This window comes from Enterococcus sp. 7E2_DIV0204 (genome assembly GCF_002140855.1).
In the GTDB taxonomy this organism is placed as follows: Bacteria; Bacillota; Bacilli; order Lactobacillales; family Enterococcaceae; genus Enterococcus_L; species Enterococcus_L lemimoniae.
The window spans coordinates 2,182,532-2,224,637 of the sequence record NZ_NGKY01000001.1; the positions used below are offsets into that span (position 1 = coordinate 2,182,532).

The 42,106-nt window shown below is 36.3% G+C and carries 39 protein-coding genes, 1 pseudogene and 1 riboswitch; of the genes and pseudogenes, 34 read left to right on the top strand and 6 right to left on the bottom strand.

Going from position 1 to position 42,106, the window contains the following annotated elements; translation table 11 throughout:
- Window positions 1–152: 152 nt before the first annotated feature.
- From A5819_RS10180 to A5819_RS10225, 10 genes are all read left to right on the top strand, one after another.
- A complete protein-coding gene (locus A5819_RS10180) occupies window positions 153–2,270 on the top strand; it encodes a penicillin-binding protein 2 (RefSeq protein WP_086278689.1) in 2,118 nt (705 codons plus the stop codon).
- A gap of 127 nt (window positions 2,271–2,397) precedes the next feature.
- Window positions 2,398–2,547, top strand: a complete 150-nt coding sequence (gene rpmG / locus A5819_RS10185; RefSeq protein WP_002296119.1) for a 50S ribosomal protein L33 — start codon at window positions 2,398–2,400, stop codon at window positions 2,545–2,547.
- Between the two features lie 267 nt (window positions 2,548–2,814).
- A complete protein-coding gene (locus A5819_RS10190; protein ID WP_086278690.1) occupies window positions 2,815–3,729 on the top strand; it encodes a hypothetical protein in 915 nt (304 codons plus the stop codon).
- A 151-nt stretch (window positions 3,730–3,880) separates the two neighbouring features.
- Window positions 3,881–5,143, top strand: coding sequence for an HdeD family acid-resistance protein (locus A5819_RS10195; RefSeq protein ID WP_086278691.1), 1,263 nt, complete (start codon window positions 3,881–3,883; stop codon window positions 5,141–5,143).
- Between the two features lie 24 nt (window positions 5,144–5,167).
- On the top strand, window positions 5,168–5,962 hold the full coding sequence (locus tag A5819_RS10200) for an alpha/beta fold hydrolase (protein ID WP_086278692.1): 795 nt from the start codon (window positions 5,168–5,170) through the stop codon (window positions 5,960–5,962).
- Window positions 5,963–6,158: 196 nt separating this feature from the next.
- Entirely contained in the window at window positions 6,159–7,001 is an 843-nt protein-coding gene (locus A5819_RS10205; RefSeq protein WP_176271404.1) for an AraC family transcriptional regulator, read from the top strand.
- 242 nt (window positions 7,002–7,243) lie between these two features.
- Entirely contained in the window at window positions 7,244–8,554 is a 1,311-nt protein-coding gene (locus A5819_RS10210) for an alpha-glucosidase/alpha-galactosidase (RefSeq protein WP_086278694.1), read from the top strand.
- Window positions 8,555–8,578: 24 nt separating this feature from the next.
- Window positions 8,579–9,841, top strand: coding sequence for a sugar ABC transporter substrate-binding protein (locus A5819_RS10215; protein ID WP_217808588.1), 1,263 nt, complete (start codon window positions 8,579–8,581; stop codon window positions 9,839–9,841).
- Between the two features lie 35 nt (window positions 9,842–9,876).
- Entirely contained in the window at window positions 9,877–10,776 is a 900-nt protein-coding gene (locus tag A5819_RS10220; RefSeq protein ID WP_086278696.1) for a carbohydrate ABC transporter permease, read from the top strand.
- Window positions 10,777–10,791: 15 nt separating this feature from the next.
- Window positions 10,792–11,619 (top strand): carbohydrate ABC transporter permease, encoded by an 828-nt coding sequence (locus tag A5819_RS10225; protein WP_086278697.1) that lies wholly within the window; start codon window positions 10,792–10,794, stop codon window positions 11,617–11,619.
- Window positions 11,620–12,002: 383 nt separating this feature from the next.
- Here the strand turns inward: A5819_RS10225 and A5819_RS10230 are convergent, their stop codons facing one another.
- From A5819_RS10230 to A5819_RS19270, 3 genes are all read right to left on the bottom strand, one after another.
- On the bottom strand, window positions 12,003–12,542 hold the full coding sequence (locus tag A5819_RS10230; protein WP_086278698.1) for a DUF924 family protein: 540 nt from the start codon (window positions 12,540–12,542) through the stop codon (window positions 12,003–12,005).
- 397 nt (window positions 12,543–12,939) lie between these two features.
- The gene (locus A5819_RS10235; RefSeq protein ID WP_086278699.1) at window positions 12,940–13,344 is read right to left on the bottom strand and encodes a hypothetical protein; all 405 of its coding nucleotides are present in this window, start codon (window positions 13,342–13,344) and stop codon (window positions 12,940–12,942) included.
- Between the two features lie 17 nt (window positions 13,345–13,361).
- The gene (locus A5819_RS19270; RefSeq protein ID WP_176271405.1) at window positions 13,362–13,538 is read right to left on the bottom strand and encodes a hypothetical protein; all 177 of its coding nucleotides are present in this window, start codon (window positions 13,536–13,538) and stop codon (window positions 13,362–13,364) included.
- A 281-nt stretch (window positions 13,539–13,819) separates the two neighbouring features.
- Between A5819_RS19270 and A5819_RS10240 the strand changes: the two genes are divergently transcribed.
- The gene (locus A5819_RS10240) at window positions 13,820–14,215 is read left to right on the top strand and encodes a DUF4809 family protein (RefSeq protein WP_086278700.1); all 396 of its coding nucleotides are present in this window, start codon (window positions 13,820–13,822) and stop codon (window positions 14,213–14,215) included.
- 77 nt (window positions 14,216–14,292) lie between these two features.
- On the opposite strand, the gene A5819_RS10245 is transcribed toward A5819_RS10240, so the two are convergent.
- Window positions 14,293–14,790 (bottom strand): hypothetical protein, encoded by a 498-nt coding sequence (locus A5819_RS10245; protein ID WP_086278701.1) that lies wholly within the window; start codon window positions 14,788–14,790, stop codon window positions 14,293–14,295.
- Window positions 14,791–15,033: 243 nt separating this feature from the next.
- Window positions 15,034–15,202: riboswitch (M-box (ykoK) riboswitch) on the top strand.
- A gap of 131 nt (window positions 15,203–15,333) precedes the next feature.
- Between A5819_RS10245 and A5819_RS10250 the strand changes: the two genes are divergently transcribed.
- The 15 genes and pseudogenes from A5819_RS10250 (at window position 15,334) to A5819_RS10320 (ending at window position 30,726) form a co-directional block, all read left to right on the top strand.
- Window positions 15,334–16,248, top strand: coding sequence for an LCP family protein (locus A5819_RS10250; RefSeq protein WP_086278702.1), 915 nt, complete (start codon window positions 15,334–15,336; stop codon window positions 16,246–16,248).
- Between the two features lie 145 nt (window positions 16,249–16,393).
- Entirely contained in the window at window positions 16,394–17,728 is a 1,335-nt protein-coding gene (locus A5819_RS10255) for an FAD-dependent oxidoreductase (RefSeq protein WP_086278703.1), read from the top strand.
- Window positions 17,718–19,190 (top strand): helix-turn-helix domain-containing protein, encoded by a 1,473-nt coding sequence (locus A5819_RS10260; protein ID WP_086278704.1) that lies wholly within the window; start codon window positions 17,718–17,720, stop codon window positions 19,188–19,190. The genes A5819_RS10255 and A5819_RS10260 overlap by 11 nt, the downstream gene beginning before the upstream one ends.
- A 337-nt stretch (window positions 19,191–19,527) precedes the next feature.
- The gene (gene glpK / locus A5819_RS10265; protein WP_086278705.1) at window positions 19,528–21,036 is read left to right on the top strand and encodes a glycerol kinase GlpK; all 1,509 of its coding nucleotides are present in this window, start codon (window positions 19,528–19,530) and stop codon (window positions 21,034–21,036) included.
- 17 nt (window positions 21,037–21,053) lie between these two features.
- Complete coding sequence (gene glpO, locus A5819_RS10270; RefSeq protein ID WP_086278706.1) at window positions 21,054–22,889, top strand: type 1 glycerol-3-phosphate oxidase; 1,836 nt, start codon at window positions 21,054–21,056, stop codon at window positions 22,887–22,889.
- Window position 22,890: 1 nt separating this feature from the next.
- Window positions 22,891–23,610 carry an MIP/aquaporin family protein gene (locus A5819_RS10275; protein ID WP_086278707.1) on the top strand — a complete coding sequence of 240 codons (720 nt, stop codon included), beginning with the start codon at window positions 22,891–22,893 and terminating at the stop codon, window positions 23,608–23,610.
- A 314-nt stretch (window positions 23,611–23,924) separates the two neighbouring features.
- Window positions 23,925–24,221, top strand: a pseudogene (locus A5819_RS10280) (Na/Pi symporter); the annotation flags it as partial.
- A 197-nt stretch (window positions 24,222–24,418) separates the two neighbouring features.
- A complete protein-coding gene (locus tag A5819_RS10285; RefSeq protein WP_086278708.1) occupies window positions 24,419–25,351 on the top strand; it encodes an alpha/beta fold hydrolase in 933 nt (310 codons plus the stop codon).
- A 109-nt stretch (window positions 25,352–25,460) separates the two neighbouring features.
- Window positions 25,461–26,000 (top strand): 5-formyltetrahydrofolate cyclo-ligase, encoded by a 540-nt coding sequence (locus A5819_RS10290; protein WP_086278709.1) that lies wholly within the window; start codon window positions 25,461–25,463, stop codon window positions 25,998–26,000.
- A 9-nt stretch (window positions 26,001–26,009) separates the two neighbouring features.
- Window positions 26,010–26,720: a rhomboid family intramembrane serine protease gene (locus A5819_RS10295; RefSeq protein ID WP_086278710.1), complete on the top strand. Its 711-nt coding sequence runs from the start codon at window positions 26,010–26,012 to the stop codon at window positions 26,718–26,720.
- 15 nt (window positions 26,721–26,735) lie between these two features.
- Window positions 26,736–26,954: a YqgQ family protein gene (locus A5819_RS10300; RefSeq protein ID WP_010760500.1), complete on the top strand. Its 219-nt coding sequence runs from the start codon at window positions 26,736–26,738 to the stop codon at window positions 26,952–26,954.
- Window positions 26,955–27,926: an ROK family glucokinase gene (locus tag A5819_RS10305; RefSeq protein ID WP_086278711.1), complete on the top strand. Its 972-nt coding sequence runs from the start codon at window positions 26,955–26,957 to the stop codon at window positions 27,924–27,926.
- Window positions 27,927–27,941: 15 nt separating this feature from the next.
- Complete coding sequence (locus tag A5819_RS10310) at window positions 27,942–28,340, top strand: rhodanese-like domain-containing protein (RefSeq protein ID WP_086278712.1); 399 nt, start codon at window positions 27,942–27,944, stop codon at window positions 28,338–28,340.
- A 135-nt stretch (window positions 28,341–28,475) separates the two neighbouring features.
- Complete coding sequence (locus A5819_RS10315) at window positions 28,476–28,832, top strand: DUF488 domain-containing protein (RefSeq protein WP_086278713.1); 357 nt, start codon at window positions 28,476–28,478, stop codon at window positions 28,830–28,832.
- A 40-nt stretch (window positions 28,833–28,872) separates the two neighbouring features.
- Window positions 28,873–30,726: an FAD/NAD(P)-binding domain-containing protein gene (locus tag A5819_RS10320; RefSeq protein ID WP_086278714.1), complete on the top strand. Its 1,854-nt coding sequence runs from the start codon at window positions 28,873–28,875 to the stop codon at window positions 30,724–30,726.
- Window positions 30,727–31,049: 323 nt separating this feature from the next.
- Here A5819_RS10320 and A5819_RS10325 read toward each other — a convergent pair whose 3' ends face one another.
- Window positions 31,050–31,217: a DUF3042 family protein gene (locus A5819_RS10325; protein ID WP_010760505.1), complete on the bottom strand. Its 168-nt coding sequence runs from the start codon at window positions 31,215–31,217 to the stop codon at window positions 31,050–31,052.
- A 202-nt stretch (window positions 31,218–31,419) separates the two neighbouring features.
- On the opposite strand from A5819_RS10325, the gene A5819_RS10330 reads away from it, so the two are divergent.
- From A5819_RS10330 to A5819_RS10345, 4 genes are all read left to right on the top strand, one after another.
- Window positions 31,420–32,580, top strand: a complete 1,161-nt coding sequence (locus A5819_RS10330; RefSeq protein ID WP_086278715.1) for a galactokinase — start codon at window positions 31,420–31,422, stop codon at window positions 32,578–32,580.
- A gap of 59 nt (window positions 32,581–32,639) precedes the next feature.
- Entirely contained in the window at window positions 32,640–33,626 is a 987-nt protein-coding gene (gene galE / locus A5819_RS10335; RefSeq protein ID WP_086278716.1) for a UDP-glucose 4-epimerase GalE, read from the top strand.
- Window positions 33,627–34,069: 443 nt separating this feature from the next.
- Window positions 34,070–35,551, top strand: a complete 1,482-nt coding sequence (gene galT, locus A5819_RS10340; RefSeq protein WP_086278717.1) for a UDP-glucose--hexose-1-phosphate uridylyltransferase — start codon at window positions 34,070–34,072, stop codon at window positions 35,549–35,551.
- A gap of 18 nt (window positions 35,552–35,569) precedes the next feature.
- A complete protein-coding gene (locus tag A5819_RS10345; protein ID WP_086278718.1) occupies window positions 35,570–36,556 on the top strand; it encodes a LacI family DNA-binding transcriptional regulator in 987 nt (328 codons plus the stop codon).
- Between the two features lie 11 nt (window positions 36,557–36,567).
- Here the strand turns inward: A5819_RS10345 and A5819_RS10350 are convergent, their stop codons facing one another.
- Window positions 36,568–37,596, bottom strand: coding sequence for an immunoglobulin-like domain-containing protein (locus A5819_RS10350; protein WP_086278719.1), 1,029 nt, complete (start codon window positions 37,594–37,596; stop codon window positions 36,568–36,570).
- A gap of 239 nt (window positions 37,597–37,835) precedes the next feature.
- Between A5819_RS10350 and A5819_RS10355 the strand changes: the two genes are divergently transcribed.
- The 4 genes from A5819_RS10355 (at window position 37,836) to A5819_RS10370 (ending at window position 41,949) form a co-directional block, all read left to right on the top strand.
- Complete coding sequence (locus A5819_RS10355) at window positions 37,836–39,329, top strand: helix-turn-helix domain-containing protein (protein WP_086278720.1); 1,494 nt, start codon at window positions 37,836–37,838, stop codon at window positions 39,327–39,329.
- 121 nt (window positions 39,330–39,450) lie between these two features.
- A complete protein-coding gene (locus A5819_RS10360; RefSeq protein ID WP_086278721.1) occupies window positions 39,451–39,729 on the top strand; it encodes a YiaA/YiaB family inner membrane protein in 279 nt (92 codons plus the stop codon).
- 135 nt (window positions 39,730–39,864) lie between these two features.
- A complete protein-coding gene (gene dnaX / locus A5819_RS10365) occupies window positions 39,865–41,619 on the top strand; it encodes a DNA polymerase III subunit gamma/tau (protein WP_086278722.1) in 1,755 nt (584 codons plus the stop codon).
- A 15-nt stretch (window positions 41,620–41,634) separates the two neighbouring features.
- Complete coding sequence (locus A5819_RS10370) at window positions 41,635–41,949, top strand: YbaB/EbfC family nucleoid-associated protein (protein ID WP_086278723.1); 315 nt, start codon at window positions 41,635–41,637, stop codon at window positions 41,947–41,949.
- The last annotated feature ends 157 nt before the right edge of the window (window positions 41,950–42,106 follow it).

Here is a 42,106-nt window from a genome sequence, read left to right on the forward strand (position 1 = left end):
TAATAAAATAAATAGGCAGAGCAATCATGCTTTGTCTATTTTTTTATAAAAATTAAATATTTTCTTAGTAAGGGGATTACCCCTATTTTTTTTTGCATTTTTTCGTTACAATAGAGAAGCGAGACTTTTCTCATATGGAGGATTAACGATAAATGAAAAAAATGAGCTTTTTAGATAAATTAAAAAATAACAATGAAGAACCAATGACCCAAAAAAGTAAAAAATCACATATTCCCTTTCGACTGAACTTATTGTTTTTCGTGATTTTTGGTTTATTTGTGGCATTGATCGTTCGCCTAGGTTACTTGCAGATCGCTGAAGGACAGCAGTATGCGCAAAAAGCTGAAGAAAATTCAGCGCTAAAAATCAAAAGTAGTGCACCGCGGGGCGAAATTTACGATGCAAAAGGCAACCTTTTAGTAGGAAATAAAGCTAATTTGGCAATCACGTATACACGTGGAAAAAAAGTTCAAGCAAAAGATTTAGTGCCGATTGCAAATAAGGTTAACGACCTGATTCATGTACCGGCAGATGAATTAACAGAACGTGATAAAAAAGATTTCTGGTTGGCTAATCCGGATAATTTGAAAGCTGCTCAAAAACGGTTGACTGATGCAGATAAGACAGATGAAAAAGGCAACAAGATCACGGATGAAGGAACCTTATATGTTAAAACTGTCGAAAAAGTAACACCGGAAGAAGTCAATTTCGATGAACATACTATGCAAGCTGCTACGATCTTTAAGCGGATGAATGCTGTGCAGGAACTAAATACAGCGTTCATTAAAAATGAAGGTGTTACTCAGGATGAAATTGCGATAATCGGTGAGCATACCTCAGAAATTGCCGGAGTATCGACTGGAATGGATTGGGATAGAGATTATCCACATGACACAGACCTTAAGAACCTTTTAGGCAAGGTATCTTCTCAAAAAGCCGGCTTACCTGCAGAAGAGGCAGACGAGTATATTGCTAAAGGATATGAATTAAATGACCGTGTCGGAACAAGTTATTTAGAAAAACAATATGAAGATGTACTCCAAGGTAAAAAAGGGGTTTCAGAAGTAACCTTAGATAGTAAGGGAAAAACCATTACACAAACACCTGTTACAGAAGGAAAAAAAGGTGAAAACTTAAAACTAACTATTGATATGGCTTTCCAGGCGAAAATCGAAGAGGTTGTGAGAGCACAGTATCAACAATTACTAGCAACAGGAAATGCTGCTTATTCAGACGGTGCCTATGTTGTTGTAATGAATCCTAAAACAGGTGCTGTGATGGCAATGGTGGCCTTAGATCGTGATTTAGCGACAAATGAGCTGACCTCTAATCCTTTGGCCACGATTAATAAAGCTTTTGAGCCAGGATCAGTGGTAAAAGGCGCAACGATTTCAGCGGGGTATGAGCAAGGGGTAATTTCTGGAAATGATGTTTTGATCGATGAGCCATTGCAAATATATGGAAGTGAACAAAAATCATCTGTGTTTAATAAGGTTCCAGGTAACCAAATACCACTTAGTGCAGAGCAAGCTTTAGAGTATTCCTCAAATGCTTATATGATGAAATTAGTTTTAAAAATGATGAAGACAGATTATCAATATAATATGGTCTTACCGTATAAAACAGGCGATCCAACCTTATTTAATGTATTACGTCAAACATTTGGCGAATATGGTATGGGTGTTTCGACAGGAATCGATATACCAGGCGAATCAACTGGTCTTTCTAATAAGGACTTTGATTCTGAATATGCGCCAATGCCAGGTCATTTACTTGATTTGTCGTTTGGACAATATGACACGTATACAGCAATGCAATTAGCACAATACGCTTCAACTGTGGCAAATGGCGGGACTAGAATTGCACCGCGTGTAGTTGATGGGATCTATGAAAATAAAGCAGACGGATCACTTGGAGAGCTGAAAGAAGAACTGAAACCTAAAGAGTTGAATAAAGTTGATATTTCTTCAGAGCAAATGCAAATCATCCAAAATGGGTTTTATGATGTTGTTCATGGTAATGGCATCTTTACAACTGGTAAATATATGCAAGGAGCAGCACTTGATATCGCTGCTAAAACAGGGACCGCCGAAACCAATGTTGGCGAGCATGTAACTGTTAACAGTAATGTCGTTGCTTATGCGCCGTATAATGATCCAGAAATCGCTGTAAGTGTGATTTTACCCCACTTAACGAGTGAAAGTACTAGACCAAACCAATCAATGGTAACAGCGATTGTTAATGCCTATGCTGAGTATAAAGCACAATAAGATTTGTAAAGTAGTTTTCCTTTACAAATTTCACTAAAAGGGTAGAAATTCTGGAATAAACATGATATGATATTTGAGGCTAAGAAATATCTTAGAAATACAACATTAGATATAGGAGGGAAAGCATATGCGCGTAAACATTACTTTAGAATGTACTTCTTGTAAAGAACGTAACTATCTAACAAGCAAAAATAAACGTAACAATCCTGATCGTTTGGAAAAACAAAAATATTGCCCACGTGAAAGAAAAGTTACTTTACACCGTGAAACAAAATAAGGTTTTGTATCATTACACTAACTTCTTATTAAATAAGGAGTTAGTTTTTTTTATCCTATTTATTGAAAAATAGTAATTGACTAGGCGGCTTTAAAAAAAGAAACAAGTAAATTCAAAATATACTTTCCTTTATGTAGAGTTTTATTTATACTATTGAGAATGGGATGTTGGTTATACAGTGAATAAAGTTTAAGAAAACTTAAAAATTTTATTAATGATGTCTGTTAGATGCCAAATGTGTTACAGAGTTGTAAAAGGAGTTTTTGTATGAGAAAGAAAATGTTGGTTGTTTGGTTGTTAATGTTAGTTTTCCCAATTGTTTGTTATGGAGAAGACATTGAGGAGCCTGCTACTGAATCAAGTTTTAATGCTTTAAATGATTTGACGAGTCGGTATGCTCGTAAGCAGGTATTAGATGGTACAACGACAAGTGTTAAAAAGAAAAAGGCAGAGGTTTATTTGGAATTTCCTTTTGATAATAGTCCCTATGTGGCTTTTTCAACATTTTTATTGAATGGTCCAACACATCATTACAGTGGCTTTATTGAAACAATCTACTATCGTGATAAGATCAAGATCAAAGATATGTATTATGAGAAAAATCCAGTAAAAACAGATAAAATTGGGATTTATTCAACAGATTTATGTTTTACTTCTAATGAAGGAGTTATTTACCATTACAAAAATGTGCCGTATTTAGTGAGTAGCGACCAAATGACAACCTTTTTTTCAGAGGTAGATTTTAATAAAGAGCATAAAAAGATCTCTGGTAAAATTAAAATGCCAGCATCAAAAAATACATATCAAATAGAACTATTCTATACGGATAATGATGAGTACCATTATCAAGAAACGACTGCTGATAAGAATGGTGTGTTTAGTCTTTCTTTGAATCGAGAGGGGATTGAAGGAAAGATGTATCTTAGGAGTAGCGATGGTTTAGGGAATTATGCCAATGCTTGTGATATCGATAAGACGGGAATGATAGGTTATCCGGTTCCACGAGAAGCCTTAAAGGTAATTGAAGCAAGCTATAAGCAAAATACAAAAAAAGAAACAAGCGTTGTCAAGATAGTGATTACTATCGTTTCAAGAATGTTACTTGTCATTCTGTTTATTCTTGTTTTACTACGTTTACGAGTGATTATAAAGCGTAGACAAAGAAGAAAAAGAGTGAAGTGAAATAGTTCTAATTGAAATTGCTTTTATTCGCCAACCGCATATAGAATAGCTATACTAAGAGTTAAGATAAGATTGTTTTCACACATGGTAGGGGTGCTTTTGTGAAATCGTAGATCTGTCTTAACTCTATTTGTAAGCAGGAGGTATATTTGTGAATTCAGTTCGTTTTAACCAATTGTATCTGCTTGTAACAGGGATCATCCTAGTTGGACTTGGTGCGTTTATCCAAAATCAACCAAGACTAGTCTTTTCTTTTTTTAATTTATTGATTCCAATTCTTTTAGTGATCGATGCTGTTTCTCACTTTTTTCAACGTGAAGAACATAAAAAAGAAAGACTGATTCGCAGTCTTTTAGAAATTACATTGGCGATCTTTTTTGTTATTTCAACACTTTCCTTTGATGTTTTGACGATTCTATTCGGAGTCTATATCGATATTAAAAGTGTAGCATTGCTCGCAAAGTATTGGACATATAAACAGAATAGTTTCGCTGGTCGATTGAATCTATTGGTTTCAGGTATTGGAGGAAGTATCATTGGAACCTTGTTGCTTTTTTCCGCATTTTTATCTAGAAATCAAATTCTGACTTGTTTAGTTGTTTATTTTGTTTTGTTGGGTGTGATCAATATTTGTCTGGGTATGAGATTATTTTTCCCAACAAAAACTATTGATCAGCTTAAGCGAAAGATTCGTTTGACGCCGCCAGTTTTTATTGAAGCGTTGATTCCACGATTTGTTTTGAAAGAAACAAATACTTTATTAGAACCTGATTCAGCCGGAAAAAACGATACTATTGCTAAAATTCAAGAAACAAAAGAAGCTATTAAACCGGATTTGGAAATTTTCATCCATGTAACTGAAAAAAGTTTTGGATCGATTGGACACATGGATCTTTCTTTTGAAGGGGAAATTATTTCATATGGGAATTACGATAGGGATTCGATTCATCTTTTTGAAACAATTGGTGATGGTGTTTTGGTAACGGGTGCCAAACGGGATGAATATATTCCTTTTTGTATCAAGCACGATCAAAAAACATTGTTTTGTTTTGGCATTAAATTAACAGATGAACAACGTGAGGGGATTCGAGCAAGTATAAATGATATCCGCCAAAGTTCTTATGATTGGGCATCTCATTTACAGCGTGATCCACATGGAAGCTATACAGATTATGCCAGCTTATTAACCAATTTGTCCAACTGCCAGCTCCATAAATTTCATCATGGAGCATTTAAAACCTATTTTGTTTTGACAACGAATTGTGTGTTACTGGCAGATACGATTTTAGGACCCACTGGAATCGATCTACTGACAATTAATGGTATTTTAACGCCAGGAACCTATCTAGAATTTTTAAGAAATGAGTTTAAGCGAGCCGATAGTAATGTAATCAGCTTTGAGGTTTATAATTAGGTCAGCTTTTAAGGAGAGAATAAAATGAAAATCAGTATCCGTCATCGCTATATCAAGAAAGTTCCAGTATTAGAAGTTGTGGCAGAAGAAAGTAAAGATCAAGTTTTGCCCTTGGTGATTTATTATCATGGTTGGCAGTCTGCCAAAGAATTGTCGTTAACCCAAGCAAGAAAATTGGCGAGGAAAGGAATCCGAGTGATTGTACCTGATGCAATGAATCATGGTGAGCGAAAAACTGGACCGATCTCACCAATTCCTTCGATAACATTTTGGGCAAGTATCCAATATAATATTATTGAGTTTGCACAATTAGTTCGCCATTTTGATAAACAAGGATTGATCGAATCTGGAAAAATTGGTGTTGGCGGTGTTTCTATGGGAGGCATTACAACTTGTGCTTTACTGACCCAACATCCGGAAATCAAAACAGCAGCATGTATGATGGGGACACCTAAACCATTGCGTTATATTGAGCGGGTGATGGAACGCTCAGCAGAAATGGATTTTTTTGTACCAAAAGATTTACCGTTATTGCTTAGCTGGGTAGCAAATTATGATCTTTCCAAAGTGCCAGAAAGATTGGCTCAACGACCTGTTTTATTTTGGCATGGTACTGATGACCCTAAAATTCCCTATGAAGATATGGCCAATTTTTACCAAATGATTGAAGATCAACCATATGCTGAAAATAGTCAATTTATAACGGGTGTTGGCGATGGGCATTTGGTCAAAGGTGAAATGATGGATGTTGTGGCTGAGTTTTTTGAAAAAGAATTAAAAAAAGAGGAACAGTTTGGCAGAGGAAATCGACTTAAATAGTAGCTACTTTCTCCTATAGTGTTTGATCACATGTGTTTGAAGCATGACGTTTAGCGTTACGTTTCAAACACTTTTTTACTTTACACATGAATATTTTAATTTTTCACAAAGAATGATTCTCTTTTTTAAAGGGTAAGCTATAATGGAATTAATAATAAAGAAAAATCATGGATAAAGTTAATTGGAGATGAACGCTGTGGTGGGTAAACAGAGAAATTATCGAGATATTTTTGTGAAAGAACAATTTTTTAGTGATTTTTATTTTTTTAATATTGGGCATGAACTTTGTGAAAGTAGACATCATCACGGACCAACGATGAGAGAAGAACACGTTGTTCATTATATTGTTTCAGGGCAAGGAGCTTATGAGGTTAATGGAATTAAGTATCGTTTAGAAGCTGGTAATTTTTTTATTATTAAACCAAATGAAATGACATTCTATCAAGCAGATGCTAAGGATCCTTGGGAGTATTATTGGTTTGGTTTTTCTGGTGCAATGGTCAAAGAGCTTCTTTATAGTAATGGGATCGGCTCCTCAGATTATGTAGGAAAAGTTGAGCAGACACAGGGAGTAAAAAAACTCTTTGAAGAGATAATGACTTCTAATATGTTTGATGATCGGGAGAAATTAATCAATCAAGCTCGTTTTCTTACTTTATTTTCTGGATTTAAGTTACAGGAAAAAACGATTCATTCTTCTATTTTAGAAAGCCGAAAACAAAAGTATAGTGAATCATTTTTGTTGTATGTAAAAAACAATTATTATCGTGAAGAACTTTCAATCAGTGAAATCGGTCATTCAATGGGCTTGAATAGTTCCTATTTGAGCCAAGTAATTAAGGGTGAAATTGGTTTTTCACCAATGGGATATTTAAAAGAGTTTCGTTTACAGAAAGCATCCATCTTAATGGAAACAACCAATTTACCAATTACAGAAGTTGCACTAGCAGTTGGATATAAGAGTAGTCAAACTTTTTCGAGAGCGTTTAAAAATCAGTTTGGTTGTTCACCATCCAATTTTTCTGGCCGAAGAAGATAAGAAATTGCATTATTTTTCTAAAATAATGTTATGTGAAAATGAAAGCGCTTCGATTATAATGAGTTTGTTGAGCAGCATTGAAAGATGTTAAAAAATACGGCAAAACATTGAGGACTTATCACATGATAAGAGTGGCTACAAAGCAACTGAAAAAGAAAATCTGCTTCTCTTTTTATTGTTTGATAAAAATGAAGCAAAAGCGAATTGACATGATATTACCTAAAAATTGGGGAGGAAAAAAAATGACAAAAATTTCTTTTATTGGCGCAGGCAGTACGATTTTTGCTAAAAATGTATTAGGGGATGCCATGCTCACACCAAGTTTACAAGCTTCAGAAATTGCGTTATATGATATTGATGAAGTCCGTTTGAAAGAGTCGGAATTGATGTTAAAAACGATCAATAAAAATTCGAATGCAGGACGCGCAAAGATCCAATCCTTTACAGATCGTAAAGAAGCACTACGTAATTCCGATTTTGTAATCAATGCAATCCAAGTTGGGGGCTACGAGCCAAGCACTGTCATTGATTTTGATATTCCAAAAAAATTTGGATTAAAGCAAACGATAGCGGATACAACAGGGATTGGCGGGGTTTTTCGAGGTTTGCGAACGTTACCAGTTATGTTTGAATTTGCTAAAGAAATTGAATCAGTTTGTCCGAATGCTTGGCTATTGAATTATACGAATCCAATGTGTATTTTGACAATGGGCATGCTGAAGGCAACGAAAGTCAAAACGGTTGGTTTATGTCATAGCGTTCAAGTTTGCGTACCAGAGTTGTTTAAACATTTAAAAATAGATCAAGAGTATGATTTAAATGATTTCCAATGGAAAATTGCGGGTATCAACCATATGGCTTGGTTATTGGAAATCACAAAAGAAGGGCAAGACTTTTATCCAGAAATCAAGCGATTGGCGAAGTTGAAAAAGGGACCTCATGATGACGCTGTCCGCTTCGAGTTGATGAAGCACTTCGGGTATTATGTCACCGAATCTAGCGAACATAATGCAGAATATCACCCATATTTTATTAAGAAAAATTATCCAGAATTAATTGAAACACTGAATATTCCAATTGATGAATATCTAAAGCGTTGCGTGAAACAAATTGAAGATTGGAAAAAACAGCGGGATGATATTGTCCACAATGGTTCATTGGAGCATCAGAGAAGCCGAGAATATGCTTCATATATAATGGATGCAATTACAACTGGCAATCCAACTGTGATTGCAGGGAATGTCTTGAACAAAGGCTTGATTACAAACCTTCCAGAAAATGCGTGTGTAGAAGTTCCCTGTTTAGTTGATAAAAACGGCATACAGCCAACTTATGTTGGCGATCTACCAACACAGCTTGCAGCTTTGAATCGCACGAATATCAATGTCCAAGAACTAACTGTTGAGGCCGCAATGACGTTGGAAAAAGAGAAAATTTATCAAGCAGCATTATTAGATCCTCATACAAATTCAGAATTATCGATTGATGAGATTAAGGCAATGGTAGATGAATTGATTGAAGCTCACGGCGACTATTTACCAGAATATCACTAAATAATTAGAAGAGGAGAATCTATCATGAAGAAAATAATTGTGTTGTCTTTACTAGTAATTAGCGGCGTGTTTATTGTTGGTTGCGGGGAAAATAAAGGCGATGAAGATGTGAGAAATGAGGGGAAACAAACGATCACCTACGCCATTTGGGATACGAATCAGGAAAAAGGGATGAAAGAAATGGCCAATTCTTTCGAAAAAGAAAATCCTGATATTAAAGTTAATGTAGAAGTAACACCATGGGATCAATATTGGACAAAGTTAGATGCAGCTGCCACAGGAGAGAGCTTGCCAGATGTATTTTGGATGCATTCAAATGAGTCATATCGTTACATGTCAAATGGAATATTGATGGATCTAACAGAGACTTTAAAAACGAGTAAAAAAACTAGTTTAGATAACTTTCCTAAAAATATTTCTGAGCTGTATGCTTTAGGTGGGAAACAATATGCTATGCCTAAAGACATTGATACAATCGGTCTTTGGTATAATAAAACACTTTTTGATAACGCCAGTATCAGCTATCCAGATGAAACATGGACTTTGGAGATATTTTTAGCAGCCGCTAAAAAGTTGACTGATGAGGAAAAAGGAATTTACGGCTTTACTGCTGTTAATAATGGTCATGAAGGGTATTGGAATTTCATTTTTCAAAATGAAGGGAAAATCATGTCAGCTGACCGCAAAACTTCAGCGTTTACAGATCCTAAAACAGTTGAAGCGATTCAATTCTATGCAGACTTGATCAATAAATATAAAGTATCACCAAGTGCTGATCAATTAGCTGAAAATAAACCTGTTTCTTTTATCCAATCGGGACGTTCTGCAATGGGATTTTTTGGTTCATGGATGTTGGCAGATTTTAAAGAGAATGATTATATGAAAGAAAATACAGATGTTGCTGTCCTGCCTCAAGGAATAAAACGAGCTTCTGTTTATAATGGGCTGGGGAATGCCGTTGCGGCAACCACGAAACATAAGGAAGCGGCTTTAAAATTTATTGAATATCTAGCTTCAAAAGAAGCAAATCTAATTTCAGCTAAAACCGGTGCTGCGATTCCAGCCTATGAAGGAACAGCAGATGAATGGGTCAAAAATACTGAAAACTATAATGTAAAAGCGTATGTAGACATGCTTGATTATGCAGTGATTCGACCATTCTCAAACGAAACTATTAAGGTAGAAACTGTAGAGACGGAAAAAATTGCTGATTTATTAAGTGGGAAAAAATCAGCTGAAAATGTAGCAAAAACAATCCAAACAGAGGTTGACGATATTCTAAAATAAGTGTTTGATACTTGTTTGAAAAGGTGGGGACGAGTATGGAAAAGAAAATAAATAGGTGCAAATACAATCAAGAAGAAATCCTATGGGGAGCGATTTTGATTGCGCCTACCTTGATGGGTCTAATCATTTTAAATATCAAACCTGCAATCGAAACCTTAATATTAAGCTTTCAAAAATCATCAGGTTTTGGTAAAACAGTTTGGGCAGGACTAGAGAATTATAAAAAGCTGATTGGTGATCCTGAAGTTACTCAGGCAGTAATTAATACTCTAGCTTATACGTTGATTGCGGTACCCTTTATCATTGTATTGTCATTAGTAGCAGCAGTTTTAATGAACCAAAAAGTAAAGGGCATTTCCTTTTATCGGACCTTGTATTTTTTACCAGTAGTAGCGACTCCAGCAGCTGTAGCTATGGTATGGCGTTGGTTGTATAATTCTGACTACGGAATTATCAATTATTTATTTTCATTGGTTGGACTAAAAGGAGCAAGTTGGCTGACGAATCCACACACATCTATTTTAGCGATTGCGATTGTAGGAATTTGGAGCACAGTTGGCTATAATATGGTGTTATTGTTATCTGGGTTGCAGGAAATCCCCAAGGATTATTATGAATCAGCAGAAATTGATGGTGCTGGTGCAATTAAACAATTTTTCTCAATTACCTTGCCCTTAGTTTCACCAACGCTGTTTTTTGTTATGGTTACAACGATTATCAATTCATTACAAGTCTTTGATTTGATTTTCATGATGATCGATAAAACCAATGCTGCATTGCCTAAAACGCAATCCTTGGTCTACTTGTTCTATAAGCAGTCGTTTATCATGAATGATAAAGGCTATGGTTCCGCGATTGTGATGGTTTTATTAGTGATTATCATGCTTATTACCGTTCTTCAAGTCAAAGTACAGAAAAAATGGGTCAATTATTAGAAGGGAGTAAAACAGATGAAATCACAAAAATTAAAAAGCAAAGTACTGATCAATTTACTGTTAATCTTGGGCGCTTGTATAATGGTTCTGCCTTTTGTTTGGATGATTTTAACGTCAGGAAAAACATTAGCCGAGTCTGTTAGAATCCCTCCAAGTATTTTACCAGAAAAATTTCAGTGGAATAATTTTAAGGTAGTCTTGGATAAATTACCATTTATTCAGTTTTACATCAATACTGCTTTAATGATCCTATTTCGAGTGGTTGGATCTGTTTTATTTAGTGCTATGGCAGCATATGCTTGTGCTAGACTACATTTTCCAGGAAGAAATTTGTTCTTTGGTTTAGTTTTGATGCAAATGATGATTCCTACTCAGATATTCATTATTCCTCAGTATTTACTTGTTCAAAAAATGGGTCTGTTAAATTCCATCCCAGCTTTGGTGTTACCTGGGATTGTTAGTGCATTTGGAACATTTTTGTTACGACAGTTTTTCTTAGGTTTACCAGATGAATTAGAGGAAGCAGCAAAATTAGATGGTTGTAATGTTTGGCAGACTTTTTTTAAAGTTATGCTGCCTTTAGCAAAGTCAGGCTTAGTTGCTCTTGCGATTTTTACAGCATTGTTTGCTTTTAAGGACTTAATGTGGCCATTGATTGTAAATATGTCACTAGATAAGATGACATTATCATCTGGTTTGGCAAATTTACAAGGTCAATATACAACCAATTATCCACAGTTGATGGCGGGGTCTTTACTTGCAATTTGGCCAATGTTACTAGTATTTGTGGTATTTCAAAAGAAATTTATTGAAGGAATTGCAACTTCTGGTGGAAAGCTGTAAATGTTGCTAGAAGTGACGAGTATAGAAAAGATTGGGACAAAAACTTCTTTGCTTATTTATGCTGCTCGATAATTTCATCAGATTTAGCGATCAATGATCAGGATAGTAGATACTTAAGAATAATGATTACTATATGATGTATTTGTTTGAAAATGTAAGATGAGTGATTATCAATTAATAAGATTACAGTTGATTTTTTTAGTCTAATTTATTGTATAGTCTGTTAATCAGCTGATAAAGGACAGTTATAAAATAACTATGAGGTTTAAGTTTTAAAAGTGATTTGTACTAGAAGAATAGCCGGGGTGATTTTTAGCGGATGGAATCCAACTATAAAAGAGGAAATCAAACGATTGTCAGTTTGATCTCCTCTTTTTGGCTGTTTAAAACGAAGAGCCAGGTTCTTTTAAGAATGCAATTTCTTCCTCTGTTGAACGCCTACCTAATACTTTATTTCGATGAGGATAACGACCAAAACGAATCAAAATGTCACGGTGTTTTTGTTCAAACTCAAGATTATGCTCCATTCCCTTTTCAGCAAAGCGTTTCAAGGCTTCATCATGAATGATTAACGACTCAGAATGCATCAGCGGCATATAAAGGAATGCACGTTGTTGTGTTGTTAGCTGATTCAAATTACCCGTGGCGATGGCTTCTTGTGTCAAAATCAAAGCCATTCCATCATAGGCAAAAGCTCGTGCATCATCACGAAATAAATTCCGAGAAAACTGATCTAAAACAATAATTTCAGCTAAACGACCGACCATACTTGTCCGCCAAGCTGATTTTTCTCCTTGAGCAACTTGTTCATGGATAGCTGAAAATCGAGCCTTGATTAATTTATCAAAAACTAAATCTTTCTTAAACCACTGACTTGGCTCACATTCCTCAAACCAGAATGTCACTATTTCATGATAGTCCATCTGCATCTCCTCCAATAATCTAGAATTTCCTTCCTAATCAAGTATAACATACGCTTTGTCATCGCTCTTTCGGATCAGAAACTATTATAAAATGATGTAAGAAAAAGAAACAAAGTAAATAAGTAAGAGAACCTCATTCTCCGGATTGCAGAAAATGAGGTTCTTTTTTGATGATTGAGTATTTTGACGATTATTTTAATTTGAATTTAACTTGTGTATTATCGCTAAATTGACCTTGATATTGGAATTGTTTGTAGCTTGAACCTTTACCTAATTTGTTTAAAATGTGTGAAGTGATTGTTTTTTCACTTCCAGCTTTTAAATCTAAACCAGCGATGATGCCTTCGATTTTTTCTGCAGCAGCATTACCTTGTAATTGGATTTTGTTTGATTTATCTTAATATTGTACTTTGATCGTACCGTTACTATTTACTTGGTACTGTAATTGAATTTGTTGTCCAGTTGTATAGGTTACTTGGATTTCTAATTTTTTAAGATCAGATTGTTCGGGGGGTTCAGGAACTTCTGGCGTTTCAGGTTCTTCAGGTGTAACTGGTGCTTCAGAATCTTTAGGTTCTTCTGGAGTTACAGGCGTGTCTGGCACGTAGTATGATTGTAAGCCAAATTCTGCTTTTACATACCCTTTAGTGATCAAAATAACTTTAAGATGTAAGTCTTTTTGATACGTCATTTTTTGTAATAAGTTGACTAATTTGTAATAATTTCTGCCAAAATCTCTGGCGATCACAGTAGCTTCTGCAGAAGAATAACCAGCAGCTTCCCATGTGCTTGCTTTAACCAATTCATTGTAAACAGATGCTACATTTGAAAACCTGTGTACTCTAAGATATCCGCTTTATTGAATAAAGTGATTGTCTTATTGTAGTTTGATTCCACTACTGTTGCTGCGTCCGCAGTGTTTGACACTACTGCCAAACTAGCTGAACATAAACTGATTGCCAATCCTGCAACCATCATACCTTTGAAAAATTTCAAAAAAAAAACCTCATCCTTTTTACTGCTATTTTATAAACAGTAGTATACCTGTCTCTTATACACATCTAGATGTGTATAAGAGACAGGTAGTATACCTATATTATTATCCAAAGAAAATATAAAGTAAATATATATGATAAGTTTATCATAATGTTTAAAATATAATTGTTTTTTATTAGATGTATCTGAATAAGAAAATCAAGTTACTAATTTATTCGATCATTATTTTTGCTATAATATGTAAGGATAAGAACTAAAAATGATGTGTGAAGGGATTTGTAATGATGAAGAAAGCAACAATTACTAAAACAGTTGATTTGTTGGATGGAGGCTGTAATGTTTGTGGCATTATTGAGAATGAAAATTATATTTTGACGATTGATGAGCAGGAAATTCCTTTAGAAGAGCTGACAGTCAACGCATTGATCACAGCGATTGTTTTGAAAAATGGATATAAGCGGAAATATGAGACGGATGTTATTGATGATTATATTTTGTATATAAAAGAAGGACATCAAGTTAGACTTAAGGAAGAGTATAATTTCCTGATTTATTCAAGTGATACAGCAAAAGTAGAAACGCAAGATCAAATAGTGGATGAAAAACAATTAGTTGAAAAAGTGAATGAAATCTTAGAAACGTTATTCAAGCTAGAAGAATTAGAGTTTTGTTTTTAAACTATCAAAAAGGAGTTCTTGCTAATTGCTGTGAGAACTCCTTCTTGGTATTTTTATTTATAAGTATTCTGTTTTTATTAATCTATTTGAAAATAATCAGACATCATCAATTTTTCAAACCGCTCTTGGGATGCAGCAATAGTTTCATCATGATCATAAACCAATAATTTAAAGTCTTCGGTTTTAGGAATATGTCTGAACGTTTCCGATTCTACCAGCAAAATCATTTGTTGACAAAGCCAATCAAGTACAGTTTGGATAGCTTCTTCATCTTCGACCCAATCATCAAATAAATGAAGAGAAGCAAACCGTTGATTTTCATCCCAGTCACCAGTAGTGTATTTCATCGTTTCAAGTTGTTCTCGGTCGTACCCTTTTTCTGTATAGTATTCAGTTGTTTCTTGCCAAAGGTCAACAGTATTGATACAAAGGTTGATTTCCCCTTCTTCATAGATATTACAGTCTAAGGCAAATGCATAAAATGTTTCATCAGAATGATCCAATAAATAATTATCAATACTATCTGTTAAAAAGCTAAAAAAGAATTCTTGTTGTTTCTCTAAAAAGTTTTCCATGGGTTCCTCCAAGCGTTTCGTCTCCTAAACATTGAAACAGATAATAAGAAGAAAGTCTATCTAAAGTTGTTTTTTAAGAAAATATAAAGATTTTCATCGTGTAAAATTTTAGGTAGTTTAAATCATGTACATGGTAGCTCTGAGTGTAGAGTAGTTTAAGTCTAATAACACTATCGTGCATAAGGCAATTATATAAAATTTAATTTGACTTTGTGATTCGATACGCTTATAGTTTAAAATGAATTAAATACTTGTTAGGTGAGGCTCCTATATAAACATAGGCTGCTGCTCAGAAATGTCGAAAGACAGGTGCGGGTAGGACAAATTTCGTCGAATTAAGGCGTTTTTCAAAGCAGCTAAAAGCATAGCTTTTTACGTTATATAGTGCTAAAACTCAACGAAGAGAAGATCAAGATAAGTTGTAAATAAATGGCATAAGTCCATGTGTTTGCCGCTTCTAATCTAATCCCTTCGCTGAGTGTTCTTGGTGAAGGATTTTTCTTTTATCCCAGAATCCATTTAAGCGGCAGAAAGGAATAACTCATGAAAAAATCTGTAAAAATAACGATCATTACCTTACTCTCCATTTTGCTTGTAGTGGTGAGTGCAGGCTGTTATGCAGCTGTATCATTTCAAACAGCGAAAGAAAAAAGTGAAGCAAACGTTTCTAGTAAAAACCAAAATTTTACTGGCGATGAACAAACGAGTGATAAGGAATTGACTGTAATGGTCGTTGGGAATGATTCTAGAGATGACGATGAAGACCAGGGGCGTTCAGATACATTGATGGTAGCCCATTATGATGGTAAAACGAAACAACCAAAACTAATCTCGATCATGCGAGACAGCTACGTAACATTTCCTGATGGCGGACAAGATAAAATCAATGCGGCCTATGCATACGGCGGAGCGCAAATGACCAAAGATGTCTTAAAGACAAATTTTGATTTGCCAATCAACTATTATGTAGTGATTGACTTTAAAGAATTCAGTGATATTATTGATGAACTTTATCCAAAAGGCGTTACGATCGATTCTGAAAAAGACATTAATCTCGATGGTGTAGATATCCTTAAAGGAAAACAAACATTGCACGGAAATAGTTTATTACAGTATGCTCGTTTTAGAATGGATGAAGAAGGCGATTTTGGTCGAATCAGACGTCAGCAACAAGTAATGGATGCTTTAGTGGAACAGTCGAAAGATTTGATCCCAATTTGGGAATTACCTCAGGTTGCAGGGAAAATGGTCGGAAAAATCGATACGAATGTGCCGACAAGTTTATTGATCGATTTAGCAAAAGATTTTCTAACTGGCAACGTAAAACCATTAAAATCATTATCTGTTCCAGTAGAAGGATCATGGAATTTCAATGATTATACAGAATCCGGTAGTGTGATTGAAATCGATGAGCAAAAAAATACTGAGGCTATCAAGGATTTTATGAAAGATAATTAGAATAGGATTGAGGATGGAACAAAAGTGATGTCGCTTTTGTTCCATCCTTTTTTCGATTAAAGATAAGGCTATTTCTATGCGTTGGCTTCAAGCTTGTGCTATTCTTTAAGAAAACGGTTTATTTACTTAGAAGGAAGGGTTTGCTATGAAAGTTGTGATCATAGGAGCTTCATTTGCCGGAGTCTCTGCGGCTTTAGCTATCAGAAAAAAACATCCAGAGGCTGAAGTTATTTTAATGGATAAGCAGCAAACAATCGGCTATTTACCTGGCGGCATCAATCTTTATTTTAATGAGACAATCAATCCGATCGAAACGGCTCAATTTATTTCAGAACAAGAGTTAGTTGATCAGGGACTAACGTTATTGTTAAATGCAGAAGTTGTTAGTATAGACGCAAAGCAACATATTATTAACTATGAAAAAGAAGCACTTGAGTCGTTTATCTCATTTGATAAACTTATTTTAGCAACAGGCTCTAGTCAATGGTCGCAAAATATTCTCGGCAGCGACTCAGATAAAGTATTGAAATATAAATTTTTACCTGGTGTGCTACAAGCAATCGAGCAATTAGAAAATAGCCGCAAAGTAGCGTTGATCGGTGGTGGCCAAATTGGAGCTGAAGCAGCCGATACTTTGTTGAAAAAAAATAAAGAAGTCCATCTCTTTGAACGTATGGATTATTTGCTATTTAAATATTTTGATGAAGAAATGATCCAGCCAGTTCAAGCGGAAATGGTGGCACGCGGAGTTGTCTTTCATTTTGATGAGACCGTAGAAAAAATGACTGACATAGATGAAGGACTTGTGATAGAAGCGAAGAAGTCACAGCTATTATGTGATAGTGCTATTTTTGCGATGAATGTTCGACCCGATTTACGTTATTTAGACGAACAGATTCGGACGCATATAGATGGTACCATTTTTGTGAATGAATATTTGGAAACCTCGCAAGTAGATATTTTTGCTATTGGTGACTGCATTCAAGTGCCTTACAGCTTATCGAATGAATCGTTTTATATTCCCTTAGTAAATAATGCGGTTAGGTCAGGTTTGGTGGTCGCACAAAATTTAGTCGAACCTACAACACCATTTATAGGATCGATTCGCACGATTGGGACTAAGCTTGTTGACCATTATGTAGCAAGTACAGGATTGACTGAAGCGGAAGGGTTATTTTATGAGCAGCCAATTTCAGTTGCTCATGTTCAGCAAAAAAGCTCATTATTTTCCGGTGGTGAAACGATTAGCAGCAAAATTATATTTGAAAAAGATAGCCATAAATTATTAGGAGCACAATTGGTTTCAAAAGCAGATATCTTAGAAAAAATCAACACACTTGCACTTGGTATTCAAGCGGGACAAACGCTCGAAGAGTTTTATCAGAAAGATTTTTTGTATCATCCCTATTATTCCAACGTGATCGATATCACGAACCAGCTAGCATTTGAAGGTTTGTGGAGTGAAGCAGATGAAAATTGAAGCCTTATTAGATAGAAAAGAAGCAAGAGAAGTTGGAATTTTAAAAAAGGTGATTTTGGCTGGTGGCAGGATCGAGGATACTGAACTGTTGGATTATTTAGGTGTGTCCAAAGCTTCTTTTGAAAGTGATTTGAAGGAATTGGGGTATTATCTAAAACCGTATGAAAAAGACTGCTCGCTATTTTATGATGGTCAATGGGTTGCCATTCACATGTCAGATGCGTTTTCCATAAGTAAAGTTGTTGATGACTATGTCCGAGCATCTATTAAGTTTCAGCTGATTGACTATTTATTTCATTATCGGGAGTTTACGATCGCTCAGCTGACAACTAAATTTATGATCAGTGAATCGTCTCTATTCCGCAAAATCAAAGAGCTGAATTCGTTATTGAAAGAATTTGATCTTAAAATCCGCAACGGGCAATTAAAAGGAGAAGAGCTACAAATTCGTTATTTTTATTTTCAAGTTTATTGGTTTTTAACACCATATGAAATTCATCAGGAAAAAACATTAACGGTTCAAAATTCGCGAATCATCGAAGCTTTGGAAAAAGCGTTATCTCTGTCCTTTGAGGAACACGGTAAACTAAAAATTAGTTTATGGTTGACAATCAGTAAAAAAAGAATTATTGTTCAGTCGAAACAATTTAAAGAGCTCTACAATAAGAGTCAAGTGTACGAACAAGATCCTTTTTTCAAAACACTACGTTCTTTTGTATTGCGTTTCTTTAGCCGTTATCCTATTGAAATTGACGAAGAAGAAAGTTTGCTCCATTTTATTTTTTTAACTAGTATGTCTGTTTTAGCAGAGGCTGATTTTGCGGAGTATAGTTTGATTCGAGGGCGACGTACACCAACGTCGTTAGCCGATACATTTGTATTAGAGCATGTGATTTTATATTATCGTCCTCAAAAATTTTTCCCAGAGTTGGAGAAAAAAATCTTCTATTACTTCTCTCAGATTCACAGTCGCTTATACTTTTTTAAGGGAGAGCTGGAATTATTTGATCGAGAAAATATTTGGCAAAAGGAACAGAGTCTATCTAGTCATAAGTTGGCTGACTTTTCGCATATTCTTTTAGATCGAAGTTTGGAATGTTTTGGGAAATGTTATGAAAAAGGGAATAGTTTACACGAATGGTCATTGGTCAAATACCTTAGTGTACTAGCGATCATTGATTTTGAAATCGTTGGTGAAACGCTTATCGGTATTAATTTGAAGATGGATCATTTGTATAAAGAAGTTATGACGCAAGTTTTGGTATTGAGTTTAAAAAATTTAAACGGCTTAACGATTGAAACCTATGATGCTAAAAAAAGCTATGACTTGCTGATCACAAATGTCATGAAGCCTAATGTATATCGTTCGGTAAAAGAGGTCTATGTATTGTCAGAATTAGGCTCGACCTATGATATCAATCAAATACGAGTGAAGATTCGTGAACTGCATAATAGAAGATGAGTTAAAAGAACAAGCCCAAAAACAAAAATAGTTGTCTATTTTATTTTCGGGCTTGTTACTGATGAGACAAGGGAATGCGTAAAAACTTTCAATTATTTCTGAAATAAAAAAAAAGATGACGTTTTTAGAATGTCATTTGCGATTATTATGAATACATAAAATATAAAGCGTTTTCAAAAAGGGGCTTTGTTACTATGTATTATCTAGCTTCGCTAGCTAGCTCTTAGGAAAAAAGACAAATTATAAATGGGGCAAAAAGCACCTCAGTCATAATTTTCTATTTTTCTGTCAGAGCTAAACGGGCCTGCTACGCTTTTAAAATAAGGAGGAAACAACAATGACAGAACAAAAGTACATCATGGCAATCGACCAAGGGACAACTAGTTCAAGAGCAATTATTTTTGATAAGAAAGGGAATAATATTGGCAGTTCTCAAAAAGAATTTACACAAATTTTTCCTAAAGCAGGTTGGGTAGAGCATAATGCAAATGAAATTTGGAACTCAGTTCAATCTGTCATTGCAGGGGCTTTAATCGAGTCTGGTGTTAAACCTTCTGACATAGCAGGAATTGGGATCACGAATCAACGTGAGACGACAGTTGTATGGGACAAGCAAACAGGATTACCAATCTATAATGCGATTGTGTGGCAGTCACGTCAATCTTCGCTAATTGCTGATCAACTAAAAAAAGAGGGTCATGGGGACATGATTCATCAGAAAACGGGCTTGATCGTAGATGCTTATTTTTCAGCAACAAAGATTCGTTGGATTTTAGATAATGTTGAAGGTGCGCAAGAACGAGCTGAAAAAGGAGAGTTATTATTTGGAACGATCGATTCTTGGTTGGTTTGGAAATTAACAGGTGGAGAAACTCACGTAACAGATTATTCTAATGCAAGCCGTACAATGTTGTTCAATATTCATGATCTAGATTGGGATCAAGATATTTTAGAGATTTTAAACATTCCCCGGATAATGTTACCAAAAGCGACATCAAATTCTGAAGTTTATGGGTTAACAAAAAACTATCACTTCTATGGTAGTGAGATTCCTATCTCCGGAATGGCTGGTGACCAACAAGCTGCCTTGTTTGGACAAATGGCTTTTGAACCTGGCATGGTCAAAAATACGTATGGTACAGGATCGTTTATTGTAATGAATACAGGAGAAAAACCGCAGCTGTCTAACAATAACTTGCTGACTACTGTAGGCTACGGTATTAATGACAAAGTTTACTATGCTCTAGAAGGGAGCATTTTCGTGGCAGGCTCAGCCGTCCAATGGTTACGTGATGGCTTGAAGATGATTCAAACAGCTGCAGAATCAGAAGCAGTAGCTAATGAATCGCACAATAAAAATGAAGTCTATGTGGTGCCCGCTTTTACAGGTTTGGGCGCACCTTATTGGGATTCTGATGCAAGAGGTGCTGTGTTTGGCTTAACAAGAGGAACAACAAGAGAAGATTTCGTAAAAGCAACCTTACAATCAGTCGCTTACCAAGTTCGTGACATCATCGACACAATGCAAAAAGATACTGGAATCGCTATTCCTATTTTGAAAGTTGATGGTGGAGCTGCTAATAATGATTTATTGATGCAATTCCAAGCGGATATTCTAAATACGTCAGTTCAAAAAGCTCAAAATTTAGAAACAACAGCATTAGGTGCAGCCTTTTTAGCTGGGTTAGCGGTTGGTTTTTGGAAAGATTTAGATGAGCTGAAAGAATTTTATGAAGAGGGCCAAATATTTGAATCAAAAATGTCTGATGAAGAGCGTGACGATTTATATGAAGGATGGCAACAAGCAGTCGCTGCAACACAAATGTTCAAACATAAATCAAAATAAGGGAAGAAGTGAGTGGTATGTCATTTTCAAGCAAAACCAGACAAGTATCTATTGAACAGATGAAGTCTGAAGAATTAGATTTATTGATCATTGGTGGTGGTATTACTGGCGCTGGGGTTGCCTTACAAGCAAGTGCTGCTGGCATGAAAACTGGGTTAATCGAAATGCAGGATTTTGCTGAAGGGACTTCTTCACGTTCAACTAAATTAGTTCATGGCGGAATTCGTTATTTGAAAAATTTTGATGTAGAAGTTGTTGCAGACACTGTCCAAGAACGGGCAGTGGTTCAAGCAATTGCACCACATATTCCTAAGCCAGACCCCATGCTTTTACCGATCTACGATGAGCCAAAAGCAACCTTTAATATGTTTTCTGTCAAAGTAGCGATGGACTTGTATGATCGTTTAGCGAATGTGATTGGCACAAAATATGAAAATTACACATTGACGAAAGAAGAAGTGCTGGAAAGAGAGCCACAATTAAAAAGTGAAGGGTTACAGGGCGGTGGTGTGTATCTAGATTTTAGAAATAATGATGCTCGCCTTGTAATTGAAAATATTAAAAGAGCTGCTTCAGATGGTGGTTTGTTAGTCAGCAAGGTGAAAGCTGTTGGTTTTATTCAAAACGATCAAGGGAAAATCATTGGTGTAAAAGCAGAAGATTTATTGACAGGGGAACAATTTGATATCAAGGCTAAAGTTGTTATTAATACCACTGGGCCTTGGTCCGATATGGTTCGTGGTCTGGACATGAAAGAAAAATTAGTACCACAAATGCGGCCTACTAAGGGGGTTCACCTTGTTGTTGATAGTAGTAAGTTACACGTACCACAACCAACGTATTTTGATACAGGAAAACATGATGGCCGGATGGTTTTCGTAGTTCCTAGAGAGAAAAAAACCTATTTTGGTACAACAGATACAGACTATACAGAAGATTATGAACATCCTACGGTTACGCAAGAAGATGTTGATTATTTATTGGAAATTGTCAATAGCCATTATCCTAAGGCACATGTGACGATTGATGATATCGAAGCAAGCTGGGCAGGTCTTAGACCCTTGATTTCCGAAAATGGCGGGTCAGATTATAACGGTGGGAATAATGGTAAGGTTTCTGATGAAAGTTTTGATCAAGTCATCGATATCGTTGCTAAGTATAAAAATCAACAAGCAAGCCGTTTTGATGTAGAAAATGTTTTGAATCATTTAGAAGATTCATTGGCAGAGAGTAAAGAAAATCCTTCGGCAGTTTCTCGTGGTAGCCTACTGGAACGCTCAGATGATGGTTTGCTGACACTATCAGGTGGGAAAATCACAGATTACCGTAAAATGGCTGAAGGTGCATTAAAAGAAATTCAACGAATTTTGAAAGCAGAATTTAGTAGTGAGTTCCAGCTGATCGATTCTAAAACGTATCCTGTTTCAGGAGGCAATCTTGATGCGGCAAATGTAGAAACAGAACTGATAGCGCTTGCGAAACTTGGGATGGAACAAGGTTTGAGTCAAGAAGGGGCAGAGTATCTTGCTCACCTTTATGGTTCAAATGTTACTGAACTTTTTGAAAAAATTACGACAACTGAACCAGTCACAGGTTTAAGTTTAGCTGAAACACTAGCACTGCATTATGCGTTAGAAAATGAAATGGTTTTAACACCTGCAGACTATCTTGTTCGTAGAACCAATCATTTACTTTTCATGAGAGACACGCTAGATGAAGTCAAACAAGGCGTGATTTCTGAAATGAGTCATTATCATCATTGGTCTGAGGAACAAAAGGAATATTATACGACTGAATTAAATCAATTGATCGCAGAATCTGACTTGAGTACATTGAAAGAAGGGACGAAGTAAAATGGATACTTCAAATATGACACAGATTTTCAGTGAGTTTTTAGGAACAATGATTTTGATTCTTTTAGGAGATGGTGTGTGTGCGGCAGTCAATCTAAAGAAAAGTAAGGCTGAAGCATCTGGTTGGATCGTGATTGCTTTTGGTTGGGCAATGGCAGTTACTATCGCGGTTTATGTCGCGGGATACATGGGACCAGCGCACTTGAATCCAGCAGTTACAATCGCAATGGCGATGACTGGTAGTTTTGAATGGAGTCTAGTTGTACCGTTTATTGTAGCGCAAGTACTTGGGGCGGTCGTGGGTGCAGTCTTGGTTTGGTTGGCTTACTTACCACATTGGCAAGTAACGGAAGATCAAGGAGCCGTTTTAGGAACCTTTGCCACCGGTCCAGCAATTCGTAATTATCCAGCAAATATGGTGACCGAAGTGATTGGAACATTTGTTTTAGTTTTAGGCTTACTTTCATTTTCACAACATAACTTTACAGATGGTTTAAATCCATTAGTTGTTGGGGCGTTGATTTTATCAATTGGTTTATCTCTAGGTGGACCGACTGGATATGCAATTAATCCAGCACGTGATTTTGGTCCACGTTTAGCACATCAATTATTACCGATTCCAACTAAAGGAAATTCTGATTGGGCTTATTCATGGGTTCCAATCGTTGGTCCAGTAATTGGTGCCACCGTAGCTGCGGGTGTTTATATGATGATGGTTTGAGTTTTTTATTCAGAGTTGAGAAACGTACGCTTCTCAACTCTTTTTTTGTTTATAATGAAAATATTGTGTTGAACAGTATTAAGTTTATGATGAAAAAAACAATAATTTATTTACAAGAGGCTTGTTTTTTTGAACTCTTAAAAAGGAGTTTATTATTTAAATTGTTAGTTTAGTGGGTCGATATCTCGGAAAAAAGATAAAACCTGAATGTGACAAAGAGCGTCACAGGCATGTTTTCCTATTTTCCTGTCAAGGCTGGCCGAGCTCATTCAGCTTTTAAATAAAGGAGGAACAGGTGTGTCCTATCAAGAAATTTGTTTCCTTTTCTCGGAGGATCAGGGATTTTTCTATTTGGTATGAAGTATATGGGGGATGGTCTGCAAAAGTCTGCGGGGGATTCGTTACGGGAGATTTTGAATACCTTTACATCCACCCCTTTAAGATCGGTATCAGCAGGTTTGATTTTGACGGCGATTTTCCAAAGTAGTTCTGGTACGACGGTCTTGACTGTAGGCTTGGTGAGTGTTGGTTTTATGTCATTACGTCAGGTAATCGGTGTGATTATGGGTGCTAATGTTGGAACAACGGTGACAGTTTTTATCATTGGTTTTACAAAGTTCTAGCGCTACGATCGGAATTTTATAGCAGTTATATAGTTAAGGTACTTTTTCCTGTCCCAGATGCTCCAATCAGTTGAATTTTCATTTTTTCTCCTTCTAAATAATCATAAAAGAAAATGCACATTTGACTATTTCATTTGCTAAGAATACTTTATAATAAAATGTATCAATTGAGAAGAGGGAAAAATATGAAACACAATACTTTTTTTTCATCAGATCACAAAACAACAAGCCATTTTATCTGCTGGGAGCCTCAAGGTGAGAGGGTTGGAACTGTCCAAATCATTCATGGCATGGCAGAATATATTGAACGCTATCATGAATTTGCTAAGTATCTGAATGAATTAGGCTTTGTAGTGGTGGGACATGATCATCTAGGTCATGGTCAATCTGTACTAGAGGCTGAATCAAAGCATGGATATTTTGGCGAAACTGAACCTATAACCTTTGTATTGGAAGATATTGATCAAATCAAAGAATGGATCGAGAATAATTATCCGGATTTGCCGCATTTTATGTTAGGCCACAGCATGGGTTCTTTTGCTTTACGGAATTATTTACAATTATATAAGGCTGATATCAGTGGAGCGATTTTTATGGGAACTGGTAAAAAAGCTTCTATGTTACCGCTCGCTCTTTCGCTAACGAAAGGATTGAATGTTACCGCACCGAAAAAAACAAATAAATGGTTGGATCATCTGGCCTTTGGAAGTTTTAGCAAACAGTTTCCAGAAAATGGTCGTTTTAATTGGTTAAGTAAAAATCAAGAAAACGTCAAAAATTATGAAACTGATTCGTTAACGGGTTTTACATTTACAAATAATGGGTTTTATACGTTATTTCGTTTAGTTGATGGTGCAAATCAAAATGGTTGGGCCCAAAACATTGATCAGGATTTACCGGTTTTGGTGATTAGTGGTGAACAAGATCCAGTAGGCGATTTTGGTATAGGACCACGGAAAGTTGCAAAAGAATTAGATGAAGCTGGAATCAAGGATGTATCACTCGTTTTATTTGCTGACTTGCGCCATGAAATTTTATTTGAAAATGAAAAAATCGAGGTCTGTAAAGCAATCAGCAATTGGTTGCAAAAAAGACTAAATTCTGGGATGAAAAACTAGAAGTCTGTTTGCTATTTGGTCTGTTTTTCTATAAACTACAAAGTAAGGTTAAAAAGCGATCAGATGTTAAGAAATAGTAGCATTTTTTTCTGATTAAGGAGGCGTGAATGTGGAAAAAGCACGGTTAAGAAAATTAGGTTTAGCAAACTTGAAATGGCTTCATGATCATCCTATGCTGAAAGAGCAAAAAGAGGCAGAAATTAGTCAAACATTATTCAACGATCCAGCTTGGCAAAAAGCCCAGACGATTGCGCTTACGAAACCACTTGATTTTGAATTTGATACCCATATTCTGCTCAATAGAGGTTGGCAGGAAGGGAAAAAAATCCTAATGCCAATTGCAGGAAAGGCACGACAGTTGACATTTCATTCCGTAAACCCTAAAACACGTTTTGAAAAATCCGCATTTGGTGTAGATGAGCCGATAGCTGCACCAGAGGTACCGGCTGAAATAATCGATTTAGTGGTTGTACCAGGGATCGTGTTTACCCATGAAGGCTTTCGGATTGGTTTTGGCGGGGGATTTTATGATCGCTTCCTACAACATTACCAAGGGGAAACGTGCAGTTTGGTATTCAGTGAACAGATTCAGGAAAATTGGCAGGTGGAATCCTTTGATTTACCTGTAAAACGATTATTTATCAGCTAGGAGGAACATATGAATTATCAAACTCAAATGAAAATCAAGAGATTATTAAAGCAACCGTTGGTGACATACCTTTTACTTGGAATCACCACGACTGTCTTTCTAGGCATGGAATTAACAGGTGGCTCAGAAAATAGTTTAGTTTTGATTCGCTGGGGTGCGATGTCTCGAGAAGAGATTCTGTATTTACATGAATATTGGCGTTTCTTTACACCGATGTTTTTACATATCGGTTGGCTACACTTTGCAGTAAATATGGTGACGCTTTATTATGTAGGTTCACAAGTGGAAAATATTTATGGTCACTGGCGTTACTTGTTGATTTATTTATTAAGTGGTATTGCTGGAAATGTCGTTAGTTTTACTTTTGGATCAACAAACAGTATTTCTGCTGGAGCAAGTACCGCATTATTTGGACTATTTGGCGCTTTTGTTATTTTAGGTCGCCATTTTAGGAACAACCCTGCAATTTCATTTATGGTGCAACGGTATGCGACGTTTATCGGGATCAATTTAATTTTTAACTTATTTAGTAGCTCAGTGGATATTATGGGACATATTGGCGGATTGCTTGGCGGACTGCTAGTTGCCTCAGCTTTAGCTGTTCCAGATCGCTCAGAAGAGTTTAATATCCATGAACGGATCATTGCCGGAATTATTTTCGTATTTTTATTAGGCGTTTGTTTAGTCTTGGGTTTGAAAAAATTCGGTTTACTTGTATAATAAGGAAGTGCTTAAATGGAAACGTTATACGATGTCCAGCAGTTATTCAAACAATTCGGGATCTATATTTACGTAGGTGCCAGAATTTATGATATTGAGTTGATGATGATTGAATTGAAAAATATTTATGAAGGTCACTTGATTGATCGAGACACGTATCTTCATGCGAGAAGTGTCTTGCAAAGAGAACATCGAATTGAAGAAAGCAGAGCGACTGAGAAAGGAACCGAGTAAATGGACAAGAAATTGATTGGGATTGATTTAGGCGGTACAACGATTAAGTTTGCGATTTTAACAACTGATGGAGATGTTCAGCAAAAGTGGAGTATTGAAACGAATATTCTGGATGAAGGCAGTCATATTGTGCCGGATATCATTGAGTCGATCAACCACCGAATCGCTCTTTATGACATGAAACATGAGGATTTTATTGGGATTGGTATGGGGACTCCAGGTAGTGTTGATATCAAAAATGGTACAGTGATTGGTGCCTACAACCTGAACTGGACAAAAAAACAAAGTGTAAAAACGCAAATTGAAACAGCGACCGGAATCCCTTTTGTATTAGACAATGATGCCAATGTAGCCGCTTTAGGTGAACGGTGGAAAGGTGCTGGAGAAAACAATCCAGATGTTGTTTTCATTACACTCGGTACAGGTGTTGGCGGCGGTATTATTGCAGAAGGCAACTTGTTGCATGGCGTTAACGGTTGTGCAGGGGAAATCGGGCACGTAACTGTGGATCCTGGCGGTTTTGAATGTACTTGTGGGAAACGTGGTTGTCTAGAAACTGTTTCAAGTGCAACGGGTGTCGTTCGAGTTGCTCGTCATATGTCTGAAGAATATGCAGGCGATTCTGAGTTGAAACAAGCAATCGATGATGGTCAAGATGTTTCAAGTAAAGATGTCTTTGATTATGCTCAAGCAGATGATCCATTTGCTTTAATGGTGGTTGATAAAGTGTGTTATTTCTTAGGTCTTGCAATCGGTAATGTGGGAAATACACTAAATCCATCAAGTGTGGTTATTGGCGGTGGTGTTTCTGCGGCTGGTGAATTTTTACGTAGCCGTGTTCAAACCTATTTTGAAGAATTTACTTTCCCAGAAGTTCGTAACAGTACGCAAGTCAAATTAGCACAGCTTGGTAATGAAGCAGGTGTGATTGGTGCTGCGTCACTTGCCTTACAATTTACGGAGAAAGAGTAAGAAAGGGATTTTAGAATGAATGTTTTATGGATTATCAACGGAGTTTTATTAGCACTTTTATTAGCAATGGGAATCAATGAGTTATATCTTCGAATCATGGCAAAACGTTCTGCCAAAACGATTACAGAAGAAGAATTTAGAGAAGGTATGAGAAAAGCACAAATCATTGACGTTCGTGAAAAAGACTCATTTGATGCCGGCCATATTCTTGGCGCACGCAGTATGCCTTATACAACGATCAAAACAACGTTGAACTCCATTCGTAAAGATCAACCTGTCTATATTTATGATCAAAAAAAATCATTGAGTATTCGTACAGCGAATCAATTACGTAAAAATGGCTATAAAGATCTTTATATTTTAAAAGGCGGCTATGAAGGCTGGACTGGCAAAACGAAAAAGAAAAATACTTGATTCATTAAACACAGAGAGAAACGAGGGTTCGAATGTTGAACAACGTTTACTTCTCTGTGTTTTTATTTCCAAATCAAAATCATAAGTCGTTTCTTTTTTGTGTGATTACGTTAAAATAAAGACGAGGTGACAATGATGATTCAGTTAAAAAGAGCCTATGAACAAGTCAGTCCCACGGATGGTTACCGAATATTGGTCGATCGTTTGTGGCCAAGAGGAATGTCGAAAGAGAAAGAAGCGTTAGATTTGTGGCTAAAAGAAATCGCGCCTAGCACCGAACTTAGAAAATGGTTTGATCATGATCCAGTTAAATTTCCTGAATTTAAAACAAAGTATTTGCTTGAGTTACAGTCTGGCAAGGCGCAAGCGGCTTTTCAAGAGCTAGTACAACTTACTAAAGAACAACCTATCATCACATTGATTTATAGTGCTAAAGATGAAGAAAATAACAATGCTGTTATTTTAAAAGAAGCAATAGCAAAGACTGCTTGATCTATTAGACAAATCAAAAAGGTCTGAAAGGAGTAAACAGATGAAGATTGCGATTGTTGGTGGTGGACCTCGAGGACTTTCAATTTTAGAACGAATCGTTGAATGGTCAAGAGAAAAGCAAGTCATTCAAATTACGATGTTTGATCCCTGTGGTCCTGGAGGTAAAGTTTGGCGAACAGATCAACCAATGTCTTTGTTGATGAATTCAGTGGCAGCACATGTCACTTTATTTACAGATGAGACGCTAAGCACAAACGGACCAGTCGCGAAAGGGCCAAATTTGTATGAATGGGCACAAGGCGAAGCGGTGGAGTTTATAAAAAGACAACAGCTTGAAAATAGAATGATACTACTAGAAGAATGCGAAAAACTAGGACCAAATGATCATTGTTCACGCGTTTTTTATGGGTTATATCAAAAATGGTTTTATGAATATATTCAAACACGAATGACGGACCAGACCTCTGTTAAACTTTTTAAAGATACGGTGCGAGCTGTGAAAAAGCAAGACGAGAAGTTTCTCGTCTATACGAAAGCAGTAGAAATAACAGTTGATACAGTTATTTTAGCATTAGGTCATCAAGAGAATCAGTTGATAGGTCATGAACAAGCCTTGGCCGCATATGCTAGTGAGCATCGCTTGTTTTATTGCCCACCCAAAAATGCGGCAGATGCCTATCTTGAAGCAATTACCGAGGATACACCAGTTTTGATCAGAGGATTAGGGTTGGTTTTTTATGATTATTTAACCTTACTGATGAGTGATCGAGGTGGAACTTTTAAAGAGGAAAATGGTGAATTAGTTTATTTACCTTCGGGGAAAGAACCTAAAATCATTGCAGGATCTGGTCGTGGAATTCCTTATCACGCCAGAGGCGCCAATCAAAAAGGCTACGGAATAGAGTATCAGCCACGTTTTCTCAAAGAAAAGAGTTTAAATAAGTTTAAAAGAAAAGGCCGATTTTCTGCTGAGCAATTTTTTGAGCTTTTAAAAAAAGAAATGGAATTTGCTTATTATTCAGCACTGCTTAAAGCTAACTATCCTCATGTGAATCAAACTCGTTTTAGTGAGGAGTTTATTCGAACTAGAGGGACCGTAGCGACTTTAAAAAAATATGGTATCGCTCAAAAGGATTTCTGGGATTGGTCAGTAATTCAACATCCAGACCAAACAACGAACGAGCCAGAGTCTTTTCAAGCATTTATTATTGATTATTTGACTTGGGACTTTGAGCAAGCAAAGAAAGGGACAATAACAGGACCTTTTGCGGCAGCTTTGGACAGTTTAAAGGATTTACGAGATGAAGTTCGTTTTATGTTAGATCAGGAGCTTTTTTCAAATGATGAGACTAAGAGATGGTTATGGGATTGGTTTGCTCCTCTGAATGCTTTTTTATCAATCGGGCCGCCTTTAGAGCGAACAGCCGAACTTAAGGCTTTGATCAAAGCAGGAATCGTGACACTGGTCGGGCCAAAATTGGAAATTATGACGGATGCAGGAAGATTTATTGGATTTTCAAAGAGTAATCCGACAGAAAAATATAAAACTCATTTCCTAATTGAAGCCAGATTACCGAGAACTGCCAATCAATTCAGTTTAAATCCATTAATCCAACAACTTTTAAATGACGGCATAGCGAGTTTACATGAGTTAACTCTAACGACAGGAGAAGCTTATAAAACGGGTGCGCTATTAGTGGAGCGGACAACGAATCAACTACAGTCAAAAGAAGGAGAACCAATCCCTGGACTTTTTTGTTATGGTATTCCAACGGAGGGAATTCATTGGTTGACAGCGGCAACATCCAGACCGGGAACAGATCCGTGGAATTTAAGAGAAGCTGATGTGATTGCCAGTACAATTTTTACAGCTTTTTTGACTAAAAAAATATGAAAAAAGAAAAAACTGTTTGTGATAAAAACAGTTTTTTTCTTTTTCCCTAAGATTAATCGCTTTGTTTCACTTTTCTTATGATCCAGCTACACACGTTAGATTCCTCGGCGATAACGAGAATTAATTCACAGGGAAAAGCACCCTGCTAAAATTAGTTCTCTTATATCGCTCAGAATCTGAACAAACGTGTTCCGCTTTTCTTTGATCTAGCTACATAAAGCAGCCTTTGAGGAAAATAGATAATCTGTACATAGAACAAGAAGCGTTCTATGTACAGATTCCTAATTTTCTCTAAAGCTAAACGCTTTATTTCGCTTTTCTTATTATCTAGAGATGCGTTTGCGCATTGCTTTTTTACGGTTTTCCTCGATCATGTCTTCTTTTTCTTCGATTGGATCAAGAACTGTTTTCTTGATTGTGGCAGCAAAGCCAACAACAGCAGCACATGTTACAGCTGTTCCTACTAGCATACCTGAAATAAATTTTTTCATATACATTCTCCTCTCACTTAGTTAGACAATTCTATTATGAACTAAAGTAAGAAAAAAATCCAATAGATAGAATAAAAAGGCAGTGATCTTGTCTACTTCTTAACATTAGTTAAATAAATGTAATCGTTTTATGAAATAGCTTGTAAAAGTTTAGTAAATGTTTTACAATTAATTTACTAAAATGTATTAAGAGGTGATCACTGTGGAAAATGACTTACAAGAACTATTCTATTCTACATTTGGAATAGAGACCAATGAACTATTTTTTGCTCCTGGAAGAATCAACTTGATTGGGGAGCACACTGACTATAATGGCGGCCACGTTTTTCCAGCGGCAATTACGATTGGAACATATGGTGCTGTTAGGAAGCGGACAGATCAAGTTATTCGTTTTTATTCAGAGAATTTTTCAGAATTAGGGATTATCGAAGTAGCATTAACGGATCTAACCTACAAAAAAGCCGATGATTGGACGAATTATCCAAAAGGAATGATCAAATATTTAATAGAAGCAGGACACACTATCGATCAAGGTATGGATCTTCTTTTTTGGGGTACGATTCCAAATGGTGCGGGACTTTCATCATCCGCTTCAATTGAATTGTTAATGGGTGTTATCTTAAATGATCTATTTGATCTAGGGCTTAGTATGCTGGAGCTTGTGAAGACAGGAAAACGAGTGGAAAATCAATTCATCGGTGTCAACTCTGGAATCATGGATCAATTTGCAATTGGCATGGGGAAACAAGACCAAGCAATTTTATTAGATACAAACACGCTTGATTATGAATTAGTACCAGCAGAATTTGGTGAATATGTGATTGTGATCATGAATACGAATAAACGCAGAGAATTAGCAGATTCAAAATATAACGAGCGACGGGCGGAATGTGAATTAGCTTTGAGCCGTCTACAAACTGTGTTACCCATCAAGGCTTTGGGAGAACTGACAGAGGATTTGTTTGAAAAAAATAAAGAAATTATTGCAGATAAGGTGTTGATCAAGCGAGCAAAACATGCGGTGACTGAAAATCAGCGTACGATCAAAGCGAAGAATGCCTTATCGGATAATGATTTAACCTATTTTGGACAACTATTGAATACTTCTCACGCATCTTTAAAAGATGATTATGAAGTAACGGGTATTGAACTTGATACATTAGTTATGGCAGCACAAAAACAGCAAGGAGTCTTAGGTGCACGCATGACTGGGGCTGGTTTTGGTGGTTGTGCGATTGCTTTAGTCAAGGAAACTGAATTAGAGTTTTTTATTGAACAAGTTGGAAAAGTTTACAATGAGAAAATTGGCTACTCAGCAGATTTTTATATTGCAAACGTTGATGATGGAGCGAGAAAGCTGTAAAATAAGGAATACGAAAAAAAGATTTTGATCTTTGCTGTATTCAATTAGGAGGTAATAATATGTCAATGTTAGTTTTAGGTGGGGCAGGTTATATTGGCTCACACGCAGTAGACCAACTGATCAATAAAGGATACGAAGTGATTGTGATCGACAATCTACAAACAGGTCATAGACAATCAATTCATGAGAAAGCTAAATTCTATCAAGGTGATATTCGCGATAAAAAATTTATGCAAGATGTCTTTACAAAAGAAACAATCGATGGTGTGATTCATTTTGCTGCAAGTTCATTAGTTGGTGAGTCGGTAGAAAAGCCATTGGTCTATTTTAATAATAATGTTCACGGTACGCAAATTACGTTAGAAGTAATGGAAGAGTTCGGCGTGAAGCATATTGTATTTTCTTCAACTGCTGCAACGTATGGGGAGCCAAAAGAAATGCCAATTGTCGAAACAATGCCGACAAATCCAGAAAATCCCTATGGTGAAAGTAAATTAATGATGGAAAAAATGATGAAATGGTGTGATAAAGCCTATGAAATTCGTTACGTAGCTCTTCGTTATTTTAATGTAGCTGGGGCAAAATCTGATGCTTCGATTGGTGAAGATCATGATCCAGAGACGCATTTGATTCCGATTATTTTACAAACAGCTTTAGGACAAAGAGAATATCTAGGTATTTATGGTGAGGATTATGATACCCCGGATGGTACGTGTATTCGCGATTATGTTTATATTGAAGACCTGATTGCAGCTCATATAGCAGCTTTAGATTATTTACAAAAAGGAAATGAAAGTAACATTTTTAACTTAGGTAGCAATACAGGCTATTCAGTTAAAGAAATGTTGGAAGCAGCACGTGCCGTGACGGGCAAAGAAATACCAGCAAAAGTCTTGCCGCGGCGTCTAGGTGACCCAAGTAAACTAGTTGCTTCAAGTGAAAAAGCTAAGTTGGTTTTGGGCTGGGAGCCTCAAGTTACAGATATCAAACAGATCATCAAAACTGCTTGGGAATGGCATGTTAGTCATCCTAAAGGGTATGAGTAAGAAGTATTTTGCTTTGAAACATGCCAAGAAACACAACGAAGAAATGAGTTGATGTTGAATGCTCCTGTGATTACTCGTCGCACGAAAAGACTTGGTACAAGGTAACTGAAAGGAACGTTGCTTCCTTCTGTTATTCAGATGTTGAAAAGTACAAGGTGAAGCAAAGCGGAACGTTGTTACCATATGTTATCTAGCTTTACAGGCTAGTCTCTATGAAAAAAGATAAAATCTGCTCGTGACAAAAAGCGTCATAATCATATTTTCCTATTTTTCTACGAGCCTAAACGAGCCTGTTCAGCTTTTAACAGTATCTAGCTTTACAGGCTAGCCTTTCGGGAAAAGATAAAAATTGAATGAGACAAAGAACGCCTCAGTCAATTTTTCCTATTTTCCAGTCGAGACTGAACGAGCTCTTTCAGCTTTTAAATTTAGGAGGAATCGTTGTGTCAATTAGTCAAACTGTTACTGATTTTGTCACGTTAGCTATTCAAGCTGGTGGTTGGATGGAGTTGGATCGTCTTTATTTACAAAATCGGGTACTTGCAATGGTTGGTGAAGAGTCATTAGATCCTGTTTCTCCAGTGGTCGTGACTAAAACATCCTTGGAATTATTAGATGAGTTAGTCGAACAAGCTTTAAAAAACGGGGTTTTTCGAGAGGGATCAGCGGATTTAGAGATTTTTGAAGCACAATTGATGGATTTTTTAACACCACCACCTTCAGTTGTGAATGCACTTTTTGCCCAACATTATGAAAAAGATCCGGTCGATGCAACTGATTATTTCTATAAGTTAAGTAAAGAAAATAATTATATTAAGACACGGGCTATTGCTAAAAATATCATTTTTCCAGCAGAAACAGAGTATGGTCAATTAGAAATTACCATCAATTTATCCAGACCCGAAAAAGACCCAAAGCAAATTGCGGCAGCACGTCAAGCCACACAGGTAAATTATCCTAAGTGTGTTTTATGTATGGAAAATGAAGGGTATAAAGGTCGGACAAATTATCCGGCTAGAACGAATCATCGGATCATTCGAATGAACTTAGATGGAGAAAGTTGGGGATTTCAGTATTCACCATATGCTTACTATAATGAACATTCAATTATTCTGTCAGAGGAACATCGCCCTATGGTCATCTCAAAGGAAACATTTTATCGCTTAACTAGAATTATTGAAGTATTGCCACATTATTTTGTTGGTTCTAATGCAGATTTACCAATTGTAGGTGGTTCGATTTTGACCCATGATCATTATCAAGCAGGACGACATATCTTTCCGATGGAGAAAGCTCCGATCGAACAATATTTTGAGCTAAGCGATTTTCCATTGATGAATGCTGGGATCGTCAAATGGCCGATGTCTGTGATTCGCTTGCAAAGTCCTAATTCAGAAGACTTAGTTGAGGCAGCTGCCTTGATTTTAGATAAATGGCAACACTATTCTGATGAGGAAGTCTCAATTCGAGCTTTTTCAGAGGATGGAACACCGCATCATACGATTACACCAATTGCACGCCGCAAAGGTTCGTTATTTGAGATGGACTTGGTACTACGTGATAATAATGTTTCTGATGAACATCCAGCTGGTATTTTTCATCCCCATCAAGAAGTTCAGCATATCAAAAAGGAAAATATTGGGTTGATCGAAGTGATGGGCTTAGCCGTATTACCGCCTCGTTTAAATGATGAACTTCAAGAAGTGGAAAAATATGTTTTAGAAAAAGAACATCATATTGCCGAGTATCATAAAGCCTGGGCAGATCAAATGAAGGAAAATTTTTCTTTTAATGAAGCCAATGCCAAAGAAATAATTCAAAAAGAGGTGGGGCAAATTTTCGCCCAGGTTTTAGCTGATGCTGGTGTTTATAAACGTACGATGGAAGGGCAAGCGGCCTTTAAACGTTTTATCGATAGTTTATAAAGAAGGGCTGGTGAAAACATGGCAACGATCAAAGACATCGCATCATTAGCAGGTGTTTCACCTGCAACAGTTTCTAGAGTGCTGAACTATGATCCGGATCTTTCTGTTGGCATTGAGACAAAGCAAAAAGTCTTTGAAGCGGCAGAAGAGTTAAACTATACAAAGCATAAAAAGGGTACAAAGACGGCTAAAGCAAAGATCCTATTCGTTCAGTGGTATGACGAAGTAGAAGAATTAGAAGACATTTACTATCTATCGATTCGTTTAGGGATTGAAAAAAAAGCTGAAGAGATGCGTATTGAATTAGTCAAACGATCCATGGAAGAATTAGAGCATGAAACTGCAGATGGGATTTTGGCTTTAGGAAAATTTGACAAAGCTGAAGCGGATTTTCTTTTTGATAAAAATCCTAATTTATTGTTTGTTGACTTTGATGCGCTTGATTTAGGGTATAATTCTCTAGTCATCGATTTTCAACAAAGCCTGTCGACTGTTTTGGCTTACTTAGCTCAACATGGACATCAAGAAATCGGTATACTTGCTGGAGAAGAGTATACTCGAGGAAGTCATGAATTACTTGAAGATAAACGATTGAAAATTTTTAAAGAGATTCTAGAACAAAAGGACTTGTTACATGAAGAGTATATTCTAAAGGCGCCATTCACTGTTAATAGTGGCTATGATGTGATGAAACAGTTTTTAAGTAGACAGCCACAAACATTTCCAACTGCTTTTTTTGCTTCTAGTGACGCACTTGCTGTGGGTGCCTTAAAAGCGATTCAAGAAGTTGGATTAAAAGTACCGGAAGATATTTCGGTGATTGGGTTCAATGATATCAGCGTAGCCAAATATGTTAGTCCACCGTTGACTACAATTAAAATCCATACAGAATGGATGGGTGAGCTGGCGATTGAAACGATATTGTCGATTATTTATGAACAAGCACCGATCGCAAGAAAAATCACGATTGCAACAGAATTGATCGAAAGAGCATCAACGAGGTGATGCTCTTTATTTTATTTATAGGCAATAACAAATAAATTGATATTATCATTGACACAGCTTTGAAGTGTGATTCGTTCACCACCACCTGTACCTACAGTAAGATCCCAATAGTCGGTTCCAGTTCCAACTTCAATGCCATAATCATCCAATTGAAGTAAAGTTCGTACCGTATACGTTGTAGGGGTACCGTTTGCATCTGTCACAACGATTTGACTACCTGAGCCTAATGAAAAGACTGTTGAAAAAGCCCCAGGATTGTGACCAATAAAATGAGTATTTTGTCCATCATCCTCTGATTGAACAGCAGCACCTCCCCAGGTAGAAGCAACACCGCCAGGATTTGAATCGATTACGCTTTGACCACTCCCTTGACCGCCGTTTTGATAAGGAGTCGTTTGGCCGTTCATGGTGATTGTCATTGGGGAAGAGCTTGCCGCTACAGGTGCCACAGGTGTGGTTGCTACTTCGATTTGCGCTGGCTCAGCAAGTGCTGCTGGTTGTTCTGTCACCTGAGGTTCAGCTTGTGATCCAGCCGCAACCACAACAGGTTCACTTTTTGGAACAATCGTAAATGTTCTATCAGCCCCACCAAAATTGCCACTTGCATCAGTTACTGAATAATGGATTATTTGGGTGCCTAAAACAGAGGTATCTAGTGTTTTATCTGCAGATAATTTGGCAGTGAGGTCTCCATCTTTATTATCAGTTGCTGTGACTTCTTCATAGATGTTTATTTGGCTATTTTGTTCAACCGTTTCTTCTGGAGCGGAAGTAGTTGGCGCAATAGGATCTTTGGTCGTATTTACAGCAACTATTTTGTCATTGTTTTGCTTTTTCTTAGGTGTGACATTCTGTTTACTTAACTCTTTGTCAGTTGGAACGTTTTTTACTAAGGTAATGTTTGTTTTTTTCGGTTTAGCATTCAAACTGTTTGCACGACTGTAGGCATCGGTGAAAATAAAACCACCAATAAGTAAAAAAATGCTTAAAATGCTGATGAAACCAATAATGATCGTGTGTTTAATTGTGTTTTTTTTCATGTAGAATCCCTCCAAAAATGTGGTGAGATTTTCCATTTATCGATAAATTTTAAATCCGCGTTTTTATATTTTTATAATAAGACCCAAGATTAAATAAACCAATTGAGTTGCGCTTTAGATTAATTCAAAAACCATGATAAAGATGTTATAATTGTTGTTAAATAAGGATTTCTTCAAAAAATTCTTAACTACTGGAAATTTTTGAAGAATTTAATAGAAAGTAAGAAAGAGGAGATAAAATGGAACGATTATTATCGCCATCTATGCATCGTAGAGTGTTGTTGTTGAATTTGTTAAATGGTCCAAATAGTTGGATTACATCCGATTATTTAGCTGAAAGTATCGATTGTTCAAAAAAAACAATCATGTTGGATTGTCAATACATAGAAGATCGCTGGCCCGATTATCTGACGATCGAGACCTCTAGAAAGCATGGAATCCGACTGATTGCTTCACCACACAGGTCGATCTATGATATTTACATTGAAATTATTCAAGAATCGAATGCATTCTCTTTGTTAGAATCGATCTTTTTTGAACCGATGCGGCCAGCTGTTTATTGGGAAAAAAAATTATTTTTAAGTAATTCTAGTTTATACCGCCTTTCAAATATAATCAGTTCGGCACTCAAAGATCGCAATATTCAGATGAGCCGATCTCCTTATTTTGTTCATGGAAAAGATGAGCGTCAGATTCGCTATTTTTTTACTTGCTATTTTATTGAAGTATATGGAATCCGAGAATGGCCATTTCATCTAGACCGTACAAAAGTTTTTACGTTGTCTAATAAGATCAATCAGAAATTTGCTCTAGAACTAAATGATAGCCAAATCGTTCACTTAGCGTATTCAATTGCGGTCACGATCATTCGCGAACGGCAAGGATTTTTGATTCAGGATAGAAAAGATCCAATCAATAGTTTTGTTAAAACAACGATCGATGTTAGAAAATATCAAGCGGATGTTGAAGAAATCGCAGAACCTTTAAATGTGGTATTGCCTGATAATTGGTATGAAGATTTCTGTTATTCTATTTTTTGGTGGGATTTTGGTTGGGACAATGAACAAGAAAAAGTGAATGTTATCTATCAAGCAGAGAATCTAGTCAAAACGATTAAAGAGGCACTGTCTATTTCTATCTCAGAACAAAGTAATATAAGCATTATCCGTTTGATCGAGTACCTCTACGCAAAACACAAGATGTTTCCTTATAAAAAATTTATTGTATATGATCGTTACTTATATTCAAGCCGGGCAATCAAACAAAATTTCATCGTTTTTACAGCTGTCGTTACGAAAGCTTTAGGAGTATTGGAAGCAAAAATGAAATTTCCTTGGCAATCAATGTACTTAGATGGTATTCTTCATGAAATGGCGATTCGTTGGCAGGATCTCAGTAAATTGACAGATGAGATGAGACGTCAATTATCTGTTTTGGTGTTAAGCGATCTAGGTAAAGAACATGCACAGTTTTTAAGTTCTGTTTTAAAAGAAAATTTCCGGAACAAGGTCAACCTATCGGTTCAAGAAAACCATTTTTATGATCAATTGGTGAATAACGTTGATCAACAATATGACTTATATGTATCAAATTATGCACTTGAAACGATAGATGAAAAAATCAACATGATCGTTGAAGATATTCCTTCATTCAAGAATATAACGGATCTACGAAAGTATATTGATAAAAGACGACTGGTCTTACCCAAAGATATTGCCTATTTAAATGCTTAAACTGTTATTTTTTGTTTGTTGTTTTGGTCTATTATTTTTTTTAAAATTAAAATAAAGATTGTCATTTAATAAAAAGTAATGCTATACTAAAAAAGTATTATTAATTTTAAAGGAGAGAATTATGAAAAAGAAAGCTTACAGAAACACACCTGCATTTGTCTTTCTAAGTTGGGGATCATTTGCCTTTTTCGTGGCATTGATGTTGATTGGTTTGTACACCTTAAAAGAACCTTTGATGGTTAAAGGGTATTATTTGATGGGATCAGTTGGCTTGATTTCTACGTCATTTACACTTTCAAAAGTGATCAGAGATAATCAAGAAGATGAAGAACGTTATAATCAAATGTTCCGTGCGATGGACGGACCCACTAAAAATGAAGAAACAGATACACATATCTAATTTGTTTTAGAAAGTTCTGACGAGAGTTAGGGCTTTTTTTTTTACTATTTTTTAATGAGTTTGCTTTTTTTAATGCCTTATCCATAAAAATCACGTATAATAGAAGATAGTGAAATTTCGAGGGAGGGGTAAATTATGGCTTATCAAGCTTTGTATCGTGTCTGGCGTTCACAGCGTTTTGATGACGTTGTTGGACAAAAAGCAATTACGCAGACATTAAAAAATGCGATTATACAAAAGAAAACCTCGCATGCCTATCTGTTTACCGGTCCAAGAGGAACAGGGAAAACAAGTGCGGCGAAAATTTTTGCTAAAGCAATCAACTGTAAACATAGTGTAGATGGGGAACCATGTAATGAATGTGAGACGTGTATTGCAATCACTGAAGGACGTTTGAACGATGTCATTGAGATCGATGCAGCCAGTAATAATGGTGTTGAAGAAATTCGTGATATTCGCGATAAAGCCAAATATGCACCCACACAAGCTGACTATAAAGTCTATATCATCGATGAAGTACATATGTTGTCGACAGGTGCGTTTAACGCATTACTAAAAACATTAGAAGAGCCGCCGCAAAATGTTATTTTTATCTTAGCGACGACTGAACCGCATAAGATTCCATTGACGATTATTTCAAGAACGCAACGGTTTGATTTTAAACGCATCAGCACACAAGATATTGTTGATCATTTAGGGTATATTTTAAAGCAAATTGATATTGAGTTTGAAGAACAGGCTTTATATGTGATTGGCCGAGCAGCTGAAGGTGGGATGCGGGATGCTTTGAGTATCTTGGATCAAACGATTTCATTTAGTGATGAAAAAGTTACCCTGACAGACGCAATGCAAGTCACCGGTAGTCTAACATACGAAATGATGGATCAGTATATTTCGAGCTGTGTAACAGGTGATGTGGAGCAAGCCTTAGAAATATTAGAATCGATTCTTAGTTCGGGTAAGGAAGCTAGACGCTTTTTAGAAGATTTGTTGTTATATTGCCGTGATTTACTGATGTTTCAACAAGCACCAAATTTATTAGCGGAAAAAGTTGGAAATTTGACTGAGAATTTCAAAAACTTAGCGGGACAGACTGCTGCTGAAAAAATTTATCAAATGATCCAAATTTTAAGTGATACTCAAAATGATATTCGTTTTACCAATAATGCTAATATTTATCTTGAAGTAGCAACTGTTAAGTTGGCAAAATCTGTTAAAAAACCGGTAGAGATTTCCAATGGGGCACAACCAATTGCGACAGCTGAGATCACTACTTTACAACAACAGATCGAACAGCTACAAAAAGAATTAACTGAATTGAAGAAAAATGGTGTCACGGCTAAAGAAGCTGAACCGATTAAACCAACAAGAGCAACTAGTAGCAAAAATGCCCTAAGGATCCCGACAGAGTTAGTATACAAAGTACTGAATGAAGCGACGAAAGATCATTTACTGAATGTCAAAAATGTCTGGGAAGATTTATTGCAAATGATGTCTGTGACTCAACGAGCGATGTTAAAAGCAAGTGAACCGGTGGCCGCTAGTCCTAAGGGAATAGTAATTGCTTTTGAGTATGAAATCGTCTGTGGTCGTGCCATGGAAGATGAAGAAATGCAGTTGGCTGTTCACAATAATTTAAGCCGTTTGGTCAATAATTATGCACCAGATATGGTTTGTATCACGAAGGAAAGCTGGCCCAAATTACGGCAGTCCTTTATTAGCCAAAACAAAGATACTCAAGGAGATTCAACAACTGCTGAACAACCCATCAATAATGAAGATAATCATTTATTAGAAGATGAAGAACCAGCACAAGAAGTCAATAACCAAGTAGTAGACGAAGCAATCGCGATGTTTGGCGAAGCGCTTGTTGAAGTAATAAACGATTAAGAGGAGACGGTAGTTATGATGCGAGGCATGGGAAATATGCAAGGGATGATGAAACAAGTTCAAAAAATGCAAAAAGATATGGAAAAGGCACAAGCGGAATTAAATGTTAGAGAATTTGTTGGTGAAGCAACAAACCAATTAGTAATAGCAACGTTTACTGGTGATCGTAAAATGAAAGACATCTCTATCAAAGAAGATGTTGTGGACCCAGAAGATGTAGAAATGCTGCAAGATTTAGTGATCATGGCGGTCAATGATGCATTGACGAAGGTAGAAAAAGAAACAGAAGCTACGATGGGAAAATATGCTAAAGGAATGCCAGGATTCTAAAAAAATTTATTAATAAATAATAGAGCTAGAGATAATCATTGAATTTTTCAGTGACTGTCTTTAGCTTTTTTTATGAGGTTAGAAATAAAAGTTGACATTCTTAGTGCGTTTAAATAAATGAGTATAAATATTTTTTATCGATCGTTATGTTATGATT

Bases quoted from the DNA above. Each gene is read 5' to 3' on its own strand.
- A5819_RS10245 (WP_086278701.1), bottom strand. From the start codon at position 14,790: ATGGAAAACTTTTTAGAGAAACAACAAGAATTCTTTTTTAGCTTTTTA.
- A5819_RS10240 (WP_086278700.1), top strand. From the start codon at position 13,820: ATGATGAAGAAAGCAACAATTACTAAAACAGTTGATTTGTTGGATGGA.
- A5819_RS10275 (WP_086278707.1), top strand. From the start codon at position 22,891: ATGGATACTTCAAATATGACACAGATTTTCAGTGAGTTTTTAGGAACA.
- glpO (WP_086278706.1), top strand. From the start codon at position 21,054: ATGTCATTTTCAAGCAAAACCAGACAAGTATCTATTGAACAGATGAAG.
- glpK (WP_086278705.1), top strand. From the start codon at position 19,528: ATGACAGAACAAAAGTACATCATGGCAATCGACCAAGGGACAACTAGT.
- A5819_RS10225 (WP_086278697.1), top strand. From the start codon at position 10,792: ATGAAATCACAAAAATTAAAAAGCAAAGTACTGATCAATTTACTGTTA.
- A5819_RS10370 (WP_086278723.1), top strand. From the start codon at position 41,635: ATGATGCGAGGCATGGGAAATATGCAAGGGATGATGAAACAAGTTCAA.
- A5819_RS10215 (WP_217808588.1), top strand. From the start codon at position 8,579: ATGAAGAAAATAATTGTGTTGTCTTTACTAGTAATTAGCGGCGTGTTT.
- A5819_RS10315 (WP_086278713.1), top strand. From the start codon at position 28,476: ATGATTCAGTTAAAAAGAGCCTATGAACAAGTCAGTCCCACGGATGGT.
- A5819_RS10200 (WP_086278692.1), top strand. From the start codon at position 5,168: ATGAAAATCAGTATCCGTCATCGCTATATCAAGAAAGTTCCAGTATTA.
- A5819_RS10295 (WP_086278710.1), top strand. From the start codon at position 26,010: ATGAATTATCAAACTCAAATGAAAATCAAGAGATTATTAAAGCAACCG.
- A5819_RS10260 (WP_086278704.1), top strand. From the start codon at position 17,718: ATGAAAATTGAAGCCTTATTAGATAGAAAAGAAGCAAGAGAAGTTGGA.
- rpmG (WP_002296119.1), top strand. From the start codon at position 2,398: ATGCGCGTAAACATTACTTTAGAATGTACTTCTTGTAAAGAACGTAAC.
- A5819_RS10355 (WP_086278720.1), top strand. From the start codon at position 37,836: ATGGAACGATTATTATCGCCATCTATGCATCGTAGAGTGTTGTTGTTG.
- A5819_RS10230 (WP_086278698.1), bottom strand. From the start codon at position 12,542: ATGGACTATCATGAAATAGTGACATTCTGGTTTGAGGAATGTGAGCCA.
- A5819_RS10320 (WP_086278714.1), top strand. From the start codon at position 28,873: ATGAAGATTGCGATTGTTGGTGGTGGACCTCGAGGACTTTCAATTTTA.
- A5819_RS10310 (WP_086278712.1), top strand. From the start codon at position 27,942: ATGAATGTTTTATGGATTATCAACGGAGTTTTATTAGCACTTTTATTA.
- dnaX (WP_086278722.1), top strand. From the start codon at position 39,865: ATGGCTTATCAAGCTTTGTATCGTGTCTGGCGTTCACAGCGTTTTGAT.
- A5819_RS10220 (WP_086278696.1), top strand. From the start codon at position 9,877: ATGGAAAAGAAAATAAATAGGTGCAAATACAATCAAGAAGAAATCCTA.
- A5819_RS10305 (WP_086278711.1), top strand. From the start codon at position 26,955: ATGGACAAGAAATTGATTGGGATTGATTTAGGCGGTACAACGATTAAG.
- A5819_RS10325 (WP_010760505.1), bottom strand. From the start codon at position 31,217: ATGAAAAAATTTATTTCAGGTATGCTAGTAGGAACAGCTGTAACATGT.
- A5819_RS10255 (WP_086278703.1), top strand. From the start codon at position 16,394: ATGAAAGTTGTGATCATAGGAGCTTCATTTGCCGGAGTCTCTGCGGCT.
- A5819_RS10180 (WP_086278689.1), top strand. From the start codon at position 153: ATGAAAAAAATGAGCTTTTTAGATAAATTAAAAAATAACAATGAAGAA.
- galE (WP_086278716.1), top strand. From the start codon at position 32,640: ATGTCAATGTTAGTTTTAGGTGGGGCAGGTTATATTGGCTCACACGCA.
- A5819_RS10190 (WP_086278690.1), top strand. From the start codon at position 2,815: ATGAGAAAGAAAATGTTGGTTGTTTGGTTGTTAATGTTAGTTTTCCCA.
- A5819_RS10210 (WP_086278694.1), top strand. From the start codon at position 7,244: ATGACAAAAATTTCTTTTATTGGCGCAGGCAGTACGATTTTTGCTAAA.
- A5819_RS10360 (WP_086278721.1), top strand. From the start codon at position 39,451: ATGAAAAAGAAAGCTTACAGAAACACACCTGCATTTGTCTTTCTAAGT.
- A5819_RS10350 (WP_086278719.1), bottom strand. From the start codon at position 37,596: ATGAAAAAAAACACAATTAAACACACGATCATTATTGGTTTCATCAGC.
- A5819_RS10285 (WP_086278708.1), top strand. From the start codon at position 24,419: ATGAAACACAATACTTTTTTTTCATCAGATCACAAAACAACAAGCCAT.
- A5819_RS10300 (WP_010760500.1), top strand. From the start codon at position 26,736: ATGGAAACGTTATACGATGTCCAGCAGTTATTCAAACAATTCGGGATC.
- A5819_RS10345 (WP_086278718.1), top strand. From the start codon at position 35,570: ATGGCAACGATCAAAGACATCGCATCATTAGCAGGTGTTTCACCTGCA.
- A5819_RS10250 (WP_086278702.1), top strand. From the start codon at position 15,334: ATGAAAAAATCTGTAAAAATAACGATCATTACCTTACTCTCCATTTTG.